At 63.6% G+C, this 47334-nt stretch carries 43 protein-coding genes, 1 tRNA gene and 2 pseudogenes (1 of these 46 cut by a window edge); 24 read left to right on the forward strand and 22 right to left on the reverse strand.

Annotated features, from left to right (window positions below; genetic code table 11):
* Positions 1 to 89, reverse strand: the 5' portion of a protein-coding gene (locus K359_RS51495; protein WP_016846764.1) for a K(+)-transporting ATPase subunit F. 1 nt of this gene lie to the left of the window's left edge; only the first 89 of its 90 coding nucleotides appear in the window; its start codon is at positions 87 to 89; only part of the stop codon is in view: it crosses the left edge, with 2 bases visible at positions 1 to 2.
* Positions 90 to 595: 506 nt separating this feature from the next.
* Here K359_RS51495 and K359_RS0109190 point away from each other — a divergent pair.
* The 6 genes from K359_RS0109190 (at position 596) to K359_RS0109215 (ending at position 4995) form a co-directional block, all read left to right on the forward strand.
* The gene (locus tag K359_RS0109190) at positions 596 to 1060 is read left to right on the forward strand and encodes a hypothetical protein (protein ID WP_029079085.1); all 465 of its coding nucleotides are present in this window, start codon (positions 596 to 598) and stop codon (positions 1058 to 1060) included.
* Positions 1061 to 1073: 13 nt separating this feature from the next.
* Positions 1074 to 1349, forward strand: a complete 276-nt coding sequence (locus K359_RS0109195; RefSeq protein WP_029079086.1) for a hypothetical protein — start codon at positions 1074 to 1076, stop codon at positions 1347 to 1349.
* A 176-nt stretch (positions 1350 to 1525) separates the two neighbouring features.
* Positions 1526 to 1780 (forward strand): hypothetical protein, encoded by a 255-nt coding sequence (locus K359_RS51500; protein WP_035976331.1) that lies wholly within the window; start codon positions 1526 to 1528, stop codon positions 1778 to 1780.
* Positions 1781 to 1789: 9 nt separating this feature from the next.
* A complete protein-coding gene (gene dapA, locus K359_RS0109205) occupies positions 1790 to 2734 on the forward strand; it encodes a 4-hydroxy-tetrahydrodipicolinate synthase (protein ID WP_051346060.1) in 945 nt (314 codons plus the stop codon).
* 124 nt (positions 2735 to 2858) lie between these two features.
* A complete protein-coding gene (locus K359_RS0109210) occupies positions 2859 to 4244 on the forward strand; it encodes a nodulation protein NfeD (RefSeq protein WP_035976375.1) in 1386 nt (461 codons plus the stop codon).
* Complete coding sequence (locus K359_RS0109215; protein ID WP_029079089.1) at positions 4234 to 4995, forward strand: slipin family protein; 762 nt, start codon at positions 4234 to 4236, stop codon at positions 4993 to 4995. Before K359_RS0109210 ends, K359_RS0109215 begins: the two co-directional genes overlap by 11 nt.
* Here K359_RS0109215 and K359_RS51505 read toward each other — a convergent pair.
* A complete protein-coding gene (locus K359_RS51505) occupies positions 4965 to 5156 on the reverse strand; it encodes a hypothetical protein (RefSeq protein WP_035976332.1) in 192 nt (63 codons plus the stop codon). The two genes, K359_RS0109215 and K359_RS51505, sit on opposite strands and share 31 nt — an antisense overlap.
* Before the next feature lies 1 nt (position 5157).
* Positions 5158 to 5427 (reverse strand): hypothetical protein, encoded by a 270-nt coding sequence (locus tag K359_RS0109225; protein ID WP_029079090.1) that lies wholly within the window; start codon positions 5425 to 5427, stop codon positions 5158 to 5160.
* A gap of 258 nt (positions 5428 to 5685) precedes the next feature.
* Here K359_RS0109225 and corA point away from each other — a divergent pair, with 258 nt between their 5' ends.
* From corA to lon, 3 genes are all read left to right on the forward strand, one after another.
* Positions 5686 to 6702, forward strand: a complete 1017-nt coding sequence (gene corA, locus K359_RS0109230; protein WP_029079091.1) for a magnesium/cobalt transporter CorA — start codon at positions 5686 to 5688, stop codon at positions 6700 to 6702.
* A gap of 180 nt (positions 6703 to 6882) precedes the next feature.
* Positions 6883 to 7287 (forward strand): Hsp20/alpha crystallin family protein, encoded by a 405-nt coding sequence (locus K359_RS0109235; protein WP_029079092.1) that lies wholly within the window; start codon positions 6883 to 6885, stop codon positions 7285 to 7287.
* Between the two features lie 10 nt (positions 7288 to 7297).
* Complete coding sequence (lon, locus tag K359_RS0109240; RefSeq protein WP_029079093.1) at positions 7298 to 9676, forward strand: endopeptidase La; 2379 nt, start codon at positions 7298 to 7300, stop codon at positions 9674 to 9676.
* A gap of 124 nt (positions 9677 to 9800) precedes the next feature.
* On the opposite strand, the gene K359_RS51510 is transcribed toward lon, so the two are convergent.
* On the reverse strand, positions 9801 to 9995 hold the full coding sequence (locus K359_RS51510; RefSeq protein WP_035976334.1) for a hypothetical protein: 195 nt from the start codon (positions 9993 to 9995) through the stop codon (positions 9801 to 9803).
* Positions 9996 to 10210: 215 nt separating this feature from the next.
* On the opposite strand from K359_RS51510, the pseudogene K359_RS66160 reads away from it, so the two are divergent.
* The 6 genes and pseudogenes from K359_RS66160 to K359_RS0109275 form a co-directional block, all read left to right on the forward strand.
* A pseudogene (locus tag K359_RS66160) lies at positions 10211 to 10359 on the forward strand (S16 family serine protease); the annotation flags it as partial.
* Positions 10360 to 10505: 146 nt separating this feature from the next.
* Complete coding sequence (locus tag K359_RS0109255; protein WP_029079094.1) at positions 10506 to 11576, forward strand: PAS domain-containing protein; 1071 nt, start codon at positions 10506 to 10508, stop codon at positions 11574 to 11576.
* Positions 11573 to 12196: a response regulator transcription factor gene (locus tag K359_RS0109260; RefSeq protein WP_029079095.1), complete on the forward strand. Its 624-nt coding sequence runs from the start codon at positions 11573 to 11575 to the stop codon at positions 12194 to 12196. The genes K359_RS0109255 and K359_RS0109260 overlap by 4 nt, the downstream gene beginning before the upstream one ends.
* A 211-nt stretch (positions 12197 to 12407) precedes the next feature.
* Positions 12408 to 13673, forward strand: coding sequence for an amidohydrolase family protein (locus K359_RS51515; protein ID WP_035976338.1), 1266 nt, complete (start codon positions 12408 to 12410; stop codon positions 13671 to 13673).
* A gap of 60 nt (positions 13674 to 13733) precedes the next feature.
* Entirely contained in the window at positions 13734 to 14282 is a 549-nt protein-coding gene (locus K359_RS0109270; RefSeq protein ID WP_029079096.1) for a DUF1097 domain-containing protein, read from the forward strand.
* Positions 14283 to 14490: 208 nt separating this feature from the next.
* Complete coding sequence (locus K359_RS0109275; protein WP_029079097.1) at positions 14491 to 16038, forward strand: gamma-glutamyltransferase family protein; 1548 nt, start codon at positions 14491 to 14493, stop codon at positions 16036 to 16038.
* Positions 16039 to 16060: 22 nt separating this feature from the next.
* On the opposite strand, the gene fdhF is transcribed toward K359_RS0109275, so the two are convergent.
* From fdhF to mobB, 7 genes are all read right to left on the reverse strand, one after another.
* On the reverse strand, positions 16061 to 18826 hold the full coding sequence (gene fdhF, locus K359_RS0109280; RefSeq protein ID WP_029079098.1) for a formate dehydrogenase subunit alpha: 2766 nt from the start codon (positions 18824 to 18826) through the stop codon (positions 16061 to 16063).
* The gene (locus tag K359_RS0109285) at positions 18823 to 20529 is read right to left on the reverse strand and encodes an NADH-ubiquinone oxidoreductase-F iron-sulfur binding region domain-containing protein (RefSeq protein WP_035976339.1); all 1707 of its coding nucleotides are present in this window, start codon (positions 20527 to 20529) and stop codon (positions 18823 to 18825) included. The genes fdhF and K359_RS0109285 overlap by 4 nt, the downstream gene beginning before the upstream one ends.
* Positions 20530 to 20680: 151 nt before the next feature.
* A complete protein-coding gene (locus K359_RS0109290) occupies positions 20681 to 20956 on the reverse strand; it encodes a hypothetical protein (RefSeq protein ID WP_029079100.1) in 276 nt (91 codons plus the stop codon).
* An 89-nt stretch (positions 20957 to 21045) separates the two neighbouring features.
* Positions 21046 to 22698 carry an OFA family MFS transporter gene (locus K359_RS0109295; protein WP_029079101.1) on the reverse strand — a complete coding sequence of 551 codons (1653 nt, stop codon included), beginning with the start codon at positions 22696 to 22698 and terminating at the stop codon, positions 21046 to 21048.
* A 323-nt stretch (positions 22699 to 23021) separates the two neighbouring features.
* Complete coding sequence (locus K359_RS0109300) at positions 23022 to 23291, reverse strand: sulfurtransferase TusA family protein (protein ID WP_029079102.1); 270 nt, start codon at positions 23289 to 23291, stop codon at positions 23022 to 23024.
* 83 nt (positions 23292 to 23374) lie between these two features.
* Positions 23375 to 24628: a gephyrin-like molybdotransferase Glp gene (gene glp, locus K359_RS0109305; protein WP_029079103.1), complete on the reverse strand. Its 1254-nt coding sequence runs from the start codon at positions 24626 to 24628 to the stop codon at positions 23375 to 23377.
* 215 nt (positions 24629 to 24843) lie between these two features.
* Positions 24844 to 25371, reverse strand: coding sequence for a molybdopterin-guanine dinucleotide biosynthesis protein B (gene mobB, locus K359_RS0109310; protein ID WP_029079104.1), 528 nt, complete (start codon positions 25369 to 25371; stop codon positions 24844 to 24846).
* 93 nt (positions 25372 to 25464) lie between these two features.
* On the opposite strand from mobB, the gene K359_RS0109315 reads away from it, so the two are divergent.
* Positions 25465 to 26355, forward strand: coding sequence for a formate dehydrogenase accessory sulfurtransferase FdhD (locus K359_RS0109315; RefSeq protein WP_029079105.1), 891 nt, complete (start codon positions 25465 to 25467; stop codon positions 26353 to 26355).
* 4 nt (positions 26356 to 26359) lie between these two features.
* Entirely contained in the window at positions 26360 to 27001 is a 642-nt protein-coding gene (gene mobA, locus K359_RS0109320) for a molybdenum cofactor guanylyltransferase MobA (RefSeq protein WP_029079106.1), read from the forward strand.
* Here mobA and K359_RS0109325 read toward each other — a convergent pair.
* Positions 26995 to 27303, reverse strand: a complete 309-nt coding sequence (locus tag K359_RS0109325) for a hypothetical protein (protein WP_245284553.1) — start codon at positions 27301 to 27303, stop codon at positions 26995 to 26997. The two genes, mobA and K359_RS0109325, sit on opposite strands and share 7 nt — an antisense overlap.
* A 522-nt stretch (positions 27304 to 27825) precedes the next feature.
* On the opposite strand from K359_RS0109325, the gene K359_RS0109340 reads away from it, so the two are divergent.
* A complete protein-coding gene (locus K359_RS0109340) occupies positions 27826 to 28134 on the forward strand; it encodes a hypothetical protein (protein ID WP_029079108.1) in 309 nt (102 codons plus the stop codon).
* A 778-nt stretch (positions 28135 to 28912) separates the two neighbouring features.
* Here the strand turns inward: K359_RS0109340 and K359_RS0109345 are convergent.
* Positions 28913 to 30862: a molybdopterin biosynthesis protein gene (locus K359_RS0109345; RefSeq protein WP_029079109.1), complete on the reverse strand. Its 1950-nt coding sequence runs from the start codon at positions 30860 to 30862 to the stop codon at positions 28913 to 28915.
* 9 nt (positions 30863 to 30871) lie between these two features.
* Positions 30872 to 31981 carry a molybdopterin-binding protein gene (locus K359_RS0109350; protein WP_029079110.1) on the reverse strand — a complete coding sequence of 370 codons (1110 nt, stop codon included), beginning with the start codon at positions 31979 to 31981 and terminating at the stop codon, positions 30872 to 30874.
* A 184-nt stretch (positions 31982 to 32165) separates the two neighbouring features.
* Here K359_RS0109350 and K359_RS0109355 point away from each other — a divergent pair, with 184 nt between their 5' ends.
* Positions 32166 to 33377, forward strand: a complete 1212-nt coding sequence (locus K359_RS0109355) for an ABC transporter substrate-binding protein (protein ID WP_029079111.1) — start codon at positions 32166 to 32168, stop codon at positions 33375 to 33377.
* Positions 33378 to 33471: 94 nt separating this feature from the next.
* Here K359_RS0109355 and K359_RS0109360 read toward each other — a convergent pair whose 3' ends face one another.
* A complete protein-coding gene (locus K359_RS0109360) occupies positions 33472 to 34440 on the reverse strand; it encodes a TAXI family TRAP transporter solute-binding subunit (RefSeq protein WP_029079112.1) in 969 nt (322 codons plus the stop codon).
* A 120-nt stretch (positions 34441 to 34560) separates the two neighbouring features.
* On the opposite strand from K359_RS0109360, the gene K359_RS0109365 reads away from it, so the two are divergent.
* Both K359_RS0109365 and K359_RS0109370 read left to right on the forward strand, forming a co-directional pair.
* Positions 34561 to 35529, forward strand: a complete 969-nt coding sequence (locus K359_RS0109365; RefSeq protein WP_035976376.1) for a tripartite tricarboxylate transporter substrate binding protein — start codon at positions 34561 to 34563, stop codon at positions 35527 to 35529.
* A 106-nt stretch (positions 35530 to 35635) separates the two neighbouring features.
* A tRNA-Ile gene (locus tag K359_RS0109370) sits at positions 35636 to 35711 on the forward strand.
* A 284-nt stretch (positions 35712 to 35995) separates the two neighbouring features.
* Here the strand turns inward: K359_RS0109370 and K359_RS61145 are convergent.
* Both K359_RS61145 and K359_RS51520 read right to left on the reverse strand, forming a co-directional pair.
* Positions 35996 to 36376: a DUF5710 domain-containing protein gene (locus K359_RS61145; protein ID WP_156928419.1), complete on the reverse strand. Its 381-nt coding sequence runs from the start codon at positions 36374 to 36376 to the stop codon at positions 35996 to 35998.
* A gap of 14 nt (positions 36377 to 36390) precedes the next feature.
* Positions 36391 to 38424: a type IA DNA topoisomerase gene (locus K359_RS51520; RefSeq protein WP_084518329.1), complete on the reverse strand. Its 2034-nt coding sequence runs from the start codon at positions 38422 to 38424 to the stop codon at positions 36391 to 36393.
* 318 nt (positions 38425 to 38742) lie between these two features.
* On the opposite strand from K359_RS51520, the gene K359_RS0109380 reads away from it, so the two are divergent.
* Both K359_RS0109380 and K359_RS61150 read left to right on the forward strand, forming a co-directional pair.
* Positions 38743 to 39744, forward strand: a complete 1002-nt coding sequence (locus tag K359_RS0109380; RefSeq protein WP_029079114.1) for an AAA family ATPase — start codon at positions 38743 to 38745, stop codon at positions 39742 to 39744.
* A 3-nt stretch (positions 39745 to 39747) separates the two neighbouring features.
* The gene (locus K359_RS61150) at positions 39748 to 40290 is read left to right on the forward strand and encodes a hypothetical protein (RefSeq protein WP_156928420.1); all 543 of its coding nucleotides are present in this window, start codon (positions 39748 to 39750) and stop codon (positions 40288 to 40290) included.
* Between the two features lie 59 nt (positions 40291 to 40349).
* Here the strand turns inward: K359_RS61150 and K359_RS0109395 are convergent, their stop codons facing one another.
* The 5 genes and pseudogenes from K359_RS0109395 to K359_RS51525 form a co-directional block, all read right to left on the reverse strand.
* The gene (locus tag K359_RS0109395) at positions 40350 to 43529 is read right to left on the reverse strand and encodes an efflux RND transporter permease subunit (protein ID WP_029079115.1); all 3180 of its coding nucleotides are present in this window, start codon (positions 43527 to 43529) and stop codon (positions 40350 to 40352) included.
* Between the two features lie 30 nt (positions 43530 to 43559).
* Positions 43560 to 44537, reverse strand: coding sequence for a divalent metal ion exporter adaptor subunit IhpB (gene ihpB, locus K359_RS0109400; protein WP_029079116.1), 978 nt, complete (start codon positions 44535 to 44537; stop codon positions 43560 to 43562).
* The gene (gene ihpA / locus K359_RS0109405; protein ID WP_029079117.1) at positions 44534 to 45808 is read right to left on the reverse strand and encodes a divalent metal ion exporter subunit IhpA; all 1275 of its coding nucleotides are present in this window, start codon (positions 45806 to 45808) and stop codon (positions 44534 to 44536) included. Before ihpA ends, ihpB begins: the two co-directional genes overlap by 4 nt.
* A gap of 54 nt (positions 45809 to 45862) precedes the next feature.
* Entirely contained in the window at positions 45863 to 46186 is a 324-nt protein-coding gene (locus K359_RS0109410) for a hypothetical protein (protein ID WP_029079118.1), read from the reverse strand.
* A gap of 251 nt (positions 46187 to 46437) precedes the next feature.
* Positions 46438 to 47004, reverse strand: a pseudogene (locus tag K359_RS51525) (cation diffusion facilitator family transporter); the annotation flags it as partial.
* Positions 47005 to 47067: 63 nt separating this feature from the next.
* Between K359_RS51525 and K359_RS0109420 the strand changes: the two are divergent.
* Positions 47068 to 47334 (forward strand): transposase (locus K359_RS0109420; protein ID WP_029079119.1); only part of this gene is annotated, 267 nt, incomplete at its 3' end.

The following is a 47334-nucleotide window of genomic DNA, read 5'->3' on the forward strand; positions in this document are numbered from 1 at the left end:
TAGAAGCGTTCGGGCCGCAGCAAAGCGTAGGTGAGGTAGAACAACAGGCCGAGCGAGACGAGGCCGGCGAGCGAATAATCGAAGATCATCGCCGCCTCCCTTACAGCCGTTCGCAGGCGTAGGCGTAGCCGATGCCGGCCGCGAAGAAGCCGATCGCGAGCGCCGCCATGAGAATGTCCATCATGTGAGACTCCTATGGTCACAGGGCGCGGGCGACCGTATAAGCGCTCCGCGCCGGGTGGTGGTGAGGTGCCATCCGGGGCATAGGTTTTCGAGATGTGGCGCATAAGGACGTTATAGGAATCCTATAAAGGTCCGTGCCTCTCCGCCGTCGTCCTGGCGAAAGCCATGACCCATAACCACCGCGCTTGGTGATGAACGAGATAGGCGGCCCCAGCATCGCCCAACGATTTCCATCCGGGGTAATGGGTCCTGGCTTTCGCCAGGACGACGACGTGGGTTCCATCTTTATGGAATCCCTATATCTCCGCCCCTCGCTTCATCTCGTTTTCAAATGGCTATCCGGCCATTTTGGGCCTGCGGCCAATGCCTTGAACCACTCCTTCTTGGGCCGCGCGTAGAACGAGATGACGTCATGTCCGTGCTATCCCAAAACTCCTCGACCGACCTCGGCGACCGGCTGCGCGACGCTTATGCGGTCACTGCAGAGTTCATGGCCGACATCATCAGCCAGACCTGCCGGCGCTTTCCGTCGGTCGGGCAGAACGGCAAGAGCGCCCGTGTCGAGCGCCTGATCCAGTCCGGCGCCTGGACCGATGCAGCGATCGCGCTGCTCGATCTCGAACTGCCGCAATGGCAGGTCCGCCGCCTGGTCTATGACGAGGGCGAATGGCATTGCGCATTGTCGCGCGAACGCGAACTTCCGGACTGGCTCGACCAGTCGATCGAAACCCGCCACAGCGATCTCGCGCTCGCGATCCTCAGCGCCTTCGTCGAGGCACAGCGGATCAGCGCGCCCGACAGTCGGACCAGCGTACCCACCGTCCGCCGCGACACGCGCTCGCTCTACGAGCCGCTGTTCGTCGACAATATCGGCTGACGGCGGCCCCGCCGTGAACACCAAGCAACTGCCGCGACAGCTGCGGTCGGCCCAGGTCCTGGTCCGGTTCGGCTTCCGGCTCGCCATCATGATCGGCTTCGCCGTGTTCGCCGGCACAGGCTTCGGCAAGGGCCTCGTCACGCTGCTCTGGATGTCGGCGCTGATCTGCGCGCTGGCCGGGCTCGTCAAGCGCGAGATGCCGTTTGCCAAAAACCTCAATCACTGGGACGAGATGACCGCCTATGTCGCGCTGTGCGCGCTCGGCACCGGCATCGTCCAGCGCCTCTGAAATCACCCCTCAAATCCTATGCCGCTCCTATGAAGTCGCTGCTCGCACGCGCTCGATTTCATATCCGGCAAATCAGACATTGATCGCGTGACTGTGACTGAAGCGTTTTCGAGCGAAATGGATACCGGTTCGCGTGAAGAAAACGCGTCAAAAACAAAAGAGCAAGGACTACCACCGTGAAACTCGTCGAACCTCCCTCGTGTAGCGCAGCGTCCACCATTGTCTTCATCGGCCGCAACCACCGCGGCCAGTGGGTCGCCCAGCAACAGAACGGCCTCTATGGCGGCCTATTCGTCAACCGCGCCCAGGCCGTCAAATACGCGCTGTTCGAGAACGGCCAGCACCCTGAAATGATCATCGAGCTGTCGCGCGAGATCGAGCTCGATATGCGCGGCGAGACCGCGAACCTCCCCGCAAGCCGCGTGGCCTGAGCCACCCCCATGACTGCGAAAGCGGCGACTGCGAAAGCGGCTTCGAAAGCGGACACGGCCGAATGGCTGTCGGGCTTCATCCCCGATCTTCCGACCCCCTTCAACCATCAGGGCGAGATCGACGCCGAGGCGTTCGCACGGCTTTGCGAGCGCCAGATCGCGGCCGGCGCCACCGCGCTGGTGGTGGGTGAGACCGCGGGCGAAAGCTCGACGCTTGAGCCCGCGGAGCGCGTGCAGCTGGTTCGCATCGCGGCCAGCATCGCGCGCAAGCGGGTCCGAATCATCGCCGGCGCCGGGTCGAACGCAACCGATCGCGCGGTCACGTTCACCCGGACCGCAGCGGCGGCCGGCGCCGACGCCATCATGTCGGTCGTGCCCTATTACAACAAGCCGATGCCACAGGGCATGGCCGCGCATTTCCAGGCCGTCACCGCGGCCACCACGCTGCCGGTGATCCTGCACGACATCCCGTCGCGGACGGTGAAGGGCCTTGCGGATGAGACGCTGCTCGAGCTCGCCGCAGCGCCACGCATCGTGGGATTGCGCGACGGCGGCGGCGACGTCGCCCGCCTGGCGCGCCTGCGCCTACGCCTGCCGGCAACGTTCCGGATGCTGACGGGCGACGACAATTCATCGCTCGCCTATATCGCGGCCGGCGGCGATGGCTGCATCTCGGCCGTGGCGAACGTCGCGCCCGATCTGTATGTGGCCGTTCACAGGCATTTTCGCGCGGGACGGTTGTACCAGGCGCGGGAGTTGCACCAGCGGCTGGTGCCGCTTGCAACCCTGTTGGAGCGCGAGCATCCCGCCGCCTTGAAATTCGCGCTGGCGCTGCTCGGGTTCATGCAGCCGGCGACGCGGCCGCCGATCGTCCAACTCAACGGATCGGCGAAAGCCGAGCTCGCGCAGGCGATGGCCGAGCTTGCCGACGAATACCTCGCCGCCGCGCAGTGAGATGTGCCGGCCCGACGCAAGTCATCGCAATGCACAATGGCACGCGCCGGCATCGCCCGTGACACCACGCCCATATTGAGGTTCCGAAGCGGCGCCCCATATTTTCGGCAAGGGAGTGCTTGCCGTGCAGACCTTAAGGGCAGCCCTCGTTGCGGCGACCGCGCTCATCGCCCTCTTTGTCTCCATCCGTCCCGGTGCCGCGGAGGACAACAGCCGCCTCGCCGTGACCGTTTCGATCGATGGAGCCATCGGGCCAGCGTCGGCCAGCTATGTGAAGGGCGCCCTGGCCAAGGCCGCCGAACGGCGCGCCGAGCTTGTCGTGCTGCGGCTGAATACGCCGGGTGGTCTGAACACCAGCATGCGCGAGATCATCGCCGACGTGCTTGCCTCTCCTGTCCCCGTGGTCGGTTATGTCGCCCCCTCCGGCGCGCATGCGGCGAGCGCCGGAACCTACATACTCTATGCGACGCACATCGCGGCGATGGCGCCAGGCACCAACATCGGGGCCGCAACGCCGGTGCAGATCGGCGGCGTACCGGGCCTGCCCGGCCCCGACAAGGACGCCAAGGATGGTGACCGCCAGCAGCAACCGAAGGATACCATGACGGCGAAGGCGACGAATGACGCCGTCGCTTTCATCCGCAGCCTCGCCGAGCTGCGCGGCCGCAACGCCGACTGGGCCGAGAAGGCGGTGCGCGAGGCCGCCACCCTGTCCACCAACGCTGCGCTGCAGGCCAATGTCATCGAGATCATCGCACGCGATCCGGCCGATCTGCTCAGACAGGTCGACGGTCGGACGGTGGAGGTCGCAGCCGGCAAGACGCAACGGCTTGCAACCAAGGACATCGCGATCGAAGCGATCGAACCCGGCTGGATCTCGCGCCTGCTTGCGGTCATCACCGATCCCAACGTTGCGTTCATCCTGCTGATGGTCGGCATCTACGGGCTGATCTTCGAATTCATGTCGCCCGGCATGGTCGCTCCGGGGGTCGTCGGCACGATCTGCCTGCTGCTCGGCCTCTACGCTCTCAATCTGCTGCCGACCAACTACGCGAGCTTCGCCCTGATGCTGGTCGGGATCGCGCTGCTCGCCATCGAGGCCTTCAACCCGACGGTCGTGATCGGCGCCGGAGGGCTTGTCGCCTTCGTGCTGGGCGCGCTGATGCTGTTCCGGGACGAGACGCCGGGCTACGGCCTGTCATGGTGGGTCATCGGCATCACCGCGGCGGCGCTTGCTGCCTTCCTGGTTGCCGTGCTCGGCGCGCTGCGCCGCGCCGCGAAAGAGCAGCTGCGCCTCGGTGCCCAGGCCATGCAGGGCCTGTCGGCCGAGGTGCTCGACTGGTCCGGGACATCAGGTCACGTCTTCACCAATGGCGAGCGCTGGCAAGCGCGCGGCACCGAGACGTTCCAGTCCGGAGAGACCGTCGAGGTCGCCAAACTGATCGATTTGACGCTGGTGGTGCGGCGCGCGCCGATCGCCACCGGCAGGGAGGTACAGCATGATGCTTGATTATTTCGGCTATGCGGCGCTGGCGCTGGTCGTCGTGATATTCCTGACGCAGGCCGTTCGTGTCCTGCGCGAATATGAGCGCGGCGTCGTCTTCACGCTGGGCCGCTTCACCGGCGTGAAGGGCCCCGGGCTCTTCCTCCTGATTCCGATCGTGCAGCAGCTGGTGAAGGTCGATCTCCGGGTGGTGGTGCAGGTGGTGCCACCCCAGGACGTGATTTCGCGCGACAACGTCTCGGTCAAGGTCAACGCCGTTCTCTACTTCCGCATCGTCGATCCCGAACGCGCCATCATCAAGGTCAGCGACTATATGGCTGCGACCAGTCAGCTTGCACAGACCACGCTGCGCTCGGTGCTCGGCAAGCACGAGCTCGACGAGATGCTCGCCGAACGCGACCGGCTCAACGCCGATATCCAGGAAATCCTCGACAAGCAGACCGACGCCTGGGGCATCAAGGTGACCGGGATCGAGATCAAGGATATCGATCTCAACGAAACCATGGTGCGGGCAATCGCCAAGCAAGCCGAGGCGGAACGGTTGCGGCGCGCAAAGGTGATCAACGCGATGGGCGAGCAGCAGGCCGCCGAGAAGCTCGTCGAGGCCGGGCGGATCCTCGCGCAGGAGCCGCAGGCCATGCAGCTCCGCTACTTCGCGGCGCTGCAGGACATCGCCGGCGAGCGCTCCTCAACCGTGGTGTTTCCGCTGCCGATGAATCTGCTCGATCACCTGACGCGCCGGAGCGAGGCAACCTGACCCGGCTGATGCTTGGCCCGCCAGGCCGGTCCCGGGCCGCGCATGTAGTGCGCCTCGGGCCGGTAAGCGCTAATCGGCTCCTCGCCGATCCAGGCGAGGAATTTGAACAGCCCCTCTGCCGCACTGCGCAGCAGGACACGGATCGATGAAACGATACGCATCTCAATAGTCCCACTTCTCGCCGAGCACGACCGGCGGGCGCGGATATTTCTCGGCATCGCCGCCGCGCGTGTTCAGGTTCATCCGCGCCCAGTCCTCATGGCCGCGATGCAGCAAGAGCTCGTTGCGCAGACGATGGATCTTCGCGGCGGCGATCGAGCGGTGGATCGCCCTGAAGCCAAGGACGATCCGCCGGATCGTCCGCTTCAGTACGGGGCGGATGGCACCGGCCGAACCGCGCGGCCGGACATCGTGCAATTGAAGCAAGGTCATGTCCCACCTTCCTGTTGGCGGCGCGCGAGCGCACCGCGTCAGGACAAAAGATGCCGACAACACCGTAGGAATTCGAGAGGACCCGCCGCGATGCGGCATAGGAGCCGTATAAAGACCAGCCAATCCGCAATGGGATGCACCCCATGCCGCCCCACAAGCCGGGACGCAACGTCTCGGCGTGTTGACCGGCGCCCATACAGTGCTAGCCTTTTGGCAACGAATAGCGTCAAGCGGGTTCGATAACCGAGGGTGGAGACCATGGACCTCGTATCGCCAACCGACGCAACCGCCGGGCCCGTCAATTCCGATGGCGTGATCGCGGCAGGCGTCTACGTCGAAGGACGACGCATCGCCAACATCGCGATCGACGAAGCCGCGAACTGGCGCAGCAAGCCGGACCATGTGGTGTGGATCGGCCTGCACGAGCCGGACATCACGCTGCTCAGAAGCCTGCAGCGGCAGTTCCAGCTGCACGACCTCGCGATCGAGGATGCGAACCATGCACATCAGCGGCCGAAGATCGAGCAATACGGCGACGCGCTGTTCATCGTGGCACGCACCGCGCAGCTCGACGGCGAGAGCATCGCCTTCGGCGAGACGCATCTGTTCGTCGGCGAGGGATACATCGTCTCGGTGCGCCACGGCGCCTCGACGTCCTACACGCCGGTCCGCGAGCGTTGCGAGAGTTGCCCGCGCGCGCTCGCCCGCGGCGAGGACTACATTCTCTATGCGATCCTCGATTTCATCGTCGACAACTACTCACCGGTGCTCGAGACGATCCAGGAGGAGGTCGAGGCGATGGAGGCGGAGGTGCTTGCGAGCGCGATGACGCGGGCGCAGATCGAGCGGCTCTATCTGCTGCGACGTGACCTGCTGCGTCTGCGCAACGCGGTCGGGCCGCTGGTGGAGGTCTGCCGCAGACTGGAGCGCGACGACCTGCCAATGGTGCGCGAGACCATGCGCCCGCTGTTCCGGGATGTCACGGATCACGTCCGCACCATCCAGGAACGGATCGATGCCCTGCGCGAAGTGCTCGCCTTTGCGTTTGAAGCAAGCCTGCTAGTCGGTCAGGCGCAGGAAACGGCGATCTCCAAGAAGCTCGCCTCATGGCTTGCGATTGTTGCCGTGCCGACCGCCGTCGCCGGCATCTACGGCATGAATTTCAAGTACATTCCGGAGCTGCAATGGGAGTACAGCTATTTCGTCGTGATGGGCCTGATGCTGGTCGCATGCGGCGGGCTGTTCTGGCGATTCCGGCGTTCCGGCTGGCTGTAGGCAGCGATCCTAACATCGAGCCATCCTGGTCCGGGCAGAGTGCAGCGGCGCATCGCACACGTGCCGCAAATCGCGAGATTTCGGACAATTTTACCTCCCCGAACGGCGACGCGAGGGGCCGGTTTACGGTCGGCGGCAAGACCGGTAACCTTGGCTCCCAATGCGACGTGGAGACTGCCCATGGGCCCCAAGGATCCGATCAACTGGATGCTGACCGACGCGATCGAGGCGCTCGCCCGGGCCGAACGGTTGCACCAGAGTTTCCTGAACCTGCGCCCGCAGGCGGGCAGCGAGCCGAGCTGGGAACCGCCGATGGACGTGATCGAGACGGACGAGGAGATCCTCATCCTGGTCGCGCTGCCGGGGGTCGACCCCGATGAGGTCGAGGCCGCGCTCGACGGCGGCACGCTGGTGATCTCAGGCCGCCGCATCCTGCCCGCAGAGCTCCGCGACGCCCGCATCCTGCGCCTCGAGCTGCCGCAGGGCCGGTTCGAGCGCCGGATCGCGCTGCCGACCGGCCGCTACACCATCAGCCGCTTTGCCGCGCATGGCTGCGTCGGCCTGCGGCTTGGCAAATCGAGCTGAGGATTTCGACATGGCTGCTTCAGACATTTCAGGCTCGACCACGGCATCGGCGCCGATCCCCAGCGACGCGCTGGTCATCATCGCGGTGCGCACCACCGTGCTGTTTCCCGACGTCATCATCCCGATTTCGATCAACCGCGCCAAATCCATCGCCGCGGCCCAGCAGGCGGTGCGCGAGCAGCGCCAGATCGGTATCCTGCTGCAGCGCGACCCCGAGGCGGACGATCCCGGCCCGGACGGGCTGTACCGTGTTGGCACCGTCGCCAACATCGTGCGCTACATCACCGGCGCCGACGACACCCATCATCTGGTCTGCCAGGGCGTGCAGCGCATGCGCGTGCTCGACTATCTGCCCGGCACGCCGTTCCTCGCGGCCCGCGTGCTGCAGATCCCCGAGCCCACCACTACCTCGCCCGAGATCGAGGCACGCTTCCTCAATTTGCAGCGCCAGGCGCTGGAAGCCGCGCAACTCTTGCCGCAGACGCCGCCCGAATTGATCGCCGCGCTGCAGAGCGCGACCTCGCCGGCGACGCTCGCCGACCTTGCAACCTCCTACATGGACATCAAGCCGCCGGAGAAACAGGACATCCTGGAAACCATCGATCTCGCGGCGCGGATGGACAAGGTGTCGCGGCATCTCGCCGAGCGCATCGAGGTGCTGAGGCTGAGCCAGGAGATCGGGCAGAAGACCAAGGCGGTGTTCGACGAGCGGCAGCGCGAGGCAATCCTGCGCGAGCAGATGGCGACGATCCAGCGCCAACTTGGCGAAGGCGACGGCAAGGCCGCCGAGGTGGCCGAGCTGACCAAGGCGATCGTCGAGGCCAAGATGCCGCCGGAAGCCGAAAGCCAGGCCCAGAAAGAGCTGCGCCGCTATGAGCGGATGCCGGAAGCGGCAGCCGAGTCCGGCATGGTGCGCAGCTATCTCGACTGGCTGATCGACCTGCCCTGGAGCCTGCCCGAGGAGAAGCCGATCGACATTGCCGAGGCACGCAAGATCCTCGACCAGGACCATTACGGGCTGGAGAAGATCAAGAGCCGCATCATCGAATATCTCGCGGTGCGCAAGCTCGCGCCCGGCGGCAAGGCGCCGATCCTCTGCTTCCTCGGACCGCCCGGCGTCGGCAAGACCTCGCTTGGGCAATCGATCGCGCGCGCGATGTCGCGGCCGTTTGTCCGCGTCTCGCTCGGCGGCGTGCATGACGAGGCCGAGATCCGCGGCCACCGCCGCACCTATATCGGCGCACTGCCCGGCAACATCATCCAGGCGATCAAGAAGGCCGGCGCGCGCAATTGCGTGATGATGCTGGATGAGATCGACAAGATGGGCCGCGGCATCCAGGGCGATCCGTCGGCCGCGATGCTCGAAGTGCTCGACCCCGAGCAGAACGGCACCTTCCGCGACAATTATCTCGGCGTGCCGTTCGACCTTTCGCGCGTCGTGTTCATCGCCACCGCCAACATGCTCGACGGCGTCCCGGGCCCGCTGCTCGACCGCATGGAGCTGATCAGCCTTCCCGGCTACACCGAGGACGAGAAGCTCGAGATCGCCAAGCGCTATCTGGTGCGTCGCCAGCTCGAAGCCAATGGGATCAAGGCCGAGCAGGTCGAGATCGATCCGGACGCGCTGCGGCTGATCATCAAGAGCTACACCCGCGAGGCCGGCGTTCGCAACCTCGAGCGCGAGATCGGCAAGGTGTTGCGCAACGTCGCGGTGCAGATCGCCGAAGGCAGCACGAGCCACGTCACCATCGCGCCAAAGGACATCGTGTCGCTGCTCGGCCAGCCGCGGTTCGAAAACGAGATCGCGATGCGCACCAGCATTCCCGGCGTTGCCACCGGGCTGGCCTGGACCCCGGTCGGCGGCGACATCCTGTTCATCGAGGCGTCACGAACGCCGGGCCGCGGCGCGCTGATGATCACCGGACAGCTCGGCGACGTCATGCGCGAGAGCGTGCAGGCCGCGCTGACGCTGGTGAAGAGCCGCGCCACCCAGCTCGGCATCGACCCCGGCGTGTTCGAGAAGAGCGACATCCACGTCCACGTTCCCGCTGGTGCTACGCCGAAGGACGGCCCGAGCGCGGGGGTAGCGATGTTCACCGCCCTCACCTCGCTCCTGACCGACCGCACCGTGCGCAGCGACACCGCGATGACCGGCGAGATATCGCTGCGCGGTCTCGTGCTGCCGGTCGGCGGCATCAAGGAGAAGGTGGTCGCGGCCGCAGCCGCGGGCCTGACCCGGGTGATGCTGCCGGCGCGCAACAAGCGCGACTACGACGACATCCCCGCCGGCGCCCGCGCCAAGCTGGAGTTCATCTGGTTAGAGCGCGTCGACGACGCGATCGCTGCGGCCCTGGAGGCCGCGAAGACCACGCCTGCCGCCGCGGAATGAAAGCGAGCAGCATCCGGCTAGAGCATTTCCGGTTCTGATTGAATCAGAACCGAAGCTCCAGCTTTTTGTTTTGACGCGCTTTCTTCACGCGAACCGAGGTCCACTTCGCTCGAATACGCGCCAGCTAGCCCGCACGACGCCCCTTGAAATACCCGGCGTTCGTCGTGTTCTGCTTGATGTTGGCCGTGTCGCCCTGCTCTGCAGGGTTGCCCACCGCCTTGGTGGATGACGTGTCCTTCTTGACCTCCACTCCGCCACCCGTGCCCTTGGGGCTGCGGTTGGCCGGCGGGATCGGCGGCATCTTGTGGTGACGTGACATGGTTACGCCTCCAACTGCTGTCGGTCTCTGACTCGCTTTGAACTGCGCGATGGGTCGTCCACGACGCGATCCGGGCGAGCAGGACAGCCTTAGCGCCTTCCCGATATCAGACGCCTCAACATTTTTTCAGCGATGCGACAGGGCCGCTTACTTGATTTTCGCAGGCGGCCTTCTCCGGACCGTCCGTGAGACCTGGCCTCGAAGACGGCGCCCCCGGCCTCGTGCTACCGGTCGGCGGCATCAAGGAGAAGGTGGTCGCGGCCGCGGCCTGACCCGTGTGATACTGCCGGTGCGCAACAAGCGCGACTGCGACGACATCCCCGCCGGCGCTCGCGCCAAGCTGGAGTTCATCCGGCTGGAGCGTCGACGATGCGATCACACGCCGCGGCAAGCGGTGATTGAACATCCCTCCATCCGTTTCGCATTTGCGAAGAAAGCGACGGCGCCTCGCGCACATACTACAGACGATTTTCCACTATGCAGGTATCGCGAAGTTGATAGTGTTCGACGATGACCGGCGATGGACAACAGGAGCGGCAACGAGCGCTGCTCGACAATATTCCTGACATGGCATGGCTCAAGGATCGCAAGTCGCGCTATCTTGCCGTCAACTCGGCCTATCTGAAAGTCGTCGGCCTGCCTGAACAAGAGGTGATCGGGAAAGCCCCATCGGAGGTATGGCCGCCCGAGATCGCCAATGTCTATCTGCGCACCGATCTCGCCGTCCTGAAGAGCGGCAGACGCCGGCGGTACGAGGAATCCCGTCCCGACAACAACGGCGAACTGCGTTGGTTCGAGACCATCAAAGCCCCCATCCGCAATGATGCCGGGCGCATCGTCGGGACCGTGGGCATCTCCCGCGATATCACCGAGCGAAGGGCGGCAGAACACGAGCTTCGCCGCTCCAGGTCGCAGTTGCGCGAGCTGTCCTCATACCTTCAGTCGGTCCGGGAGGAGGAGCGCACGAGAATCTCAAGGGAACTTCACGACGAGCTGGGTCAGACACTCACGGCGATGAAGATCCAGTTGACCTGGATCCGGGACCATCTGTTCTCGTCGCCAGACGTCCTGCGCCTCCATATCGACCGACTCGTTTCTGTCGCAGATCGTTCGGTGACCGACCTTCGACGCATAGCGGCCGACTTGAGGCCCATCATGCTGGACGAACTCGGTCTCGTCTCTGCGATCAAGTGGCTGACGCAGAACTCCACCGAGATGAGCGGGCTCGACGTCTCCCTGTCCTTTGATCGGGAGGATATTGCCTACAGCAAGGATGTGAGCACGGGCGTGTTCCGCATCGTCCAGGAATCACTCACGAATGCGCTCCGCCACGGACATGCGAGGCAGGTCGACATCAGCGCACGGCACGTCGCGGACGAGCTACAGCTCGAGATCGTCGATGATGGCCGCGGTATCGACAACGTGATATTGCCGCGCGATGGCTTGGGCCTCGTGGGCATGCGTGAGCGCGCCTTCTCCCTCGGAGGATCGATCGACGTTTCCGGCGCTACGTATAGCGGAACGCGCGTGTCGGTGCGCATTCCGCTCCACGTTTCCGAGGAAGTCCGGACCGGGCGATGACACGTCTCATCATCACCGACGACCACACGATCTTCCGCGAGGGATTGAAGCAGATTCTCGCGGATCAGGCCGATATTGATATCGTCGGCGAGGCGCGAAGCGGCGAGGAACTGCTGGGGCTGCTGGAAACGACGCCGTGCGAAATCGCGCTGCTCGATCTCTCCATGCCTGGAATCAGCGGGATTCCGCTGCTCCAGCTGCTCAAGGCCAAGCATCCAGGGATTCGCATCGTCGTCCTCAGCATGCATGAGGAGCATCAGTACGTCATCGAATCGCTGAAGGCCGGCGCCGCGGGATACGTCACCAAGAATAGCGCAAGTCATCAGCTGATCCAGGCAATCAGGACCGCTGCGCGCGACGAGATGTTTGTCAGCGCGGCGACGCGAGAAGCTGCCCGGCGCCCGCTGGTGGCGGAATTCCCGCATATCCGATTGACGAAACGCGAACGCGAAGTCTTCGATATGCTGGTTCTTGGACGCAAGATCACCGACATCGCCCGCAGGCTCAATCTGAGCATCAAGACCGTGAGCACCCACAAGGCGAACCTGATGGAAAAGATGGGGGCTGCGACGGTCGTCGACCTGGTTCACTACGCGCTCCGAAATCAGCTCGTCGAGTGATCTGCCCGACATTCCATCCGACCGGTTTTACGCGGCACTCCTGCAACCCCGGGGACGCCCCGGCAAGGAATTCACGCCGGCATTTCTAGGATTATTCCTAGCCGCCTCCTAGGAACCCACCGATTATCCCGCGGCAGGTTCTGCCCTAGGCTTCTCAACGCGTCGGGGAAACAAAAAGCAAAACTCCGACGAAGCCAGGGAGGAATCATCGATGGAAATGGTCGTTCGCCAGGTTCGGCTTAGCGACGAGCAGCCCCTCATGGATATCGGAATTCGCGGAGGGCGAATTGCGGCGATTGAGGAAAGCCTCGACAGGGTGGGTGAAGAGGAGATCGATGCGGAGGGCCGCGTCGCCATGCCTGGCTTCATCGAACCGCACCTGCATCTCGAAAAGGCGTTTGTGCATCGACGGCTGCCCGCTCGTTCGGGAACCCTGGAAGAAGCCATCCGGGTCACCGGAATCCTCAAGGCGAAGCAGGAGCGGAGCGATGTGCTGGAGCGATCGCGCAAGGTTCTGGACATGGCGGTCCGCAACGGCACGGTCTTCGTTCGCGCCCATCCGGATGTCGACCCGATCCAGGGACTGATCGGAGTCGAGACCGCTCTGGAGCTGAAGGACGAGTACAAGGATCTGCTCGATCTGCAAATCGTTGCCTTTCCCCAGGAAGGCCTGCTGAAGACCGCGGGCGTGATCGATCTCATGGAGCAGGCCATAGCGATGGGCGCCGACGTGGTCGGCGGCTGTCCCTATAACGAGCTGAGCTGGGACGATACGTGCAAACATGTCGACAAGGTGTTCGATCTGGCCTTGAAGCACGATCTCGACATCGACATGCACGCCGACTTTGCCGACGACACCGACGACAGGCGCTTCGCCGCGGCGGAATACATCGCGCGAAAAACCATCGATACGAATTATCGAGGCAGGGTCGCGCTGGGCCACATGACGAGCCTTGGTGCTCTGACGTCCGAACAGGCGAAGCCGGTCATTGATCTGCTGCGGGAAGCGGACATCACCATCGTCACGCTGCCCGCCACGGACACCTATCTCGGCGGCCGGAAGGACGACGCGCGGCCACGTCGTGGCCTGGCACCGGTGCGCGCGTTGCACGCCGCCGGCGTCAATGTTGCCTACTCCTCGAACAATATCCGCAACGCCTTCACCCCTTTCGGGAAGGCCGACCCGCTTCAGATCGGCAATCTGCTGGCCCATCTTATCCAGTTTGGCACGCCCGAACATCAGCTCGAGGTTCTCAGGATGGGCACCTCCAACGCTGCGCGTGCGGTGGGGCTGTCCGATCAATACGGTCTGGCGGTGGGCAAGCCGGCGGACATCGTGATCTTCGACACGTTCGCCTTCGCGGATGTGTTGCTGGACATTCCGCCGCGCTCCTGGGTTCTCAAGCGCGGACGCGTGACGGTCGTTACCCGGCACGAGAGTCGAATCTGCAGGGAATGCGGCCACGCCCATTCGTGATGGGCGAGCCGTAGCGGAAGCCGAACAAACAAGCAAAAGCACCAAGCGAGGAAACCACACATGACAAAGCTGCCAGCCGAAGTTGTCGCGTCACTTCTAGCCGTCACCACGATCTTCATCAGCATGACCTCGTTCCACTTCCCGCCGTGGGCGATCTTCATCACCTGGGCGGGCACATTCGCGGCCGGCGGGCCTTCCATCGGCTTGTTGAAGAAGTTCTGGCCCACCATGATCATCGGCGGCATTTTCGCCTACATCATCGTGGTTTGCTTCAAGTTCTCGGCGCAGCACCTTACGGGGACTGCCCAGATCCTCGCCGAGTGCGTCATCCTGTTCGTCTTCAACGGCGCAATGATGCTGCTGGGACGCATTCCTGCCCTCAGCTTCGTCCCGGGAATGTTCTTCGGCTTCGCATCGTACTTCGCAACCGTGTTCGGCGGATTTGGGCCGGTACCGGGCGATCCGCTCGCCGCACTGGCGGCCTCGCTCCTGATGAATCTGCTGGGACCGATCTACGCCTGGCTGACGGCGCACTTCGGAGCTCACCACCATCATGCCGAAACCGCAGATCAGCGCCTGCCTGAGGTTGTTCCCTCCCGACAGGCGTGACGTGCGGAAATCATGCTCAGGCAAAAGGGGCCGGGATCGTGGTGCGATTTTATGAAATCGCATCACGATCCGGAAAGTGCCGGCCGCTCCTTGTTTGCGAGTGAATCGAAAGAACACGATGAATCTCCATGTCGATAAAACCTCCGCTCGATCTGACGGCGCTGCCGAGGCAGCACCGGGATCGCTGACAGCCCGCTCGACCCATGGCATGGTGACGAGCCCGCACGGGCTTGCCACCGAAGCAGGTCTCAAGGTGCTCCGTGACGGCGGCAACGCCATGGAGGCGGCGATCGCCGTCGGAGCCGTGATCACGGTCACCTGCCCGCACTTCTGCGGAATTGGCGGCGATGCCATCTGGATCATCGCCGACCGCAGCGGGCGCAAGAATGTCCTTATGGGGCTCGGCCAGGCGGTGGAGCATCCGCCGAACTTCCAGAATGCGATCCCCTTCCGCGGTCCCGGCTCCACGATCGTCACGGCGGGTGCCGTCGACAGCTGGGAGCAGGCTCACGCCTATTCGAGGGCGCATTGGGGTGGGCAGTTCAGCTTCCCGTCGCTGCTGGATGCAGCGATCGGCTACGCCGAAAACGGCTTTCCGATCACCGCTTCACAGCTGTATTGGCTGGACTTCAGAAAGACCGAGGTGGACCGCTGGCCCAACTTCTGCGCGACGTTCATGCCGAATGAGCGGCGCCCCAAAGAGGGGGAGAGCTTTGCTCAGCCGAACCTGGCGCACAGTCTCAAGGCGATTGCCCGGCACGGCGCGCGGGAGTTCTACGAGGGAGAACTTGCCGCAAGGATTGCCAAAGGACTGGAAGCTGTCGGCTCTCCGGTGACCGCGAACGATCTTCGCAAGACACGATCCTCCCTCGAGCAACCGGTCAGCCTCGATTACCGGGGCTTCACGCTGCTCGCACCACCGCCGCCGACACAGGGCATTTCCACCCTCGCCATCATGGGGGTCTTGCGCGAATTCGACCTCGGCAAAATTCCTGAAGGCAGTGCAGACTACTACCATCTGTGTGTGGAAGCGGTGAAGCAGGCGTTCCTGGACCGCCCCCGCATTGCGGACCCGGATTTTACCCCGCAACCGCCTGACCAATGGCTGGCTCCCGACCACCTCAAGCGCAAGGCGCAATCGATCAAGATGGACCGCGCGCTCGACTGGCCGCATCCGTTCAAGACCGGCGACACGGTCTACTTTGCGGTCACCGACCGGTTCGGGCACAGCGTCAGCGTCCTGCAAAGCACCTATTACGACTGGGGCAGCGGCATCGTGGTCGGGGATACCGGCATTCTCTGGCAGAATCGGGGAGCCGCATTCAGCCTTGATCCGCGCAGCCCGAACGTTGTTCGCGCCGGGAAGCGCCCGTTCTATACGCTTAATCCAAGCATGGTCCTCAAGGAGGGTACGCCATACGCTCTTTGCGGCACGCAAGGAGCCGACGGGCAGCCGCAAACGCTGGCAGTGCTGCTCACGCGCCTCTTGGACTATCGCCTCGATCCACAGGAAGCGCTGTCGCGCCCGCGTTTCCTGCTTGGCAAGACATTCTCGGACCAGCGCGACAGCCTCAAGCTCGAGGCCAGCGTCAGCGGCGACGCACTCGATGATTTGGCCAGGCGCGGCCACAGTCTCGCGACGATCCCCGCGCTTAGCCCGCTGGCCGGGCAGGCTGGAGCCATCGTGATACATGACGATGGCACGATCAAAGGCGCACACGATCCGCGTGGCGACGGTTGCGCCATCGGACTTTAGGGTGGGATTTTAGGCGCTCGCGTTACTCCGCCGCCGACCGGAACTCGGCCTTTTCGGCGCGCACCGCGCAGAACTTGAATTCCGGGATCTTGCCGAACGGGTCGAGCGCCGGGTTGGTCAACAGGTTCGCCGCCGCCTCCGCGTAGCAGAACGGCATGAACACCATGTTCTCCGGCACGTCGCGGTCGGCGCGCACCTTGACCTCGACGGCGCCGCGGCGCGTCTCGAGGCGGATGAAGTCGCCCGGAGCGAGCCCCTTCTTCCGCATGTCCTTCGGCGTCATGAACGCGACCGCTTCGGGCTCGATCTGGTCGAGCACCTGGGCGCGACGCGTCATCGAGCCGGTGTGCCAATGTTCGAGCACGCGTCCGGTCGACAGCACCATCGGATACTCTGCGTCGGGCAGCTCGTCCGGCGGGATCACCTTGGCCGGCACGATCTTGCCGCGGCCGCTCTCGGTCGGGAAGCCGGTGGTGAAGATGATCTCATTGCCCGGCTTGTCCGGATCGTCGACCGGATAGGTCACCGCGCCCTCGCGGACCAGGCGCTCCCATGTGATGTTCTTCAGGGACGGCATGAGCTGAGCCATCTCGGTGAAGACCTCGCCCGGGCCCGCATAATTCCAAGGCAATCCCATCCGCTTGGCGATCTCCTGGATAATCCAGAGATCCTGCCGCGCATCGCCCGGCGGCCTGATCACTTCGCGCGCCAGCTGCACGCGGCGATCGGTGTTGGTGAAGGAGCCGGACTTTTCGGCGAACGCCGAGGCCGGCAGGATGACGTCGGCGTGGAACGCCGTCTCGGTAACGAACAGGTCCTGCACCACGAGGTGATCGAGCATGGCCAGCGCGCCGCGCGCGTGCTGCAGGTCCGGATCCGACATCGCCGGATTCTCACCCTCGACATACATGCCGTGGATTTCGCCGGCATGGATCGCGTTCATGATCTCGACGACGGTCAGTCCGCGGACCGGATCGAGCTCCTGCCCCCACAGCTTTTCGAAGGCGCCGCGCATGTCGTCACGGCCGACCGGCTGATAGTCCGGCAGGAACATCGGGATCAGGCCGGCGTCGGAGGCGCCCTGCACGTTGTTCTGCCCGCGCAGCGGATGCAGCCCGGTGCCGGGGCGTCCGACCTGGCCGGTGATCAGGGCCAGCGCGATCAGGCAGCGCGCATTGTCGGTGCCGTGGACATGCTGGCTGATGCCCATGCCCCAGAAGATGATCGACGACTTGGCACGCGCGTAGGCACGCGCCACCTCGCGCAGCGTCTCCGCGGGAATGCCGCAGATCGCCGACATCTTCTCGGGCGTGAAGTCGACGATCTTGGCCTTGAGGTCTTCGTAGCCCTCGGTATAGCCGGCGATGTACTGCTCGTCAGTCAGGCCTTCGGTGATGATCGTGTGGATCATCGCGTTCAGCATCGCGACGTCGCTTCCGGGCTTGAATGCGAGGTGCTGCGTGGCGTGGCGCGACAGCGTCTGCCGGCGCGGATCCATCACATACAGCTTCGCGCCGCGCTTGGCGGCGTTCTTGATGAAGGTCGCGGCGACCGGATGGTTCACGGTCGGATTGGCGCCAATCACCCAGATCACTTCCGCGTCGGCCGCGGCCGCGAACGGCGCCGACACCGCGCCGGAGCTCAATCCCTCGAACAGGGCTGCCACCGACGAGGCGTGACACAGCCGCGTGCAGTGATCGACATTGTTGGAGCCGAAGCCGGTGCGGACCAGCTTCTGGAACAGATAGGCCTCCTCGTTCGAGCCCTTGGCCGAGCCGAACCCGGCGAGCGCCTTGGCACCCTTTACGTCGCGGATTTTCCGCAAGCCCGCCGCAGCAAGATCGAGCGCCTCTTCCCACGTCGCCTCGCGGAAATGGGTGTAGGGATTGGCCGGATCAACCTGGTCGTTGGCGTCCTTCTTGACACCCGGCAGCCGCACCAGCGGCTTGGTCAGGCGATTGGGGTGATGGATGTAGTCGAAGCCGAAGCGGCCCTTGACGCAGAGCCGGTTGTGGTTGGCCGGGCCGTCGCGGCCTTCCGCATAGATCACCTTCTCGTCCTTGACTTGGTAGGTGACCTGGCAGCCGACGCCGCAATACGGGCACAGCGAATCCACCTCGCGATCCGGATAGGTGACGCGGGTCTGCTTGTCGTCGAGCATCACGGAGGGCATCAGCGCGCCGGTCGGGCAGGCCTGCACGCATTCGCCGCAGGCCACGCAGGTCGACTCGCCCATCGGGTCGTCGAAGTCGAATACGATTTTCGAGCCGTGACTACGATAAGCCATGCCGATGACGTCGTTGACCTGGACCTCGCGGCAGGCGCGCACGCACAGGCCGCACTGGATGCAGGCGTCGAGATTGACCCGCATCGCCGGATGGCTGGCGTCGGCGGTCCAGCGCTCCGCCGCCGGAAAGCGGCTTTCCGTGACGCCGGTCTTCTCCGCCCAGTGCCAGAACTTGGAATCCGGATCGTGCGAGGTCTCGCGCGCCGGCTGGTCGGCGACCAGGAGCTCCATCACCATCTTCTGCGCCGCGACGGCGCGCGCGCTCTCGGTCTTGACCTTCATGCCGACCGACGGCGTACGCTTGCAGGACGCCGCCAGCACGCGCTCGCCCTCGATCTCGACCATGCAGGCGCGGCAATTGCCGTCGGGCCGGTAGTCCGGCGCCGGCGAGTAGCAGAGATGCGGAATCTCCTGCCCGCCGCGCTTGGCGACCTGCCAGATGGTTTCGCCCGGATTGGCCTCGACCTGCTTGCCGTCGAGCTCGAACGTGATCTTCGTCATTCGGCAGCTTCCTTGAACTCGTCGGGGAAGTATTTGATCACCGATGTCAGCGGATTGGAGGCGGCCTGGCCAAGGCCGCAGATCGACGCATCGCGCATCGCCTGGCTCAATTCGTCGAGCAGGGCCCGGTTCCAGACCGGCCGCTCCATCAGCTGCGCCGCCTTCTGGGTGCCGGCGCGGCACGGCGTGCACTGGCCGCAGCTCTCGTCCTCGAAGAAGCGCATCAGGTTCAATGCCGCGAGGCGAACGCTGTCCTGCTGCGACAGGATCACGATCGCCGCCGAGCCGATGAAGCAGCCGTATTTCTCCAGCGTGCCGAAATCGAGCGGGATGTCGTCCATCGAAGCGGGCAGGATGCCGCCCGATGCGCCGCCCGGCAGATAGGCGTGGAAGACGTGGCCGTCGGCCATGCCGCCGCAATATTCGTCGATCAGTTCGCGCACCGTGATGCCGGCGGGTGCGAGCTTCATGCCGGGATTCCTGACCCGGCCGGAGACCGAGAAGCTGCGCAGCCCGTGCCGCTCATGACGACCATGGCTCTTCCACCATTCAGCGCCCTTCTCGACGATGTCGCGCACCCACCACAACGTTTCGACATTGTTGATCAGCGTCGGCAGGCCGAACAGGCCGACCTGGAACGGGTAAGGCGGCTTGTGACGCGGCAGGCCGCGCTTGCCCTCGATGCTCTCCAGCAGCGAGGATTCCTCGCCGCAGATATAGGCGCCGGCGCCGCGGCGCATGTGCAGCTTCGGGCCGCCCGCAGGAAGTTTTGCGATCTCGCGTTCGAGGATTTCGCGGGCGGCCGGATATTCGTCGCGGATGTAGATGTAGACCTCGGGCGCGTCGACGATATGCGCGCCGATCAGCATGCCCTCGAGGAAGCGATGCGGATCGGTCTCGAGATAGTAGCGATCCTTGAACGTGCCGGGCTCGCCCTCGTCGCCGTTGACGGCCATCAGCCGCGGGCCGGGCTCGCCGAGCACCGCGCGCCATTTGCGCCCGGTCGGAAAGCCAGCGCCGCCGAGCCCGCGCAGGCTGGCATCATCGAGCGATTTGAGCAGGTCTTCCTTGGCGAGCTCACCTGAGCGCAGCTGGTTGAGCAGTTGGTAGCCGCCGTCCGCGACATAGGCATCATAGCCGATCGTGGTCGGCAGATGCGCATGGGTGTCGCCGGCCTTCGCTGCCGCCAGCACGTTGTCGACGGTCGCATGGTCGATGAAATTGTGACCGACCTCGGCGGCGGGCGCGGTGTCGCAACGCCCGACGCAGGGCGCGCGCACAACGCGAATGCCGGGGCCCGCCTTGTCCTTGAGTTCTTCGAGCAATCGCTCCGCGCCCAGCATCGCGCAGGTGAGCGAATCGCAGACCCGGATCGTCAGCGGCGCGATGTCGGGCTCGCCCTCCTTCACGATGTCGAAATGCGCGTAGAAGGTCGCGGTCTCGAACACCTCGGCGAACGACAGCTTCATCTCGTCGGCAAGGGCCGCGAGGTGCGCCGCCGAGATCTGGCGATAAGTGTCCTGGATCAAATGCAGGTACTCGATCAGCATATCGCGCTGCCGCGGACGGTCGCCGAGCAGCTGCTCGACCTCGTGGGCGGCGGTCGGATCGACCTGGCGGCCCTTGGGCGTGGCCTTGGCGCGCTTCCGCCCGGCACCCGGGTGCTCGAAATTGCGGACCTTGTGAACGTCATCCGTCGTCATCAGGGCGTCTCGTTTCCTGCTGCCAGATCAATAGTCTAGCCGTTGGCATGCCAGATGCCAACTAAATTCGAAGCATTCCAAACAGCATTAAGGGCATGCAGCCGGCGCTGTCACGCCCCTTGAAACCAACCCATTGCGGAACGGGCGGTTCTCACGTCTTGCCCATGCACTCCTCGATGTAGAACCAGCGGTCGTCACCGGTCAGCCCCTTCGACTTCACCTCGGCGCGGCAGGCCTTGAGCTTGGGCTTGTTGGCGCGCCACTGTGCCTTCATGGCCTTCAGCTTCTCCATCGTCAGCTTGATCTTCGACGGCTTGGCCGTGGTGGCGGCCGGTGCCGAGGCGGCCGGCGCCGCGGTCTGGGCCGAGGCGGCATGAAGCCCTATGGCGAGCAGCGCGGCGGCAAGGCAAATCCGGGTGCGAAACATCAAAATCCCCCAATCCTTTTTCTGTTCATTGAATAAAGCGAACGCCGCAGGTGCCGGGAACCGGCAACCCGCGGCGATGATGGTCGCGGTTAGAGGATTTTGACTGCGCTGAGCAGCGTCATGTAGATGCCCCAAGCCAGCGGAATGCCGACGAACAGCCAGAACAGCGCTGCCCTGCCGTCCAGACCGCCCTTGCCGATGCCGAACGATCCGGTCGCACCATTGCCACCGGTCGCCGTCGCCGCCTGCAACTTCGCCACGTCGGCATCGCTCATGTGCCACTTCGGATCGACCGGCTTGATCAAATAGTTGCAGATGAAGCCCGCGATCAGCATGGCGCACAGGATGTACATCGTGGTGTTGTAGAGCTGGTCGCGCGGCACGCCGGCGGCCAATTGGAATTCGCGGAGATAATTCACCACGACGGGGCCGATGATGCCTGCAGTCGACCACGCCGTCAGCAGCCGGCCATGGATCGCGCCGACGAACTGGGTGCCGAACATGTCGGCAAGATAGGCCGGCACCGTGGCGAAGCCGCCGCCATACATCGACAGGATGATGCCGAAGCCGAGCACGAACAGCAGCTTCGAGCCCATCGCGGCGAAGGTCGGCGCCAGCGCGTAGAGCACGATGCCGAGCACGAAGAACGTGTAATAGGTGTTCTTGCGGCCGATCTTGTCCGACAGCGAGGCCCAGAAGAATCGGCCGCCGATGTTGAACAGCGACAGCAGGCCGGCGAAGCCCGCGGCGATCGCCGCGATCTGCGCCTTCTGCGAGGCGTCGAGCGCGTTGAAGCCGACATTGGGCAGCCCGATCAGCTTGCCGGCGAAGATCTCCTGCAGCATCGGCGAGGCCATGCCGATCACGCCGATGCCGGCCGACACGTTCAAGCACAGCACCCACCAGATCAGCCAGAACTGCGGCGTCTTGTGCGCGTTATCGAGGTGCACGTTCTTGGTCGAGATCATCGCGTTGGCCTTGGCCGGCGGCGTCCAGCCCTCCGGCTGCCAGCCAGACGGCGGCAGGCGGTAGCGGAACGCGCCGATCATCATGAACACCAGATAGATCAGGCCCATGGTCAAGAAGGTTTCCCAGACACCGACCGAGGTCGGCGTCTTGAAATAGTTCATCAGGAGATTGGCGAGCGGTGCGCCGATCATGGCGCCGCCGCCAAAGCCCATGATGGCCATGCCGGTCGCCATGCCGCGGCGGTCGGGAAACCATTTCACCAGCGTCGACACCGGCGAGATGTAGCCGAGACCGAGCCCGATGCCGCCGATCACGCCGGAGCCGAGCCACATCAGCCACAATTGATGGGTGATGATGCCGATCGCGCCCAGCACGAGACCGCCGCACCAGCACAGCGCGGCGACGAAGCCGGCCTTGCGCGGCCCAACCCGCTCGAGCCAGCCGCCCCACAGCGCGGCGGAGACGCCGAGCACCACGAAGAACAGGGTGTACATCCAACCCATGCTCGCGACCTTCCAGTCGCAGGTGGTCGTGAACAATTCCTGGAACAGCGAAATGTCCGGGCATGCCTTCGGCGCGGTCAGGCCGATCGCGCGCGACAGCGGCAGCCAGAACACCGAGAAGCCGTAGGCCATGCCGATGCACAGATGGATGCACAGCGCGGCCGGCGGCACCAGCCAGCGATTGAAGCCGGCGGCCGCGATCGTGTGTTCCTTGTCGAGGAAACCTGCGCCTGCAGCCGATACGCGTCCGGCGCTGCTCATCGTCGTCATTGAAACCTCCCTGCAGCCGCCGTTACATCAGGCGTTCTGCCGTGTTCGATCCCGTCCCATCCCTTTGCGGCGCAATCATCACATTGCTCCGCGCATTTCCTGCATGCGCCGGGATCAGCCACGCGCATTCCCGAAATGCCAACCCCCAACACGGCCGGATATGCCCCGGTCGCGCGGCCCGCTCTGAACGTTAGGCCTGCCCTGTATTGCCCCACGCGCCCTGATCCGGGCACGACTTGATCTCCACAACCCGGTGGAGATTATCAATTCGCGCAGAATGGAAAATAGGTGTCGATTGGCAAAAGGTAGATATCAAGCTGCATCTAGCGCGCACGCGGCGATGCAGCATTTGAATTATCTATCGTGCCATTTGCTTTCTCGATCAAAAAAACGATGCGAACGTCGCTTCGTTCGGTGATCTCGACCTTGTCGCCGGTCTCCCGAATGAGATTCGGGATGTCGATCACCGAAAGCGGATCGGTGCAGTGCACTTCGAGGAAATCGCCCGCCGTCACGCTCTTCAGCGCCTTGCGCGTCTTCAGCGCGGGCAGCGGGCATTTCAGGCCGGTGAGATCGAGCTTTGTCGTGGTCATGATTCGACCATGGCGGAGCCGACTTATATCGTCAACGCAGGTTGCATCGTCAACGCGCCCTGCATCGTCAACGCGGGGCGCGCTCACATCAGGCTTGCATAGGACAGGAAGCCGACCGTCTGGCCGGGCTCAACGCGCGTCAGCTGCTCGCCCAATTCGACCAGCCCGTCGGTATCGACCAGCGACGACAGCAGGCCGGCGCCTTCGCGCGGAAACTTGACCGCCTCGCGCGCGCCGTCCACCGCCTGACGCAGGCTGACGCGGACATATTCGCGCCGCGCGATCTTCTTCTTGTAGGCAAAGGCCGCGCGCACCGGCAGCGGCACCAGCGGCTCCTGCCGCGCGCCCATCAGCGCCAGCACGGTCGGCCGCACCACATGCACGAAGGTCACGAAGCTCGCCACCGGATTTCCCGGCAATCCGATCAGTGGCGTGCCGTCGATGATGCCCATCGCCACCGGCCGCCCCGGCTTGATCGCCATCCGCCACAGCACGAGCTTGCCGACCGCCTCGACTCCGGCCTTGACGTGATCCTCCTCGCCGGTCGAGACCCCGCCGGTGGTCAGGATCAGGTCGTGCGCACCGGCAACGTCGCGCAGCGCGGAGGCAAGTGCTGTGCGCTCGTCGCGCAGGATCCCGAGATCGCTGACCTCGCAGCCGAGCCGGCGCAGCATCGCCATCAGCATGAAGCGGTTGGAGTCGAACAGCTGCGGCGGCGCGCGGTGATCGCCGGGTGAGACCAGTTCGTTGCCGGTGGAGAACACCGCAACCCGCAGCCGCCTGACCACGGTGAGATCGGTCAGCCCCAGCGCCGCCGCGAGCGCGACATGCTGCGGCCGCAGCCGCTGCCCTTCCTGCAGCGCAACATGCCCGAGCGGAATGTCCTCGCCGGCCGGGCGGACATTGGCGCCCGGCTTCAGCCCCGCCGGCAGCACGACATTGCCGTCCTCGAGCCGGACATCCTCCTGCATGAACACGGTGTCGGCGCCCTCGGGCATCGGCGCGCCGGTGAAGATACGCATCGCCTCGCCGCGCTTCACGGAGGCCTGCGCCGACGCGCCGGCCTGCACGCGGCCGGACAACGGAAACGCCTGCGCCTCGCTCGTCGGCAAGTCGGCGCTCGCCACCGCATAACCGTCCACCGCGGAGTTGGTGAAGGGCGGCAACGGCAGCGGCGCTGCGATGTCACCGGCGAGCACGCGGCCATCGGCCGCCGCAAGCCGCACGGTCTCGACATCGGACACCCTGCTGACGCGTGCGGCGATCAGGCTCACCGCCTCGTCCACCGACATCATCGGTCCGCCAAAGGCAAAGCAATCGTCGGACAGTTGCGCCATTCCGCCTCGTCAAAGTGAAATGAGATGAGCTCGCGTTACAACCGCAGCGGGATTGTGCTCCCTCTCCCGCCTGCGGGTGGGGGGCCACCACGAGTCACATTGTGGAAAGAGCCCCCACCCGCATCGCATCTCGCGATGCGATGCGACCTCCCCCGCAAGCGGGAGAGGTGATGCGAATTCGTGGACAGGGCGATCCGACCAAAGGTCATCACACTTCAGCTCCCGGCCGAAGCCACAGCCAGCACGTCGTCGACCGCGATCGCGGATCGCAGCATCAAGGCCGCGACCTCCTCGATATCGTCGAGATGGGCGATCGGCAGCGACGTTTCAACCGCAACATCGCTGGCGATGCCGACCACGCTCGCATCGTCGGGAAACAGCAGCGGCTTGCCGTTGGCCGCGCGATGCACCTCGATCTTGTTGACCGGCTCGCGCTTGAACCCCTCGACCACGACCAGATCGACCGGCGCCAGCTTGGCGAGCAGCTCCGGCAGGCGCGGCTCGGATGCCCCGCGCAGCTCATGCATCAGCGCCCAGCGCCGCGTCGAGGACACCAGCACCTCGGTCGCGCCGGACTGCCGGTGCACCCAGGAATCCTTGCCCGGCACATCGACATCGAATTCGTGATGGGCGTGCTTGATCACGGAGACGCGAAGGCCGCGGCCAAGCAGATACGGGATCACCCGCGACAGCAAGGTGGTCTTGCCGGCACCGCTCCATCCCGCGAGGCCAATCACTTTCATTGCAGTCTCCCTACCGGCCGGAACCGGGGACTAGGCATCAGCTCTTGACGCTTTATATCGGCTGTGAGCCGTTGTCATGCTAGCCTGACCAACATGATGAAAATCGAGAAAGCGCCTGTTCCCCTGATCGTCCCCAATCCGGACGATCCGCGCCTGACCGAGCGCGTCACGGGCACCGACCAGACCGGCGCGGCGGTCGAGATCAGGGTGCCGGTGGAGCGGCCACTGACGCTGTATCTCAACGCGCAGGAGATCGTCACCATGATGACGATCGGTGACTATCCGGAATATCTGGCGCTCGGCTATCTCCTGAACCAGAACATGCTGAAATACGACGACGTCGTCACCGAGGTCGAGTATCACGACGACCTCGACGTCGTGGTCGTCCGCACCGAGCACAACACCAATTTCGAGGCGAAGCTGAAGAAGCGCACCCAGACCTCGGGCTGCGCGCAGGGCACCGCGTTTGGCGACCTGCTCGAGGCGGTCGAGAGCGTCGCGCTGCCCAAGGCCGAGCTGCGCACCTCCTGGCTCTACCAGATGACGCACACCATCAACACCATGCCCTCGCTCTATCTGGAGGCAGGCGCCATCCATGGCTGCGTGCTGTGCAAGGAAGGCACGCCGGTGTGCTACACCGAGGACGTCGGCCGTCACAACGCGGTCGACAAGATCGCGGGCTGGATCTATCGCCATGGCGTCGATCCCGCCGACAAGATCCTCTACACCACGGGACGGCTGACCTCGGAGATGGTGATCAAGACGGTGCGGATGGGAATCCCGATCCTGGTGTCGCGCTCGGGGTTCACCGCATGGGGCGTCGAGCTCGCGCGGCAGGTCGGGCTGACGCTGGTCGGGCGCACCCGCGGCAAGCGCTTCATTGCACTCTCCGGACAGGAGCGCATCGTATTCGACCAGAACCTCGACTATGTCGAGGATGAATCCGCGCGCCACAAACGCAAGGGCGAAGCGCGTGACGACTGACGTTATGACGCGCCTTGACCCGGCGCAGATTCCCGGCGTCCTGCTGGCGGGCGGCCTGGCGCGGCGCATGGGCGGCGGCGACAAGCCGATGCGCACGATCGGCGGCCGCACCATTCTGGAGCGCGTGATCGCGCGGCTGAAGCCGCAATGCAGCGAGCTGATCCTCAACGCCAACGGTGACCCCGCGCGGTTCGCGGCTTTCGCCCTGCCCGTGATCGCCGACACCGTGAAAGATTTTCCGGGGCCGCTCGCCGGCATCCTCGCGGCGCTCGACTGGTTCGCGGCGAACCGGCCTGAAGTGGCGCTGGTGCTGAGCGCGGCCGCCGATTGCCCGTTCCTGCCGCGCGACCTGGTGGCGCGGCTGCATCGGGCGCTCACCGACGAAAAGGCGCAGCTTGCGGTCGCGGCCTCCGACGGCCAATCGCATCCGGTGATCGGACTGTGGCGCGTCGACCTGCGCGACGAGCTCCGCCACGCACTGGTCGTGGAGGACATGCGCAAGATCGACCGCTGGACCGCACGTTACAGGCTCGCCACCGTGGCCTGGCCGACCACGCCGCTCGACCCGTTCTTCAACGCCAACACGATGGACGACATCGCGGACGCCGAGCGGCTGGCTGCGCTGGACGCGGCCGGCGCTCAATAAAACTGGGTCTTGGGGAATTCCTGCAGAAGCTGCGCCCAGATCACCGCGAACGCGATCAGGCCGCCGGCGCCGAGCGCCGCCGTGAACCGCGGCAACCGGCCGATCGCCACCATCAGCCAGGCCGGCAGGAAGAACAGGCCGAAGATCATGCCGAGCGGAATCACGGCAAGCCACTGAAAGCCGCTGCCGTCACCCGGCGCCACATGGGCGATGGCGTAGAAGATGTAGAGCCAGAACAGCGTGCCGGCCGCGGCAAGGACGGCGGCGATCCGGCGGAAATTGAGGGGCTGGGATGGCCTCATGGGATTGCTCATCCCCCTTGGTCGCAATCCTTGCCTGGCGAGTTCACTGACTGCCGGCCCGCCCCGGCTTGAACTGGTGCGCGACCGGCCGCGACAAACCGACATCGCAAGACCAAGCGGCCGGTGAGATGATCGACTTCCTCTGGGGTATCGTGGTTTTCATCTCGCGGGCGATCAATTTCGCCCTCGACATTGCGATCGGCTATATGACCGGATGAGGCGCCTCGCCGGCCAGATGACCGGCGCCGACAGGATCGTCGCCTTGCCTGATGACCCCAAGGCCAAGGTCGAAGGCCAAGGTCGCGGATAACGCGCGACGGCCGGATTGAGCGGCGGCCGCTCGCTATCCCGTAAGATCAGTCGATCCGTTGACTAACAGGCCGTCCCGGCTTGGCAAGCTTTGCCGATCGGCGCTCTCTCATCTCACGTCACGCGCCGTCTGACTATCAGCGGATATACCTCCAAGTTTCCAATGCACGGGGTGACCGGAAAACGATAACGTACATCGCAGGAGTAGCACCTATGCCTCGCGCGCCTTCGATCGTGCCGCATCAAATCGACCACGACACCTATCTGGTGCTGAACGATTTTGGCCGGCTTGGCCGTGCCTGGTGCGAAACCGACGAAGGCACTGACCGGAAAACGCTGATCCGCCGACTGCTGGAGGACCAGTACAGCCATCCGGTCCGCATCGTGGCCTTCAACACCAACGAAGGATGGTCCCGCGACGTGACGACCGATATTGCCGACGAGCTTCGGCGCCGTTTCGTCGAATATGATGAGGTCCCGCGCTCGGTGCTGGAGTTCGTCGAGATGGCCATGCGGCACTGAGCCGGATCCGCAACCGCAACGCCGATGCCCGCCGGCGTCGCGAGGGCCCGGCGCGTGTGCGCCAAAACAGTAATTTTCATAGCAATTTCAACTCGGTACACCCTGTCCAGCCCTCGGCGAGAAAATAATTCTGTTTTCACGAACAATGAATCGGGTGTAGAGTGCGCCCGTCTCACCCGATCGAGGGGCGCTTCGCGATCGTCACGGGTGTTGTGGTGAGATGCGGTGGACGCGGAATGCGCCAATCGACGAATGCGCATGAAGCGGACGGTGAAGTCGTGTGGTCCTGACGCCCTAGCGGCCGGTGTCCCCTTGTAGAACGCGTAGCGTTCTTACGATGGCGGTGACAAAAAAGCCCAGTCTCGCCGGGGAGAGCACGAAATAATCCGTAAGCCATCGCGCAGGGAAAGCCGGATTGCTCCGGTTACACCTGTGGTCCTACCCCCGAGCTTTCTACCTTTGCTCGGCCCATGGGTGCAATCGGCACCCGGCTTTCCCTGCGCCCTCTACAAGAGAGAGGGTGAAACGAACAGCAAAGCTCGGGCAGAACATGTCGCGAGAACGCGGAAGTTTGTCTCACAAGCGGCACCACACACTCAGTGTCGTCCCGGCGCAGGCCGGGACCCATAACCACAAATGCCGATTGTTATCCACCGCTGGAACGACGAGTCCCGGGAGCCACATCTGCCGCGGCGTATGGGTCCCGGCCTTCGCCGGGACGACGGCGGTGATTACTGCGGCGTTCTTGACCATACCATGCAGACGCCGACAATTGCCGCTACGCCGGCCTGAACCCCGCCTCGATCAACGCGGCGCGGGCTTCGTCCGACGCCAGCGCGTCGAGAAAGGCCTGCACCGCGGGCCGCTGCTTGCGCGCCGTGACCAGCGCGAAGTCGTAATGCTCTTCGGCCAGCGGAATGAAACCGAGCCCGGATGCTGCCGCGACCGGCGCGATGGTCATGCCCCAATCGGCGCGATGCTGCGCCACTGCGGCCGCAACCGCATTGTGCGAGCGCGGCTGATTCCAGTAGCCGTCGGGCCGGCTGCCTGCCAGCAGGCGATCGATCAGGATGCGGGTGCCGGCGCCCTGGTTGCGGTTGACCATGATGCAGGCGGGATCGGCGAGCGCTGCGCGCACCGCCAGCTGCGCGCTCAAGCCGGCAAAACGCTCGTCGTCCTTGCGGAACACGATGCCCTGCATGCGCCGCCAGCCCGGCACCAGCTCGAGGCCGTCGGCAAGATACGGCGTGTTGTAGGTCTCGGTCTTGTCGTCGAACAGATGGATCGGGGCGAGATCGCATTCGCCGCGCTTGGCGGCCGCGAGCCCGCCGAGGCTGCCGACCGCGATCGAACGCACCACAAGGCCGGCATGCGCCAGCGGTGCGGTGACGAGATCGAGGCCGGTGCAATGGCTGCCCACGATGACGAGATCAGGCACCCGGACATGCGGCGTGAACAGCGTCACCTCGGCCTCGCTGCCGGCCGGCAACTGGTCGGCAAGCGCCTCGATCCTCAGGAAGCCATCGGCCTGCGCAAAAGAGGTGATCGCGCCCGACCCCTTGCCGCTCGGATAGGCGATCAGGCCGTCGGCGCCTTCGACCAGCGACACCATCACGAACTCGGTCCGCCCGAGCTCGGAGGCGATGCGCACCGGCACCTTCGCCGCCACCTTGGCGTCCGGCCGCGGCGGCAGGCCGGCCATCCGCCGCAGCACCGGCACGATCATGTCGTGGAAGGTGAACATCGCCGAAGTCGGAAAGCCCGGCAGGATGACCACCGGCTTGCCGTCGCAGACCGCAAGGCACAGCGGCTTGCCCGGCTTCAGCGCCACGCCATGCGCGATGATGCCGGGCTTGCCGAGCCGGGCGATGATCCGATGCGAGACGTCGCCCGCGCCCTTCGAGGTGCCGCCCGACAGCACCAGCATGTCGCTCTCCGCCAGCGCCGTGCGCATCGCGGCTTCGAGCAGGGCCTCGTCATCGGCGATTGCGCCGAGAAAATGCGCGTCACCGCCATTCTCGGCAATCGCCGCGGTGACGATCGCGCCATTGGTGTCGTAGATCGCGGCCGGCCGCAGCACCTCGCCCGGCTGCACCAGTTCGTCGCCGGTCGAGAGGATCGCAACGCGCGGACGGCGCACCACCACGACCTCGGCGATGCCGCAGGCCGCGAGCATGCCGATCTCGCGCGAACCGATGATGGTTGCCGCGCGCAACAGCGCCTCGCTGCGTGCGATGTCGGAGCCGGCATAGGACACGAACTGCCCGGGCGATGCCGCGCGCCGGACCTCGATGGCGCCATCGCCGGCGGGTTGGGTGTGCTCGACCATCACGATCGCATCCGCGCCGCGCGGCACCGGACCGCCGGTCGCAATCGCGGTCGCGGTGCCCGGCAGCACCGGCCGGGTCGGCGCGGTCCCGCAGGAAATGGTCTCGCCGTTGAGCGCGAGGCGCGCCGGCACAGCTTCGCCCGCACGGACCAGATCGGCCGAGCGCACGGCAAAGCCGTCGACATTGGAGCGATCGAACGGCGGCACGTCGATCGGCGCCACCACGTCCTTCGCCAGCGCACGGCCGAGAGCATCGGCGAGCCGCCGCGTCTCGGACGGCAATTGGCGCGGGAACAGCGCCGTCTCGAAGCGCGCGAGCGCCTCCTCGCGCGCCAGGATGGTCAGGAACTGGTCCTGCTCGACGGACGGGTTGGGTTTCGGCGTGGACATATCGGTCATCTCGGGAACTCACTCCCGCAACATATAGGCATCGACGACCGTGCCCGCAGCAAAGCCCTCCGCGGATCCAGCCACGATCAGCACGGCTTCGGCGCGCGCGATGGCATCGAGCGAGAGCTCCCCGATCGCAAGCACAGCCCAGCAACCCTGCTGGCGCGTCAGCAGCACGACCTCGGCGATGCCGACGCTGGAAGCGATCTTGCGCGCCAGCGGCAACGCGAGCGTGTTGCGCGGGCGACGGCCCGACAGGCGATCGAGCACGGCAAGCGCAATGGCCCACCAGGCCGCGAACGCCTGATCCGGCGCGCCCGGCAAGGCGATGACCGGCGTCGTATCGATCCGTCCCACCGCCGTGGTGCGCCCGGGTTGCAGGGCAATGCCGTGCGCGATCAATTCGCCACGCGTCGCCAGAGCATTCACCGCAGCATCCGTGCGACCAACCCCGGTGCCACCGATCGTGATGATCAGATCACAGGCAGCTGCATCGAGCGCGTTGGCAATCGCCGTCACATCCGCCGCCGCCTCGGCGCAGAGGACCTCAGCACCCGCCAGGCGCGCGGTGTCAGCGATCAATTGCGCGCTCAGCTGAACGTTGGCGACGTTGACGATGCGAAGCCTTGGTCGTCGAACGCGCAACAGCTGCAGTCCGGCCGCTCGCGCGAGCAGGAGATCGCGCGGCAGCAGCGGCTCGCCCGCTGCGATCAACGTGCGCCCCCCGGCGATGTCGCTGCCGGCACGGCGGACGCCCTGCCCCGGGATGGCTTCGGCAAGCACCTGCGGCAGCGGGCCGGAGGTGTCGACGGCGTCGGCATCGACCACGCAATCGGTGCCCTCGGGCATCGCCGCACCGGCCTCGACCCAGACCGGAGGCTCGGCGAGTGGCAACGGCGCGTAGGACGACGCCCCGACCAGGTCATTGGCACGCATCGCCCAGCCGTCGCTGACGGCGACATCCTGCGGCGGATAGGCGCACAAGGCCTGCATCTCGGCGGCGATACAATGCAAGGCATCGGCCGGCGACAACGCGATCGGCTCGACCGGCGCGAGGTCGCGCAACACGGCGGCGAGTGCCGCATCGAGCGGGGCGAGCGAAGCCGGCAAGCGCTGGGTGGTGACCATGGCCCGCTATGGACTGAATCGGCGGCGAAAGAAACTGCCTCAGGCCGGTCCGGACCTCCGTCATTAGACCGAAGGCGCGTTGACGAAGCGCCCGAAATAGTTGCAAAAGAAACCAATATGACCGGGTCGCGGAGATCCGGCACAACCAATAATGGCCAATGCGCCAATTCAGGAGGGAGACAGAATGATCGCCACCAGACTAGCCATGTTCGGGACGCTCGCAGCCGCGCTGCTGGCCTCCTCGACCGTATCGGCGCAGGTGTCCGACGACGTCGTCAAGATCGGCGTGCTGACCGACATGAATGGTCCGGCCTCGACGCCGACCGGACAGGGCTCGGTCACCGCCGCGCAGATGGCGGTCGACGATTTCGGCGGCAAGGTGCTCGGCAAACCCATCACGGTGATCGTCGGCGATCACCAGCTCAAGCCCGACATCGGCGCGACCATCGCGCGGCGCTGGTATGACGTCGATCAGGTCGATCTCATCGTCGACGTGCCGGTTTCGGCGGTCGGGCTCGCGGTGCAGAACATCGCCAACGAGAAGAAGAAGCTGTTCATCACGCACTCGACCGGCGCGACCGATTTCCATGGCAAATTCTGCTCGCCCTATACGATGCAGTGGGTGTTCGACACCAGAGCACTCGCGGTCGGCACCGCGCAGGAGGTGGTGAAGCGCGGCGGCGACAGCTGGTTCTTCATCACCGACGACTACGCGTTCGGCCACTCGCTGGAGAAGGACGCCTCCGCCATCGTGACCAAGAACGGCGGCAAGGTACTCGGCGCGGTGCGGCCGCCGTTTGCCACGCCCGATCTGTCGTCCTTCATCCTGCAGGCGCAGGCCTCGAAGGCCAAGATCATCGGCATTGCCGGCGGTCCGCCGAACAACACCAACGAGATCAAGACCGCCGCCGAGTTCGGCGTCTTCGCCGGCGGACAGCAGATGGCTGCGCTGCTGGCTTTGATCACCGACATCCACTCGATCGGCCTGAACGCCGCGCAGGGCCTGCTGCTGACCACCTCGTTCTACTGGGACATGGACGACAAGACCCGCGAGTGGTCGAAGCGCTATTTCACCAAGATGAACCGGATGCCGACGATGTGGCAGGCCGGCGTCTATTCCTCGGTGACCGCCTATCTGAATGCGATCAAGGATGCCGGCACCGACGATCCGCTCAAGGTCGCGGCCAAGATGCGCGAGAAGCCGGTCGAGGATTTCTTCGCCCGCAACGGCAAGCTCCGCGAGGACAATCTGATGGTGCACGACCTCTGGCTGGTCCAGGTCAAGACCCCGGCCGAATCGAAATATCCGTGGGACTATTACAAGATCCTGGCGAAGATCTCGGGCGACGACGCGTTCGGCCCGCCGGACCCGGCGTGCTCGCTGGTGAAGAAGTGAGATAGCGAATGGCGAATAGGGAGCGGCGAATTGCGGGTGGTGCGTGACGAACGGGAACAACTATTCGCTATTCGCTACTCCCTACTCGCCCTCATCATTTCGCCACCCCGATCTCACGGAAATATCTGAGCACGCCGGGGTGGATCAAATTGATGTCGGGCGCTGCGGCGACGGTGTTCGCCGCCGTGGTCTCGCAGGCCTGGGCGAGCTTCTTGCAGAAGGTTGCCTCCGCGCCGTGCAGCGTCTTCGCCAGCCGATAGGCGACATCGTCGGGCAGGCTCTCGCGCACCAGGATGTAGCTCCAGGAGCCGACCGAGGAGATTGCCTCGGTCTGCTTCGGATAGCTGCCGGCGGGGATCGTCAGCGGCTTGAGAAAGGTGTGCTTGGCGCGGATGCGGGCAATTTCGTCCGCGGTCGGCGCAATGAAGCGCGCACCGCTCGCGCTCTCGGCCATCTTGCTGAAGCCGGGCCAGCCGATGCCGGCGCCCCACAGCGCCGCGGTGCGGCCGTCTTCAACCATCGCCGGTCCATCGCCGGCGCGATCGAGATAGATCGACTTGAAGTCCTCGTCCTGCTTCAGCCCGATGCCGTCGAGGATATAGCGCGACAGGATCGGCAGGCCCGAGCCCTTGGCGCCGAACGCGACGGGCTGGCCGACCAAATCCTGGATCGACTTGTAGGGGCTGTCGGCGCGGACCACGAACATGCCCGGGCTCGAATACATCGCGGTGAGGATCTTCAATTTGGTGGCCTTCGGCCGGCCGATGCCCATCAAGGCCTCATAGGACGGTTCGCCGGCGACGGTTGCGATATCGACGCTATCCGCCTCGAGCAGCGGGATGTTCTCGTTGGAGCCCTTGGTGTTGCGCGGCTCGATCGACAATGTCGGATCGGCCGCATTCATCACCTCGGCAAAGGCGTTGCCATAGAGCGGAAAACCGCCGCCCGGCGTCGCCGTGGCGAAACTGATCGTGGTTTTGGAAATGGTCTTGCCCCCCTCTTGCGCCGCCGCGCCGCCCGCGAGCAGCAGCGCGCCGGCACAAATCATAACAGCGAATTTCATCTCGAACCTCAAGCATTGCACGTGAGCAAGACTATCGTCGCACGGGCGGGGTCGTAGGCAAAGGCAGCGTTTTGTGAAACCATGCCGGCAACAGTCACAAGAAAATGACGGGAAGAAATGATGATCCGATTTGCGCGTGCCGCGTTGCTTGGTTTGATGTGTTGCATTGCCTCCGTTGCCCCCTCCTCCGCATCCGACTATCCGAACCGTCCGGTACGCTGGCTGATCGGCTTTGCCGCCGGCGGCCCGGTCGACATCGTCGCCCGCATCATGAGCCAGTGGCTGTCGGATCGTCTCGGCCAGCAATTCGTGGTCGAGAATCGCGCCGGCTCCGGCGGCAACATCGCAGCCGCCGCCGCGATCAACTCGCCGGCGGACGGCTATACGCTGCTGTTCGTGGCGCCGAACAACGCGATCTCGACCTCGCTCTACAAGAAGTTGCCCTACGACTTCCTGCGTGACACCACCCCGGTCGCCAGCATCATGCAGCTCACCAACATGCTGGTGGTCTCGAACGCGATGCCGGTGAAGACCGTTCAGGAGTTCATCGACTACTGCAAGGCCAATCCTGGCAAGATCGCCTACGCCTCGTCCGGCAACGGCACCTCGGTGCACATGTCGGCCGAATTGTTCAAGGCGATGACCAAATGCGACATGCAGCACGTGCCGTATCGGGGATCAGCGATCGCCTTCCCCGACATCATCTCCGACAAGGTGCAGCTGATCTTCGACAATCTGCCGTCGGCGCTGGAGCAGTCGCGCGGCGGCAGCGTCCGCGCGCTCGGCGTGACCTCGCCGCAGCGCTGGCCAAGCGTGCCCGACGTGCCGGCGATCGCCGAGACCGTGCCGGGCTTCGAGTCGGTCGGCTTCTACGGCATCTCCGCGCCGAAGGGCACGCCGCCGGAAATCGTCAACATCCTCAACAAGGCGGTCGGCGAAGCCTTGAAGGACCCCAAGCTGGTGGCGCGCCTCGCCGAGGTCGGCGGCATCCCGAAGCCGATGACCCCGGCCGAATTCGGCAAACTGGTGGCCGACGAGACCGAGAAATGGCGCAAGGTCGTGGAGTTCGCCGGCGTCTCGGTCGACTGACGCGGACGGTCAGGGAGCGCGAGGTGCGGCATTGCCGAAACCCCGCGCACCCTGTAAACGGAGCCCGCACCGTTGCCGGCCGCGCCTTGCGGCCCGCAAGGCGGCGGGGCCTGTAGCTCAATGGTTAGAGCCGGCCGCTCATAACGGTCTGGTTGCAGGTTCGAGTCCTGCCGGGCCCACCAATGAGATCAAGTACTTGGCGAAAGTGTTGTTTTTGCTGCGGACTGTTTCGCGGACCGGTTGCTCTATTTCGCTTGTCACTGGAGGCAGCATGCACCGATCACCGCTCTCGCCTTTGGACGGCGGCGCTTGCAGAGCGATGGAGGGTCTCAAAAATGCGAAGCCTGACACCACTGCCCACCACAGATTGCACCTGATTCAGCCCGACAATCTATTGCCCGGCGACGTGTTGCTACACAGGCCGCGCAATCCTGATTCCGTTCAGAAAGAATTTCCTTAGAATCACCTAAAGCAGCCAACCCCGTTCGCCGAATGCAGAAAGATCAACTCCAGGCGGAGCGTACCATCCCTCCGATCCATAACGGGCACCGAGCTTCACAGCGACTTCCTTGTTGCCATAAGGAATCCGCAGCGGCGTCCTGATTGAGTTTGCTGGCGCGGAAGCCACCGAAGCGGCGTCGGTCTCAATTTTTTGTTTTCGAGACGCCTTGCGCCGCGCAGCCTGAGGTGCAACCGATCCTACCGGCCTGTTGGAGGTTTTGCATTTCAGCTTTCGGCGTTTTTTGTCTCGATTCGCATCAATCCACGCGGACATCGCGGCCGAGTTGGTCCGGGCATCATCGGGGATGATGAGACCTTTCCCCTGCGCCAGCTTCTTGGCGTACAACAATTGTGCAGGACTTACCGGTTTGGAGTCGAGCTTACGGCCGTTTCGCCGTCGGACTTTTTAGGCGCGTGTTCGCTAAGGAATTTGCGGCAGATCGATATCGACGCCTTGTAGCCGGGTGGTGGCTTGATGCCTTTTTGCCGGACGAGGCTGTCAGCAAAGCGTTTCATCGCAGGCGTCGGTGGATACGTTGCTGTGCCATTGTCCCCTGCACTGCCAAGCAAGGAAGGTCCCACCGCGGTAGCCCCCTCCTTCAGCTTGCTGATAATGCGCTCGGCGACATCGCATACGGCGTCAATCGCGCCGACCATCTCCTGTTTGCCTACAACGACGTCGTCGAGCAGGCATTCAAGTTGCGCCGTCACACCAGGATCGACTAGCGCCGGTTCGGCTTGTTTGAGAACGCCGAACAACGACAAGCCGGTCTCGGTCGGCACAATGTTCTTTCCCTGGGCAATCAGGAAACCTTGCTTCTTAAGCCCGCCGATGATCTCGGCTCGGGTCGCAGGCGTGCCAATACCCTTGGCTTCCTTCAAGCGATCCCGCAGAACCTCGTCATCGACAAAACGCCAGGCATTCTGCATCGCCTCGATCAGAGTGCCTTCGTTGTAACGTGGCGGCGGCCGGGTCTCCTTGTTCTCAATTTTTGGATCTTGCAGTTGCGCGGTCTCGCCGTTGCACAGCGGCGGCAGCAATTGGGCCTCATCGCCCTTTTCGTCGGCGGGTTGCCACTCCGGGAATGCGGCACGCCAACCGAGATCAATGGGCTGGCGACCGGCTGCGCGGAATTCAAAGCCGTGCACATCGAGCGTTGCGGTTGTCTGCCGGTAACGGAAGTCGGGCATCAGGGCGGCCAGGTATGCCCTTGCGATAACGTCAAAGAGTTTCTTTTCGTCAGACGACAGACGGGGCCAGACCTCCGGCAGCTTGTCGATGGCGTTGACATTGGGAATGACGGCATGATGGCTCGCACCCTCCAGCCCCTTGTCATAGAACGTGCCGCTCGCGCCTCTACGAATCACCGGCGGCTCGGGTACAGGGATCGCGCTGAACGATTGGCCCGCCCGTAGTCCGGCTACGATTCGCGGCACGTCCGACATCAAGTTTTGCGGCAGATAGCGAACCTCTGCACGAGGATAGGTGATGATCTTCTTGCCTTGGCCGTCATACAGCTCCTGCGCCACTTCGAGCGTTTTGCTGGCTGACCAGCCGAAGCGCGAGCCGCAGAGTTTCTGCAACGACGGCAAATCATGCAGCTTGGGTGGCACTTGCCGCTTATCCTCGACGCGCACGGTAAGCGCGCCCTCGAAGCCTTCAGCCGCTTTGACTACGTCCTGGGCTATCTTGCGCTTAACAATTCGGTCCTGCGGCGCGTGCCGCATCTGGAATTGCCCACCCGCCACTTTCGCGGTGGCGACAATCTCAAAATAGGCCAGCGGCACGAAGTTTCGGATTTCCAATTCACGCTTGCATACAATGGCTAATGTCGGCGTCTTTACACGACCAACTCCAATCACTCTTCGCGCGCCTTGTCCAAGGATGACGGTTGCGGTGCGAGTGAGCGACAGGTTGTAAATCTGATCGGCCTGTCGGCGCGCAACCGCGGCGGCGTATAGGCGAGAGTATTCGGTATTGGGTTTTGCGCGACCGAATGCGTCGCGGATGGTCTGCGAATCCTGCGCGGTGAACAGCACTCGCATCACCTGGCCGCGATAATCGTAATGCTCAAGAATTTCCTGACCGATCAGCTGACCCTCGCGGTCGCAATCGGTTGCAAGCCAAACGCGCTTGGCAGTGCGCAACGCCTCGCGAATGGCCTTGAGCTTGGCCGCTTTGTTACCGCCCTCTGCCGGGCAGGTACCGTAAAGACCTTCAGGCCGTAAAAGTATCGGCGACCATCGCTTCCAGGCCGGAACAACATCCTCCGGTTCGAGGAGATCGAACAAATGGCCCTCAGCTGGAAGAACATCACCGTAGCGAGAACCAATTGCGGCGCGGACGTCTTTGGCCTGGCTGGTTTTCTCCGTGATGACGATCTGATCTGCCATGACGGCCTAATTGGGAGGGTGCATTTAACGCCTGGAACATACCATGAACACACAGAAGCGCAAGCTACAATTAATCCAACTCCTGATAGTGCCCTGCTTGGAGGTTATTTACGGCGCGTGTCGGCGGACGGCATCCAGGGGGACTGCTTGCGCTCGTTCTTCACAACCGAACGCGAAGACAACGGCGATGAAGCGGTCCAGCATCGCCGTCCGTATAACGCCCTTAACCGCAGGTCATACACAACGGAGGATGACGCATCAAAAAAGCGTTCGCGGATGGGCGCGGCTGTAGTACGATTCGTGTAGAGAGGATCTATCGTGTCGAGCGCCAAGCAGATTCTAGCTATGTTGAGAAGCCGAGCTGAGGGTGATGAAGATGGGTTCTTTTCCATCGCGCTTCAGATCGCAGCTTCAGAAGCTCGGCAAGGCCGGCGCGACACCGCACAAGAGATGCGAACTGAAATCGACAAAGCGCGCTCGCGCAATTCGCGGGGGGCGTCGGTCGCGATTCCGTTTGCAAGTCCGCGTGGCAGTCTAGAGGGGCTGCTTGAAATGCGCGACCCACGTTACAAGCTGAAGGATGTTGTTTTAGGCGACCGCCTGCTGGGCCGCTTTAGCGATGTTTTACGTCAGCAGCGCAAACGTGACTGGTTGCGCGAACATGGCAAAACTCCTAATCGGCGCGTCCTGTTTGTGGGGCCACCCGGCTCAGGGAAGACGATGTCTGCCGAGGCTTTGGCGGGTGAGCTTCACCTTCCGCTGTTCATTATCCGCCTTGAAGGGATGATAACGCGTTATATGGGTGAGACGGCCGCGAAGCTGCGCTTTATTTTTGATGAGACTGCCAAGCGCCGCGGTGTTTACCTGTTCGACGAGTTTGATGCGGTCGGCGGTCAACGAACGGCCACGAATGACGTAGCCGAAATGCGACGCGTTCTGAATTCTTTCCTTCAGTTTATGGAGGAAGGTAACTCGACCGATAGCGTTATCATTTGCTCGACCAATCATCCGTCACTCCTCGACCGGGCCTTGTTGCGCCGTTACGACCAAGTTCTGGAGTTTGACGCGCCGACCTCAGCACAGATCAAAACGCTCATCACGGCCAACGTCATTCCGATGAAAGTGGTCCGTCCGGCGTGGAAACACATCATTCATGCGGCTGAGGGCTTAAGCCAATCAGAAATTGTCAGAGCGGCAGACGATGCTGTGAAGACGGCGATATTGGATGAGCGAAAGCAGCTCACCACGGAAGACCTTGTTGACCGTCTCCAAGAGCGTCACGCCATGCGAACGGCCTTTATGGACACAGAAGGTTCGTAATGTATGCCGTCGCGTTTCAACCTACCCCACATTGACATAATCGCATTTGCGACTTCGCAAGGCTATGTCGGCGAGCAAGGAGGCGGTTCAGGTGCTGTTCGTGAACGTGCCGCGCATGGTCAACGTGTTCAAAATGAACTGCGTGTTGCACTCGCGGCAGCTGACGCCGTCAAACCGACGGATACGCGCCTAGAGCCGCCCACCGGCACATTCGTCGAAGTTGAATCGAAGCGCGGCACGCCGCCTGACGTGCTCGACATGAAAACGCAAGATATACGCACCGGCGCGGTCAAAACGACCGAAGCAAATGACCGCGTGATCGCGCTGTATATTCCTGATCATGCACGTCCGGTTCTTGAAGAAATTCTCAACGACTATCTAAGCGGGCCGCTGAGCAAAGTAGGAAACAATCCTCCGAACAAAAAGAAGGTGGAGTCTATCGAGGCTATTCGCACAGCGCAATTCCGGAGGAAGGGCGTCGATTCGGGCCGGGCTCCATACCTCGCGATCGGCGGACATCGAAGCGAGTGCTACCGCCTGCGTTGAGCCGATGGCGAGCGCAGCGAACAGCAAGGCTGCCACGCAGAAAAGAACGAAGCGTGTCATCACAAGCTTTCCTTGCTCGCCGCTTCTCTCCGGAAGAGAGCGTACAGCGCTGGTAGAACCAGAAGGGTGAGTATCGTCGACGAAATGATGCCGCCAATCACTACGGTTGCCAGCGGCCGCTGAACTTCTGCGCCGGCGCCCGTCGCAATAGCCATCGGCACGAAGCCGAGCGACGCGACGAGCGCGGTCATGAGGACGGGTCTCAACCGCGCGGCGGCGCCATGCTCTACCGCCTCGAGCAGCGATCTGCCTTCGGAGCGGAGACGATCAATGAACGCGATGATCACAAGGCCGTTGAGTACAGCCACCCCTGACAAGGCGATGAATCCGACGCCGGCGCTAATCGACAGTGGGATTCCACGCAGCAACAGCGCGGCGATACCGCCGGTCAAGGCGAGCGGTACGCCGCTGAACACGAGCAGCGCATCTGCCACCGATCCCATGCTCATGAACAGCAGCAGGAAAACAAGCAGAAGCGCAATGGGTACGACGATCGTCAGCCGCTTGGTCGCGGAGACGAGCTGTTCGAACTGTCCTCCCCATACGATCCAGTAGCCGGACGGCAGCTTGACCTTCTCGGTAACCGCCTGCTGCGACTCCGAAACGAACGCCCCCAGATCGCGGTCGCGAACGTTCGCCGTCACGACAATCCTTCGCTTTCCGTTTTCCCGGCTGATCTGGTTCGGCCCCGGAGCTGCATCGATTGTGGCCACCGATGAAAGCGGCACGTACCGCATTTGACCGGCGGCAGGACTCATCAAGGACGTTCGAATTGCGCCTTGGAGTGCGTCTTCCACGGGAGGGAGTGGAATCGGTATCGCCCGGATGGCCTCGAGATTGCCACGCAGGTGTTCGGGCAGACGCACCATGATGTTGAAGCGGCGGTCTCCCTCGAACAGCTTCCCGACGCTTTTTCCTCCGATGGCGATCTCCACGAGGTTTTGGACGTCGCCGACGCTGAGCCCGTAGCGCGACAGCGCCTGCCGGTCGAGCTTGACGGTCAGCACCGGCAGTCCGCCGCTCTGCTCGGTCTTCACGTCGGTGGCGCCGGGAATGTTCTGGACCGCGGCCTGCACCTGGCGGGCCGACTGCAGCAGGGTCTCCAGATCGTCTCCAAAGATCTTGATGCCGACGTCGCTTCTCACGCCCGAGATCAGCTCGTTGAACCGCATCTGGATCGGCTGCGAAAACTCGTAGTTGCTGCCGGGTATCTCCTGTGCGGCGCGCTCGATCTCGTCGACCAATTTGGACTTCGGCTTGGACGGATCAGGCCACTCCGCGCGCGGCTTCAGCATCACAAAACCATCCGATGTCGAAGGGGGCATCGGGTCGGTCGCGACCTCGGCGGTGCCGGTGCGCGTGAAGAAGGTTTCCACTTCCGGTATCTGCTTCACGCGGCGCTCGAGCGCTGCCTGCATGTCCAGCGACTGCGTCAGGCTCGTTCCGGGAATCCGGGTAGCGGTGATGGCGAGGTCGCCCTCGTCGAGGCTTGGAATGAATTCGAATCCCATCCGCGTCGCCGCAGCCCCGCTCGCGATAACGATGACAACGGCAACGAGCGCAACCGTCCGGCGGAACCGGATTGCCCCGGCCAGCAGCGGCAGGTAGATCCGCTTTGCTATGCGCATGAAGGCGTTTTCATGCTCAGAGACCTTTCCGGTCACCACCAGGGCGACTGCTGCCGGGACAAACGTGACCGAAAGCAACGCCGCTCCCGCAAGCGCCATCAACACGGTCAGCGCCATGGGCGTGAACATCTTGCCCTCCACGCCGGTCAGCGTCAGGACCGGCAGGTAGACGACCGCGATGATCATGGTGCCGAACAGACTGGGTTTGATGACTTCGTGCGAGCCTTCCCTGATCGCCGTCAACCTCTCCGGGAGGGACAGCAGTCGTCCGCGCCTGTGCTGTTCCTCGGCGAGAAGCCGCAGGCAGTTCTCCACGATGATGACCGCTCCATCAATGATGATGCCGAAGTCAATGGCGCCGAGACTCATCAGATTCGCGCTGATTTTCGCCTCGACCATGCCGGTGATCGTCATCAGCATCGCGAGCGGGATGACACACGCGGTGACGATCGCAGCGCGGAGATTGCCCAGGATCAGGAAGAGTACGACGACGACCAGAGTCGCCCCTTCGATGAGATTTTTCTCGACGGTTGCGACCGTCGCCTCGACGAGCTTGGTCCGGTCGTAGACTGTCCGCGCAATGATCCCCTCGGGAAGCAGTTTCGACACTTCGGCCAGTTTCGCCGCGACGCGCTGCGCGACGGTCTGGCTGTTTTCCCCGGCCAGAAGCAGCGTCGTGCCGAGCACCGTTTCCTCGCCGTCGACCGTAGCCGCACCCGTGCGGAGGTTGGGGCCTTCCTTCACTTCCGCGACGTCTCGGATGCGGACGGGAATGCCTCCGCGGGAGCCGATCACGATGTCGCGGATCTCCTCCTTGTTGGCGACCTGACCCGGCGTGCGGACGAGATACTGCTCGCCGTTCCGCTCGATGTAACCGGCACCGACGTTGGCGTTGTTTTCCGCCAGCGCTCTCATCACATCCCTGAAGCCGAGCTTATAGGCGATCAGCCGCCCCGGATCCGGAAGCACGTGAAACTGACGGTCGAAACCGCCGACCGAGTTGACCTCGATGACGCCCGGCACCGTCCGCATCTGCGGTTTGATGACCCAGTCCTGAACCGTCCGCAATTCGGTCGCGGTGTATTCTCGCCCATCCGGCGCGCGGGCGCCCGGTTTCGCCTCCACGGTGTAGCTGTAGATCTCGCCTAAGCCGGTGGAAATCGGCCCCATCGTCGTATCGACGCCCGCCGGAAGCTGGTCCTTCACCTGCTGTATGCGTTCATTGACAAGCTGTCGCGCGAAGTAGATGTCGGTGCCCTCGTTGAAGACCACGATCACCTGACTGAGCCCATAGCGCGACGTTGAGCGCGTATACTCGAGCTTGGGCAGGCCGCCCATCGCCGTCTCCACTGGAAACGTGATGCGTTGCTCGGTCTCCAGCGGCGAATACCCGGGAGCACTCGTGTTGATCTGGACCTGGACGTTGGTGATGTCCGGGACCGCATCGATCGGGAGGTTCGTGAACTTCCAGACTCCGAGCGCGACCAGCCCGAAGACAAAGAGCATCACGAGCCAACGATGTCTGAGGGAGAACGATAGAACCAAGTTCATCTCAGGTCACCTCGTTGCATGACGATACACTTACTCACCGGCAGCTCCACCCTTGTACATTTCGGCCTTCGCGACGAAGCTGTTCTCGGCCACGTATCGTTCGCCCTCGGAAAGTCCTGATTTCACCTCGGCATGTTGAGCATCGGACTCGCCGATCAGCACCGGCCGGGCTTCGATCTTGTCACCTTCGCGCACGAACACGATTGTCTTGCTCTCGAGCGTTTGGATCGCGCCGACGCGGACGGCTACCGGTGCATTGCGTTTCGCCAAGACGAGTCGCGCCGTCACGAACAGCCCCGGCCGGAGCCGGCCGTCCGGATTGGTGAGGACGGCGCGCGCGAGGGCGGTCTGTGTGTCACTCGCGCCGACCGGTGAGACGTAAGAGATCGTCGCCTTTATATTCTCCCCACCATCATCCGGATCAATCAGGACTTCATCGCCGATACGGACGCGTTTGAAATCGTGACGGTACACCGAAAGATCCACCCAGATCGTCGACAGGTCCGCGACCACGAAAGCCGGCTTCTGCTCGGATGCGTACTCGCCGAGCGATATTTGCCTCTCAATGATCGTGCCGCTGATGGGCGCCTTGAGATCATATGCGGTAAGACTCTGGTTGCTCTCGATCGAGGCGAGTTGGTCGCCCTTGACCACGGCGTCGCCGATTCGCTTGCGGATGTCGCGCACGACGCCAGGAAACCGAGGTGTGACCTGCACGACGGATTCCTGGTTCGCCCGCAGCATGCCGTTGAGGTGCAGCGTCTCGCTGAGCACGGCACTTCCCGCGGCGCCCAAGGCTACGCCGCCCGCGGCCAATTTGGCGTCACTGATGAAGACGCGGTCCGCGCCGTGCTCATCCGGCTCCGCACGACCCTCTGCCATCCTCGTCCTTTGGTCCGGCGTCTTCGCCAAGCCAGTCTTGGCGGCTGGCGAAAGCACCTTGAATCCGACAAAACCGAAGACGGCGACCGACAGGCCGACGGTCAAAATTCTAAAAGTCTTTTTCATCGTGCGCTCTCCCGCGCGAGTGCGAATGGATTGCCGACAAGCCCCTCAATAGTGGCGACGGCGATGTGGAAGTTTTGCTGCGCTTCCTGCTCTCGCAGTCGCGCCTGCGCTACGCTGGCCTGCGCGTCGAGGACCTCCAGCAGGCTGAAGCGTCCTTGCGCATATCCTTCGAAGATTGCATCCGCCGCCTGGCGCGATTTCGGGATCGTGGAATCGCGCAGGATCGCAAGTTCGCGCTGCGCACCCTGCAGCGAATCGTAGGCGCGGCCGGCAAGAACGATCAATGCGGCGCGGTTTGCTTCTCGTTCTGCACGGGTCTTCTCCAGGCTCTGTTCGGCGGAGATGACGTAGCCCTGGTTTTGGTCGAACACCGGGATGGGGATCGAAACGCCCAAGCGCACGGCGTCGTCGCCGGCGTCGTTGAAATGCCGCCAGCCGGCGCTCAGCCGCACGTCCGGATAGGGCCTGAGGCGCGCCATCAGAAGTTCAGCGTTGCGTTGCGCGTACACCGCGGTCCATCGCACCAATTGAGGGTTGGCGTCGATCGCGGCGACGACAGACTGGAACGACGACGGCCGTCCCACTGCCTCAAGCCTTCCGGATACGGCGGAGTATTTGGGCGATGTGTCGCCCATGATCGCCGCGAGTTCGCGGCGCGCACTCGCGAGCACTGCGCGGACCCGCTCCCGGTCGGCTTTCACCAAATCGGAAGCGACCTGAGCCCGGCCGGTCTCGGCCGGCGAGGATGCGCCGGCGTCGACCCGTCGCTGCAGCAACGGCGTCAGCCGGTCGATAGCGGTGACGTGCTCGTCGAGGATTTGGATGCGACGTTGAATACCGAGCACGCCCAGGAATGCGATGGCCGTTTCGGAGAGAACTTCCAGCCGCACCGCCTTGCGCTGGATGGTGGCCGTGTCAAGCGCCGCTCTGCCAGCGGCGATGCGCGCATCACGCTTGCCGAACAGTTCGAAGAGCTGACTGATCTGCAGTGTCGTCTCCGCCGATCGCGTACCGCGGTAACGACCTGAACCAAAGGAATTGTCCTGTTCGTACGACAGTTCCGGATTGATGAGCGCGCCGGCCTGGATACTCTGGCCGGATGCGATGCCGACGTCGCGCTCCGCCGCGGTCAGCCGAGGGTTCGCGGCCAACGCGCGCTGCAGCGCCGTCTGAAGGGATAACGACTGGGAATGGGACATGCCCGTCAGCCAGGGGCCAACAAGCAATACCGACGCGCACGCGAACCGCGTGGCGGCACGAATCAACAACATGGAGACAACCTGATGAACGACAACATACGGGCCCGAAAGCCCGGCGAAGTGTGGTCAGGTCAGGTATCTTGGCGGAGGGGTTTCGATCGCAGCCAGCGAGTCCGGGTGAGAAGTCCGCGGCTCCCTAAGCAAAATCGATGGAGGCTTGACGAGAGCCAACACAAACATCTGCTCAAGCGTTTTCACGGAGAAACTATCGTCTTTGTCATGCTCCGCGACGACGTTTGCTCGGGATATCTCGATCTTTCCCGAGGAGCCGATGTTTGTGATCAACGATTCCACAGCGGTCGGCCGAACCATTGCCTCATTCACTTGGAGATCGCGCAACTGATGCAACGCCCCCGCCAGAAGACAGACGAGCGCAATAAGAAATGCCACGACAGCGCCAGAGCTGCGCGGATGCAGATTTCTGAACTGGCTCGATCTGGATTTCACTTTGCGGGGGACTCACGAAGTCGGTGTCTAAGAGTAACATGCGCAATCGATGGCGTCGACCGCGCTGCAGCATAACGAGGACGCCGACGATTAGCAGCGATCCCACACCAACGCCATCCCTTTCGAAGCGAGACCACACTCCAATATGAATTATTTCACTCGAACGTGCGAACGATTTTCATTTGCGAGGACCTTCAAAAGGTCATGACGCCAGAATGCTCAGCCTTGTTGCCGGGTTCAACGTGAATGGTTATCAGCGATTCGCCAATTTCCTCCTTAATCGCCTTTTCAAGCCGATCGCAAATGTCATGCGCGGTTGAAACAGTGGTGCTGCCGTCGACGACAAGATGGAAGTCAACAAACGTCATGCGGCCGGCATGTCGGGTCCGTAGATCATGTGCTTCAATCGCGCCCTTCGCCTCGGCCAAAATGATCTCTCTAATTCGTACCAATGTCTCGGGTGCGACTGCTTCATCCATTAACCCGCTGACCGACTCCCACATGAGACCCCAGCCGGACCACAAAATATTCAAGGCAACCGCCGCTGCCAGCGCAGGATCAAGAACGGCCCAACCGGAAATCGCCGCAATCCCTACTCCACCCAGCACCCCAACCGAAGAAAGCACGTCCGTGAAAAGATGGCGCCCATCGGCGACGAGAGCCGGTGATCTAAGCTGCCGCCCTCGACGGATCAAAAGCCATGACCATCCAGCGTTGATGAAACCCGCCACGCCGTTCACCGCAAGGCCCACCCAAGGCGCCTCTAGGAGCTTGTTTGGATAGTCGCTGTTCAAATCTGGTCGGGTCTGATTCAACATTGGGCGATGAGCAAGTATTTTCGGCCTTGGAACATCGATCAGACGCTGCTTCTGCCGCCGAATGTGCAGGACTTCGTGCCGAAAGGCCATGTCTCGCGGTTTATGGTTGATCTGGTGCGGGAGAGCCTCGATCTCAGGGAGATCATGGGCAGCTATGTGAGCGGGCTTGGGCAGCCGCCGTTTGATCCGCGGATGATGGTGGCGCTGCTGCTGCATAGCTATGCGAGTGGGCTGTATTCGTCGCGTCGGATTGCCAAGGCCTGCCGGGAGCGG

The organism is Bradyrhizobium sp. th-b2, assembly GCF_000426785.1.
Lineage (GTDB): Bacteria > Pseudomonadota > Alphaproteobacteria > Rhizobiales > Xanthobacteraceae > Bradyrhizobium > Bradyrhizobium septentrionale.

Coding starts and splice junctions, on each gene's coding strand:
- K359_RS0109190 (WP_029079085.1), top strand. CDS start 596: ATGTCCGTGCTATCCCAAAACTCCTCGACCGACCTCGGCGACCGGCTG.
- dapA (WP_051346060.1), top strand. CDS start 1,790: ATGACTGCGAAAGCGGCGACTGCGAAAGCGGCTTCGAAAGCGGACACG.
- K359_RS0109215 (WP_029079089.1), top strand. CDS start 4,234: ATGATGCTTGATTATTTCGGCTATGCGGCGCTGGCGCTGGTCGTCGTG.
- K359_RS51505 (WP_035976332.1), bottom strand. CDS start 5,156: ATGCGTATCGTTTCATCGATCCGTGTCCTGCTGCGCAGTGCGGCAGAG.
- K359_RS0109225 (WP_029079090.1), bottom strand. CDS start 5,427: ATGACCTTGCTTCAATTGCACGATGTCCGGCCGCGCGGTTCGGCCGGT.
- corA (WP_029079091.1), top strand. CDS start 5,686: ATGGACCTCGTATCGCCAACCGACGCAACCGCCGGGCCCGTCAATTCC.
- K359_RS0109235 (WP_029079092.1), top strand. CDS start 6,883: ATGGGCCCCAAGGATCCGATCAACTGGATGCTGACCGACGCGATCGAG.
- lon (WP_029079093.1), top strand. CDS start 7,298: ATGGCTGCTTCAGACATTTCAGGCTCGACCACGGCATCGGCGCCGATC.
- K359_RS51510 (WP_035976334.1), bottom strand. CDS start 9,995: ATGTCACGTCACCACAAGATGCCGCCGATCCCGCCGGCCAACCGCAGC.
- K359_RS0109255 (WP_029079094.1), top strand. CDS start 10,506: ATGACCGGCGATGGACAACAGGAGCGGCAACGAGCGCTGCTCGACAAT.
- K359_RS0109260 (WP_029079095.1), top strand. CDS start 11,573: ATGACACGTCTCATCATCACCGACGACCACACGATCTTCCGCGAGGGA.
- K359_RS51515 (WP_035976338.1), top strand. CDS start 12,408: ATGGAAATGGTCGTTCGCCAGGTTCGGCTTAGCGACGAGCAGCCCCTC.
- K359_RS0109270 (WP_029079096.1), top strand. CDS start 13,734: ATGACAAAGCTGCCAGCCGAAGTTGTCGCGTCACTTCTAGCCGTCACC.
- K359_RS0109275 (WP_029079097.1), top strand. CDS start 14,491: ATGGTGACGAGCCCGCACGGGCTTGCCACCGAAGCAGGTCTCAAGGTG.
- fdhF (WP_029079098.1), bottom strand. CDS start 18,826: ATGACGAAGATCACGTTCGAGCTCGACGGCAAGCAGGTCGAGGCCAAT.
- K359_RS0109285 (WP_035976339.1), bottom strand. CDS start 20,529: ATGACGACGGATGACGTTCACAAGGTCCGCAATTTCGAGCACCCGGGT.
- K359_RS0109290 (WP_029079100.1), bottom strand. CDS start 20,956: ATGTTTCGCACCCGGATTTGCCTTGCCGCCGCGCTGCTCGCCATAGGG.
- K359_RS0109295 (WP_029079101.1), bottom strand. CDS start 22,698: ATGACGACGATGAGCAGCGCCGGACGCGTATCGGCTGCAGGCGCAGGT.
- K359_RS0109300 (WP_029079102.1), bottom strand. CDS start 23,291: ATGACCACGACAAAGCTCGATCTCACCGGCCTGAAATGCCCGCTGCCC.
- glp (WP_029079103.1), bottom strand. CDS start 24,628: ATGGCGCAACTGTCCGACGATTGCTTTGCCTTTGGCGGACCGATGATG.
- mobB (WP_029079104.1), bottom strand. CDS start 25,371: ATGAAAGTGATTGGCCTCGCGGGATGGAGCGGTGCCGGCAAGACCACC.
- K359_RS0109315 (WP_029079105.1), top strand. CDS start 25,465: ATGATGAAAATCGAGAAAGCGCCTGTTCCCCTGATCGTCCCCAATCCG.
- mobA (WP_029079106.1), top strand. CDS start 26,360: ATGACGCGCCTTGACCCGGCGCAGATTCCCGGCGTCCTGCTGGCGGGC.
- K359_RS0109325 (WP_245284553.1), bottom strand. CDS start 27,303: ATGAGGCCATCCCAGCCCCTCAATTTCCGCCGGATCGCCGCCGTCCTT.
- K359_RS0109340 (WP_029079108.1), top strand. CDS start 27,826: ATGCCTCGCGCGCCTTCGATCGTGCCGCATCAAATCGACCACGACACC.
- K359_RS0109345 (WP_029079109.1), bottom strand. CDS start 30,862: ATGACCGATATGTCCACGCCGAAACCCAACCCGTCCGTCGAGCAGGAC.
- K359_RS0109350 (WP_029079110.1), bottom strand. CDS start 31,981: ATGGTCACCACCCAGCGCTTGCCGGCTTCGCTCGCCCCGCTCGATGCG.
- K359_RS0109355 (WP_029079111.1), top strand. CDS start 32,166: ATGATCGCCACCAGACTAGCCATGTTCGGGACGCTCGCAGCCGCGCTG.
- K359_RS0109360 (WP_029079112.1), bottom strand. CDS start 34,440: ATGAAATTCGCTGTTATGATTTGTGCCGGCGCGCTGCTGCTCGCGGGC.
- K359_RS0109365 (WP_035976376.1), top strand. CDS start 34,561: ATGATCCGATTTGCGCGTGCCGCGTTGCTTGGTTTGATGTGTTGCATT.
- K359_RS51520 (WP_084518329.1), bottom strand. CDS start 38,424: ATGGCAGATCAGATCGTCATCACGGAGAAAACCAGCCAGGCCAAAGAC.
- K359_RS61150 (WP_156928420.1), top strand. CDS start 39,748: ATGCCGTCGCGTTTCAACCTACCCCACATTGACATAATCGCATTTGCG.
- K359_RS0109395 (WP_029079115.1), bottom strand. CDS start 43,529: ATGAACTTGGTTCTATCGTTCTCCCTCAGACATCGTTGGCTCGTGATG.
- ihpB (WP_029079116.1), bottom strand. CDS start 44,537: ATGAAAAAGACTTTTAGAATTTTGACCGTCGGCCTGTCGGTCGCCGTC.
- ihpA (WP_029079117.1), bottom strand. CDS start 45,808: ATGTTGTTGATTCGTGCCGCCACGCGGTTCGCGTGCGCGTCGGTATTG.